Here is a 56838-nt window from a genome sequence, read left to right as displayed (position 1 = left end):
CTGACAGTTCTGCAAAAGAATATGTTAAATAGCCGTTCTCTTTTACGCTTGCGGCCGCTTGATCAAGCGGTTTTTCCGTAAGAAGCCCTTTAGCGACAGGCCCTCTTGCGACTACGCTGATTCCGTTCTCCTCTAAAAGGGGAAGCCACTCCTCGGGACGCCGGTCCAGCAGGCTGTATTGCATCATAACGCTGGTGATATTTGATTTTTTCACATATTCTTTAATAACATTCGGACGAATCGAGGAAATGCCGTAATACCGGATGACACCTTCCTGTTTTAAGTCCTCAAATGCTTCGATCGTTTCGTCAATATGGTCTTCCATCGTGCCGCCATGCAGCTGATAAAGGTCGATATAGTCCGTTTTCAGCCGGCGCAGGCTGTTTTTGACCGCTTCTTTTATGTATCCTTTGGAAGCGTCCCAATGCCAGCCGTCTTTATCATCATTCCAGCGGTTTCCGGCTTTCGTGGCTAAAATGATGTCGTGCCTGCGGTTTTTGACGGCCTCCCCGACAATTTCCTCATTTCTGCCGAAATCATAAAGATCAGCGGTATCTAAATAATTGATTCCAAGCTCGATCGCTTCATCCAAAATAGACAGCGCTTTAGCTTTATCCGTGCCCAGCGACATACAGCCGAGCCCGATTTCGCTTATTTCTAAATCAGAATGTCCCAGTGTGCGTTTTCTCATCGTTTCGCTCCTTTTTATAGTCTTTTATTGACCGTAATATAAAGGCGCGAAGTTTTCAACTGTTAAGGCCCGGTGATCCAATCTCCGACATAGCGGAATGTCCGTCCGTATTCTTTCAGTTTAGCCCGCACTTCCCACGCCTTTCCGACCAATACGATACTCTTATCCTTCCGGTACACCTTCAATCGAAAAGCACCTCCCTCTCATGCATGTATGATAAAATATATGAGGCATAATAGAGAGACAGAACGGGAGATGACATGATGAAACATTTAGAAGAAAAAACACTTGCGAAAAAAAAGCTGTATGACGGGAAAGTCATAGATCTTTACTTAGAGGATGTAGAGCTCCCGAACGGAAAAACAAGCAAGCGGGAAATCGTCAAACATCCGGGAGCAGTGGCCGTACTTGCGGTGACCGAGGAAGGAAAAATCATTTTGGTGAACCAGTTCAGAAAGCCGCTGGAACGGACAATCGTTGAAATTCCGGCCGGGAAGCTTGAAAAGGGGGAAGAGCCGGAACATACGGCGTTAAGAGAGCTCGAGGAAGAAACGGGATATACGGCGGAAACCTTGACGAAAATCACCGCTTTTTATACATCACCCGGGTTTGCTGATGAAATCGTGCATCTCTTTCTTGCGGAAGGGCTTTCGCCGCTGGAAGAAAAACGAGAGCTGGATGAGGATGAATTTGTCGAAGTCATGCAGGTCACGCTTGAAGAGGCCGTGAAGCTGATTGAATCCCGCAGGGTGTATGACGCAAAAACGGCGTACGCGATTCAGTATCTCCAGCTGAAAGCAGCGCTGAAGGAAAAATGATGAAAACCATCTATGCGGATCTGCATATTCATATCGGCCGCACTTATACGGGAAAACCGGTCAAAATCACCGGGGCCAAAACGTTGACGCTGCACCGGATTTTAGAAGAAGCCAGTGAGGGGAAGGGAATTGAACTATTGGGCATCATCGACTGCCATTCCCCGGAAGTCATAGAAGAAATCGAGCGCGGAATTGATGAAGGCGGATACCGTGAGCTGAAAGAAGGCGGCATCCGGTATCGGAATACGACGCTTCTGTTGGGCAGTGAGCTTGAAATCTATGATCACACATGCCGCGGGCCGATTCACGTTCTCGTCTTTATGCCGTCTCTTGCCGAAATGAAGATGTTTTCTGAGTGGCTTGCAAAAAGGCTTAAAAATATCCATCTCAGTTCCCAGCGCATTTATGAGACCGGTTTGAATCTTCAAAGGAAAACAAAGGAATTGGACGGGCTGTTTATTCCCGCCCATATGTTCACCCCGCATAAAAGCCTGTACGGAAAAGGAGTCATATCTTCTTTGACAGAAGTTTTCGACCCGGCGCTCATTGACGCGGCGGAACTCGGATTAAGCTGTGACACCGACATGGCTTCGCGGGTAACAGAACTTGATCCGTATACATTTTTAACAAATTCTGATGCGCATTCCTTAGGAAAAATCGGCAGAGAATATAATGAAATGCTTCTTAAAGAAGCGAATTTCACGGAATTTTCGCTGGCTTTAAAAGGGAAGGACGGAAGAAAAATCACGGCGAATTACGGGCTGAACCCGAAGCTCGGGAAGTATTACCGGACGGCGTGCGACCGCTGCGGCAGCCCGGTTGAAAAAGGAGCTTCCGCATGTCCGGAGTGCGGGGGGAAAACAATGACAAAAGGGGTCAGTGAACGGCTGGAGGAACTGAGCGGACCGAAAAAAAGCCGCATGCCGCGGCCGCCGTATATTCATCAAATCCCGCTGCAGTTCATTCCCGGGGTCGGGCCGAAAACGTTAGAAAAACTGAAGCGGGCCTTCGGGACGGAGATGGCGATTCTTCATCAGGCGCAAGAAGAGGAATTGGCGCGTGTCGTCCAGCCTAAAATAGCGGCTGTCATTCATAAAGCGCGTACCGGGCAGCTCGTCCTTGAGGCCGGGGGCGGAGGGACGTACGGCAGAATCAAGCCGTAAAAGCCGGTTTTTAGCGGAGCTCCTCCTGCACCTTCTTTTTCGTCCGGACAAACGCAATCAATTCGATGATTTCATCCTGGTTCAGCGGCTGTCCGTCAACGGTCAGTGTGCCGCGGCCTTGTGCGGCGTTTGTTAATTCGATGGTCTGGGCAAACGGCTCCGCCTTTTTTTCAGTGCGCCCGAGTAAATCGTCGCACGTCGTGTCAAACAGATCGGCAAGCGTGCCCAGCGCCTCGAATGACGGCCGCCGGTATCCTGATTCATACCCGGCGTACGTGCTTTTGGCGATGCCGAGACGGTCAGCCGTATATTGAAGAGACCAATTTTTCTTTTTTCTCAGTTCAGTTAAACGATCTAAATTCATATTCAAAACCGCTCCTTTTCACTTGAGCAAATTATATCATATCGATATGCAAAAGTGTACGCGAATTGAATAATAATCACTTGATTAATTTCATTCGTCTGTCTATAATTTGATTAAAAGTATGCGAAAAGCGAATGCTTAACACATCTTGAGAAATGGATGAAGAGGTGCAGGGTATGAAAAAATTATTGCTGTTAACAACCGGAGGAACAATCGCCTCAGTCGAAGGAGAAAACGGGCTTGCACCCGGGGTGAAAGCAGACGAATTGTTAACCTACGTATCAAAACTTGATAACGATTACACGATGGAAACCCATTCGTTAATGAACATCGACAGCACAAATATGCAGCCTGAATACTGGGCCGAAATCGCAAATGCTGTCAAAGAAAAATATGACGCATATGACGGGTTCGTCATTACGCACGGAACAGACACAATGGCCTATACATCAGCGGCACTGTCTTATATGCTTCAGCATGCTGATAAACCGATCGTCATTACGGGTTCGCAAATCCCGATTACATTTCAAAAAACCGATGCCAAAAAAAATATCACGGACGCGATCCGCTTCGCATGTGAAGGGGTGGGCGGCGTATACGTCGTATTTGACGGCAGAGTCATTCAAGGCACACGCGCCATTAAATTAAGAACGAAAAGCTATGATGCATTTGAGAGCATTAACTATCCGTATATCGCGTTTATTACCGAAAACGGAATTGAATACAACAAACAAGTGCACATGCCAAAAGACGATGCTTTTACGGTCAATACTTCACTTTGCACGGACGTGTGCCTGCTCAAGCTACACCCGGGGCTGAAACCGGAAATGTTTGACGCATTAAAGGGCATGTACAAAGGAATCGTCATTGAAAGCTACGGCAGCGGCGGCGTGCCGTTTGAAGGAAGAGACATTCTCGCCAAAGTCAATGAAATGATTGAAAGCGGCATTGTCGTCGTCATTACGACACAATGTCTTGAAGAAGGAGAGGACATGAGCGTCTATGAAGTCGGCCGAAGAGTCAATCAAGATCTCATTATCCGCTCCAGAAATATGAACACGGAAGCCATCGTGCCGAAATTAATGTGGGCGCTCGGCCAGTCTCACAACTTGGCTGAAGTCAAAAACATTATGGAGACACCGATCGCAGACGACGTTGTACTGTAAAAACATGACTACCACAAAGAGAAAGTAGGGTTTTAGCATGACAAACGCGCAAAAAGAATATCGTCAGGAAAAAGATTTCCTCGGAGAAAAACAAATTGAAGCTGATGTGTATTACGGAATACAAACGCTGCGCGCGAAAGAAAACTTTCCGATTACCGGATACCGCATCCATGAAGAAATGATTAATGCGCTCGCCATCGTCAAAAAAGCGGCGGCGCTTGCCAACATGGATGTAAAACGGCTGTATGAAGGAATCGGAAATGCGATTGTACAGGCCGCAGATGAAATACTTGAGGGAAAATGGCATGACCAATTTATCGTCGATCCGATCCAAGGGGGAGCCGGAACGTCCATGAACATGAATGCCAACGAAGTAATCGGCAACAGGGCTCTTGAAATCATGGGGCATAAAAAAGGTGAATACATTCACCTCAGCCCGAACACACACGTCAACATGTCACAATCGACGAACGACGTGTTCCCGACGGCAATCCATATTTCAACCTTGAAACTTTTGGATAAGCTCCTTGATACGATGGCGCATATGCTCAGTGTCTTTAAAGATAAAGCGAAACAATTTGATTCTGTCATTAAAATGGGGCGCACACACCTTCAGGACGCTGTGCCGATCCGTCTCGGACAGGAATTTGAAGCATACAGCCGCGTGCTTGAGCGTGACATAAAGCGAATTAAACAATCCCGCCAGCATCTGTATGAAGTAAACATGGGGGCAACGGCCGTAGGTACGGGACTTAACGCCGATCCGCGCTACATAGAACAGGTTGTGAAGCACCTGGCTGACATCAGCGGACTGCCGCTTGTCGGCGCCGGCCATTTGGTTGACGCCACACAAAACACTGATGCGTATACGGAAGTTTCAGCCGCGTTGAAAGTATGCATGATGAACATGTCTAAAATCGCCAACGATCTGCGCTTAATGGCTTCAGGTCCGCGCGCGGGACTTGCGGAAATTTCATTGCCCGCCCGTCAGCCGGGATCATCTATTATGCCTGGGAAAGTCAACCCTGTAATGGCAGAGCTGATCAACCAAATCGCCTTCCAGGTCATCGGGAATGACAATACGATCTGCCTCGCTTCAGAAGCGGGCCAGCTGGAGCTTAACGTAATGGAGCCGGTACTCGTATTTAACCTGCTTCAATCCATCAGCATCATGAATAACGGGTTCCGTTCATTTACCGATCATTGTCTGGCGGGAATTGAAGCCAACGAAAAACGTCTGAAGCAATACGTGGAAAAAAGCGTCGGCGTCATTACAGCGGTCAATCCGCACCTTGGGTATGAAGCGGCTGCGCGAATTGCCCGTGAAGCAATCATGACGGGGCAATCTGTAAGAGATCTTTGCCTTCAAAATGATGTACTGACAGAAGAAGAATTGGATATCATTTTGAATCCGTATGAAATGACAAAACCGGGGATTGCCGGAAAAGATCTATTAGAAAAATAAATTTTAAAGCAACAACAGCCGCCTTTTCACGTTTTTTAGTGAATAGGCGGTTGCCATACAAAGGGATGAGGCAGTATAGTATAATTTGTTATATCATTTGATGAAAGCGTTTTAGCTTTTTTCTTCTAGGGGGATTTTCTTGTGAAAGAGGTCAGATTGCCAAATTTATTGGAAATTATTATCTTATTATTCGGGTTTTTAGCACTTGTCTTATCGTTCACAGTGTTTTTAGACCTGCCGATCCAGCTAGCTCTATTAATATCCTGGTTTTTCGCTATTATTCTCGGAGTCAGGCTGGGATATTCATATAAAGACTTGCAGGATTCGATTGTCACCGGGATATCAAACGGTCTTGAAGCGGTGTTGATTCTTGTTTCGGTCGGTGCGCTCATCGGGACATGGATTGCCGGCGGCGTTGTGCCGACGTTAATTTATTATGGTTTAGAGTTTATTAATCCTCATGTTTTCCTTCTGGCTACACTGGTTATTTGTTCCGTTATGTCCGTTGCGACCGGAACGTCCTGGGGAACCGTGGGAACCGCGGGAATCGCCATGATTGCCATCGGAGAGGGAATGGGTATACCGCTTCCGATCGTAGCGGGAGCCGTTTTGTCCGGCGCTTACTTCGGAGACAAGCTTTCACCGCTGTCTGACAGTACGGTGCTTGCCTCCACGCTTTCTAAGGTGGATGTGCTGTCACACGTCAGAGCGATGATGTATCTGTCAATTCCGTCCTATATTATTACGGCCATTCTATTTACCGTAACGGGATTTATATACGGCGGAAAAAATATTGATCTCGACAAAGTGGAATTTTTAAAATCTTCATTGCAGAAAACGTTTGACATTCATATATGGATGCTCATTCCGGCTGTTGTCGTCGTTGTCCTTCTGATTTTGAAAAAGCCGTCTATGCCCGTTATCATCATCGGTGCTTTACTTGGCGCAATCTGGGCTTCCGTCTTTCAGGGAATGAATTTTGCCAGTGCCATCGCGACTGCTTATAATGGTTTTTCTATTAAAACGGACGTCGAATTTTTAAACGGCCTGTTAAACCGCGGAGGCATTACCGGTATGCTGGATACGTTAGTCGTTATCCTGTTCGGTCTCGGTTTTGGAGGAATTCTTGAGAAGCTCGGCGTATTAAAAGTGATTGTCTCAACTTTTGAGAAAAAGCTGACCACACCGGGAAATGTGACGCTTTCGACATTGATCGTCGCCCTTTTAGGAAACATTTTCGGCTGTGCGATGTACGTGTCATTGATCCTGACGCCGAAAATCATGGAGAACAGTTATGATAAACTGAAACTTGACAGAAGAGTTTTATCCCGGAACGCAGAGGTGGGCGGCACGCTTACTTCAGGGATGGTGCCGTGGTCTGATAACGGCATCTATATGGCTGGCATTCTCGGCGTATCCACATTTTCTTATCTGCCGTTCATGTGGCTCAGTTTTGTATCTATCGGACTGGCAATATTGTACGGATACACGGGGAAATTCATTTGGTACACGAAAGAAAAATCCTTGCAATCTCAAAAATTGGGTTAGGAGGTTCATTTCATGATAACAAAGCATATGATTCGGACGTTAATGATTGAAACGCCGACTGTTCCCGGAAATCTCGGAAAAGTGGCAACCGCCATCGGAGTGATGGGCGGAGATATCGGGGAAGTTGAAACCGTTAAAGTCGGCCCGAACTACACAATGCGCAACATCACGGTGCAGGCCGAAAATGAAGAGCAGCTGCAGGAAATCATTCAAGCCATTGAAGCTCTCGGTGAAGGCATCCGGCTTCATACAGTCTCAGATGAAGTGCTCTCTGCTCATGAAGGCGGCAAAATTCAGATGAAAAGCAAAATGCCGATCCGGACACTGGCTGAGCTTGGCCGTGTTTATACGCCGGGTGTCGCCGATGTGTGCAGACTGATTGAAAACGAGCCTGAAAAAGCGTCCATCTATACGACAATCAGCAATTCTGTCGCCATTGTCACCGACGGAACGGCAATTCTCGGCCTCGGCAATATCGGCTCTGTCGCCGGAATGCCCGTAATGGAAGGGAAAGCCGCGCTTTTTGACCAGCTGGCGGGTATCAGCGGAATTCCGATTTTGCTCGATACCTCTGATCCGGAAGAAATCATTCGCACGGTAAAACATATTTCTCCGGGGTTCAGCGGAATTCTGCTTGAAGATATCGGTTCGCCCCACTGCTTTGACATTGAAGACCGCCTGAAAGAAGAACTGGACATTCCGGTTATGCACGATGACCAGCACGGCACGGCGGTCGTCACGCTCGCCGCTGCCATTTCCGCTTGTAAAAGCGCCGGTCTTGATTTAAAAGAAGCGAAGGTCGGTCAGATCGGTCTCGGCGCGGCAGGCGTCGCCATCTGCCGCATGTTTATGGCATACGGAGTCAAAGCGGTCTGCGGAACGGACAAGTCAGAAGACGCAATGAACCGCCTCGCTCAGTACGGAGGTCAGCCGCTTGGAAGCATCAAAGAATTAATGGACACGTGTGACATTGTGATCAGCACCACAGGAGTTCCGGGTCTCATTAAAAAAGAGGATGTCAGAAAAGGACACGTCATTCTGGCTTTATCTAATCCGAAGCCGGAGATTGAACCGGAAGAGGCATTACAAGCCGGAGCCGCTTATGCAGCTGACGGCCGTTCGGTCAATAATGTTCTCGGCTTCCCGGGGATTTTCCGCGGCGCGCTGAACGCCAAAAGCAAGAAAATCGACCATGAAATGCTTGTGGCGGCCGCAGAAGCCATCGCCTCTTGCACAAAACACGGCGATCTCGTGCCTCAGCCTTTGGATGCCGACGTGCATCAAGCCGTATCAGCAGCCGTAGAACGGGCCGCGGCAGGGAAATAAACAACTCTTACAGTACCGGACATGTGCCGGTGCTGTTTTTTTATCATGAATAGGAAGCGGAATTCTTAGGCAGGCTAACAGATAGCAAAAGACGGAATAAAGAGGTGTCGATGTGGATTATTTTCCGCTGATCCATACAAATATTTGGGATGCTGTGATCGGCGTGCCGGTCGTCTTATGCGTCACACAGCTGATCAAAGTGTTCTGCCGGGTTCCGGGCATATTCGTTCCCACGATTGCCCTTGCTGCCGGAAATGTTGTGTCTATCGTTTTCGGTCATCATGAACACGTGTATGCGGGGATTTTTATGGGGTTTTTTTACGGATACGCCGCAATGGGGAGCTATTCATCTGCCAAAACGTCTCTGCGCGCTTACCGGTCGAAACATAAGCCGTATTCATGAACACATCTGGATTTTTTTATTATGATAAAGAAAAGGGAAAAAGGAGCGATTGGCACATGGCGAAGAGCAAAACGAAAAAAATGCGGGAGCATCTCAAAAGAAACGGGATGCGTGACGCAGTCCTGTCAAGGGGGACGGCGCCGTCTTTCAGCACCCATGAAAGAGTAACGAAAACCAAAAAAGACAGGCTTGAAAGAATAAAGCATAAAAAAAGGAACCCTTATGATCACCGGAGTGATGACGGGGGTTCTTTTTTTATGCCCGAATCTCGCGCCTTTCTATGATTTCTCTGTCATGTTTTCTCTTTTCTTTCATACAATCTACTAAATCAAGTCAATAGATTAGCGGGAGGAAAGCGGTATGAGAAAACAATCGTACAAAGAACTGTTTTTTCGCCATGTAAAGGATCATCTGTCACTTTATATATTTGTGTTCGTCTTGTTTTTGATGGGGGTCATTTTCGGGGCGATCATCGTCAACAGCATGACCATCACGCAGAAAGAAGATTTGTATTACTATTTAAGCAAGTTTTTCGGACAGCTGTCTGACGGAAAACATGCCGGCGCTTCAGAAATGTTTTGGCAGGCCGTCTTTCATGATGTGAAATATTTGGGGCTGATGTGGATTCTCGGTATTTCCGTGATCGGTCTTCCGGTTATTTTCATTATGGTGTTCTTAAAAGGAATCGTCGTCGGCTTCACGGTCGGTTTTTTAGTGAATCAAATGGGGATGAACGGGTTTTTCCTGTCATTTATTTCGGTTCTGCCGCAAAACATCGTTCTCATTCCGGCGTATCTTATCATGGGGACATGCTCTATCGCTTTTTCACTGAAACTGATCCGGCAGCTGTTTGTCAAACGCAGCCTTCATGACGCGCCGATCCAATGGTTCGGACGTTACGCCTTCGTGCTGATTCTCATCGTTTTCTTCTCGGTCATCGCCTCGCTGCTCGAGGCGTACGTGTCTCCGCTGTTTATGGAAAAGCTGTCATCACGCATATTTTAGAATTATTATCACAAAATAATACTTTTATTTATCAGTTTATAATAATTATAGTTGGAACTCTGCGCGTATTTTGTTATAATGAGTCATGGAATGCGGCGTAGGAGGGAAAGACATGGAAAACCGTATTGATCGAATTAAAAAGCAGCTGCACTCGTCAAGCTACAAGCTTACGCCACAGCGGGAAGCAACGGTAAGAGTGCTGCTTGAAAACGAAGAAGACCATTTAAGCGCAGAAGATGTATACCTCCTCGTAAAAGAGAAATCTCCTGAAATTGGTCTCGCTACAGTATACCGTACATTAGAATTATTAACAGAATTAAAAGTCGTTGATAAAATTAACTTCGGGGACGGCGTATCCCGCTACGACCTTCGCAAAGAAGGCGCGGCTCACTTTCATCACCATTTGGTGTGCATGGAGTGCGGAGCCGTCGATGAAATTGAAGAAGATCTGCTTGAAGACGTTGAAGAAGTGATTGAACGTGATTGGAAATTTAAAATTAAAGATCATAGATTGACTTTTCACGGAATCTGCCACCGCTGCCGCGGGGATGAAACAGAGTAAAAGCCTACGAACCTTTTCTGCCAGGAAAGGGTTTTTTGCTGTTTTTATGTATAAAAGCCTTTGAAATTGGCATAAGGTGTACTAACAGCCGCCAAAAGAAAGGGTCGATCGAAAGATGGGCAGATTCCTAAAAACAGCCGCGGATACGATCAAAGTGTTTATTCTGTTCACAGGTTTTACCGCGCTGTTCTATTATGCTATGATATGGGTGAATTCAGAGTATGAAAACTATCATCGGTACGATAAACCGGAAGGCTCCGCCGTCAAAGTGGCCAAAACGGAACATGAGGAGAAAGACGGCTGGTTCGGCCGATTGATCTTTTTTTACCAAAACGGGGAGTAGATCAAGAGTGAAGGATCAAATTAAGGATTTCATCCATTATGTGAGGGTTGAAAGAGGGCTGTCCCAAAATACGATGATGTCCTATGAGCGTGATCTGAAAAGTTATTCTCTCTTCTTAACTGAAACCCTTCAGATCACTTCATGGAATGATGTGACCCGTCTTCATATTATTCAATATTTAAAGCATATAAAGGACTCCGGGAAATCCGGCAAGACGTCTGCGAGGCATTTGGCGTCGATCCGGTCTTTTCATCAATTTCTGTTAAGGGAAAAAGCCGCGGATAAAGATCCTTCGGTACATATTGAAACACAAAAAACAGAGCGGACGCTTCCGAAAGTATTGGCGCTTCACGAAGTTGAGCGGTTATTGGACACGCCTAAGCTTGACAGTCCGTTCGGCCTCAGGGATAAAGCCATGCTTGAACTGCTGTACGCAACCGGCATCAGGGTCAGCGAGATGATCGAGCTGAAATTATCCGACGTCCATTTGACGATGGGATTTGTCCGCTGCTTCGGAAAAGGGCGGAAAGAGCGGATTGTGCCGATCGGTGAAGCCGCCTCCCATGCGATCGAAGCATATATCGAAAAAGCTAGAGGGAAATTATTAAAGAAAAACGTAACCGAAGCGCTTTTTCTGAATCATCACGGCAGGCAGATCAGCCGTCAGGGATTCTGGAAAAACCTGAAAAAAATCGCACTTGAAGCGGGGATTAAAAAAGAGCTGACACCGCACACGCTCCGGCACTCCTTTGCAACGCACCTGCTCGAAAACGGGGCGGATCTGCGCGCCGTGCAGGAGATGCTCGGACATGCCGATATTTCCACGACGCAAATTTATACGCATGTGACGAAAACAAGGCTGAAGGACGTGTACAAACAGTATCATCCGCGCGCTTAGGAGCCGCTGCCAGAGGGGCCGCGGCTTTTTTTGCCGGATTGGCGGAATACAGAGAAGGTTCTAATTATTTGAATCGGCATTGTCAACAAGAATGTAAACGGTTTATACTTGAGTTGTCTGACCTCTGTAAGCTACAATGGACAGATGGAAGAAAAGGAGGTTTTTATGATGTCTGAATACAAATATAACCGGGTATTTTTGATCGTAATGGATTCTGTCGGAATCGGCGAAGCGCCGGACGCCGCCGATTTTAATGATATAGGCGCAAATACGCTCGGACACATCGCAGAGCACATGAACGGCTTACATATGCCCCATATGGCGCAGCTCGGTCTCGGACTGATCGGAGACATTAAGGGCGTGGAAAAAACGGAGCACCCTCTTGCGTACTACGGAAAAATGCAGGAGGCGTCAAACGGGAAAGATACGATGACGGGGCACTGGGAGATTATGGGCCTCTACATTGAAAAACCGTTTAAAGTGTTCCCTGAAGGATTTCCGGATGAACTTCTTCAGGAACTTGAGCGGCGTTCAGGACGGAAAATCATCGGAAATAAGCCGGCTTCAGGCACGGCGATTCTGGACGAGCTCGGAAAAGAACATATGGAAACGGGTGCGCTGATCGTTTATACATCAGCAGATTCCGTACTGCAGATTGCGGCTCACGAAGATGTCGTTCCGCTGGACGAACTGTACAGCATCTGTGAAACGGCAAGAGAACTGACGCTTGATCCGAAGTACATGGTCGGCCGGATTATCGCAAGACCGTTCGTCGGAGAACCGGGCAGCTTCAAACGCACGCCGAACCGTCATGATTATGCGCTCAAACCGTTCGGCCGCACGGTAATGAACGGAATGAAAGACAGCGGATTAGACGTCATTTCCATCGGCAAAATTTCTGATATTTATGACGGAGAAGGCATTACATCTTCCCGCCGGACGGTATCTAATATGGACGGCATGGACAAAGTGATTGAAACGCTCGGTGAAGAGTTCACGGGCCTGAGCTTTGCCAATCTCGTTGATTTTGACGCGCTGTACGGACACCGCCGCGATCCGGAAGGGTACGGAAAAGCGCTCGAGGAATTCGACGCAAGGCTTCCGGAAGTGTTTGAGAAAATGAAAGAAGACGATCTGCTTATCATCACTGCGGATCACGGCAATGATCCTGTCCATCACGGCACGGATCACACGCGGGAGTATGTGCCGCTTCTTGTGTACAGCAAAAAGCACAAACACACTGAACAGCTGCCGCTTGCGGATACATTTGCCGATATCGGCGCAACCATTGCGGATAATTTCAAAACGGAAAAGCCGAAATACGGAAAAAGCTTTTTATCAAGATTACAGTAGGGGGACTTTTTTTGAAACAAAAGATCGAACGTGCTGCTGCATTTATTAAAGAACACGTGAAAGAAACACCAAAGATCGGTCTGATTTTAGGGTCAGGGCTCGGCGTATTGGCCGATGAAATTGAAGGAGCTGTCAAGCTTACATATGAAACGATCCCTGATTTTCCGGTCTCAACGGTAGAAGGCCATGCCGGCCAGCTTGTGATGGGAACGCTTGAAGGCGTGCAGGTCATCGCGATGCAGGGCCGCTTTCATTACTATGAAGGCTACTCAATGGATCAGGTCACATTTCCCGTCCGCGTGATGAAGGCGCTCGGCGTTGAATCTCTTGTCGTGACGAACGCAGCCGGCGGTATCAACACTGAATTCCGCGCTGGCGATCTGATGATTATTACAGACCACATCAACTTTACGGGCACCAACCCGTTAATCGGGCCGAACGAAGCTGAATTCGGACCGAGATTCCCGGACATGTCAGAAGCCTATGACAAAGAGCTGTCAGGCTTGGCTGAAAAAACGGCCGATGAGCTGGGCATTCCTGTTCAAAAAGGGGTGTATACAGCTGTTACGGGGCCGTCTTACGAAACGCCTGCTGAGGTTCGGTTTTTAAGAACGATGGGTTCTGACGCTGTCGGCATGTCGACCGTGCCGGAAGTCATCGTCGCCAACCACGCGGGGATGCGCGTGCTCGGCATCTCATGCATTTCCAACGCGGCGGCAGGTATTCTTGACCAGCCGTTATCCCATGAAGAAGTAATGGAAATGACGGAAAAAGTAAAAGGCGGCTTCTTGAAGCTTGTAAAAGCCGTAGTCGCACGATCTCAAAAATAAGTCAGCATAAGTCAGCTGTTTCTTCGGAAGCAGCTGTTTTTTTGTGCCCTCAACACGAAACATTTTCCAGATGAGGCGTATAAAACCACCGGATTTGGAAAAAATAAAAAGGATTATGAAATGGAGGGCTTTGGAGATGAAACGTCTTATATCCACTTTGTTGATTGGCATTTTATTAACGGCATCAGCACCGTCCGCTTTTGCAAAGCCGGACGGAAAACATACATCGGAGCTCGCTCATGAAGCCAAAAGCGCCGTGCTGATTGAACGCGATACGGGAAGCATTCTTTATAACAAGAACAGCCGGGAGCGTCTGGCGCCGGCAAGCATGACAAAAATTATGACCATGCTTTTAATCATGGAAGCGCTTGACAAAGGGAAAATAAAGATGAGCGATAAAGTCAGGACGAGTGAACATGCCGCGTCCATGGGCGGATCACAGATTTTCCTTGAACCCGGAGAAGAAATGACGGTAAAAGAAATGCTCAAAGGAATTGCGATAGCTTCCGGAAATGACGCATCCGTCGCAATGGCGGAGTATATTGCCGGTTCAGAAGAGGATTTCGTCAGCCGGATGAACAAAAAAGCAAAAGAATTGGGATTGAAAGATACCTCCTTCAAAAACCCGACGGGACTGCCTGAAAAAGACCATTACAGCTCTGCTTATGACATGGCGAAAATGGCGAAGGAATTATTAAAGTATGATAAAATCACTCAATTTACGGGAACGTATGAGGATTATTTAAGAGAAAATACAGACAAAAAGTTCTGGCTCGTCAATACAAACCGGCTGATCAAATTTTATCCGGGTGTAGACGGCGTGAAGACGGGCTTTACAGGCGAAGCGAAGTATTGTTTAACCGCCACCGCTAAAAAAGGAAATATGAGGGTCATTGCTGTTGTTTTCGGAGCCAGCACTCCGAAAGAAAGAAATGCCCAAGTGACCAAAATGCTTGATTACGCCTTCAGCCAGTTCAAAACACACCCGCTGTACAAACGGGATCAAATCGTCGGAACGGTAAAAGTGAAAAAAGGAAAACAGAAACTGATCAAGCTGACCACATCTGAGCCGATTTCTCTTCTGGCCAAAAAGGGAGAGAACATGGACAAAGTAAAAAAAGAAGTGAAAATCAACGGCAATGTAACGGCTCCGGTTAAAAAAGGAGAAGTGCTCGGCAGCCTCGTTCTGAAAAAAGACGGAAAGGTGCTCGTTGAAAGCCCGGTCACGGCAAAAGACGACATGGAAAAAGCGGGTTTTCTCACTTTTCTGAAGCGGACGATGGGAGATTGGACTAAATTTAAATAATCGTGGCGAACGGGCACTAGTTTTGTCATAGTGAAGGAATTGCTTTCCCGAAAATCGAAACACTCATTATCCGATCATATCAAGGAGGAATGAGCATGAGCCTTGGAATTGACTTTCATGTCAAAGAATCCGTGCTTTGTATTCGATTAACAGGTGAACTCGACCATCATACGGCAGAATCATTAAAACAAAAGGTTACTGAATCGCTGGAGGCTGACGGCATCCGTCACATTGTGCTGAACCTTGAAGATCTTACCTTCATGGACAGCTCCGGCCTCGGTGTGATTTTAGGGCGTTATAAACAAATTAAACAGCTCGGCGGAGAAATGGTCGTGTGCGCGATTTCACCCGCGGTGAGACGTCTGTTTGACATGTCCGGCCTGTTTAAAATCATCAGGTTCGAACAATCAGAACAAAAAGCGCTTTTAACGTTGGGGGTGGCATCATGAAAAACGAGATGCATCTTGAATTTTCAGCCCTCAGTCAGAACGAATCGTTTGCGCGCGTAACAGTTGCTTCTTTTATCGCACAGCTCGACCCGACGATGGATGAGCTGACGGAAATCAAGACCGTCGTATCCGAAGCGGTAACAAACGCGATCATCCACGGCTATGAAGAAAACTGTGACGGAAAGGTGTACATCTCCGTTACGCTGGAGGATCATGTCGTCTATCTGACCATACGTGACGAAGGCCTCGGGATCACGGATCTTGAGGAAGCGCGCCAGCCGCTCTTTACGACAAAACCCGAGCTTGAGCGCTCCGGAATGGGCTTTACCATTATGGAAAACTTCATGGATGATGTCACGATTGATTCCTCGCCGGAGATGGGAACGACGATACGCTTAACAAAACACCTATCAAAAAGCAAAGCGCTTTGTAATTAAGGAGATTTGTTATGGATGTGGAGGTTAAGAAAAACAGCAAAAACGCGCAGCTCAAGGACCATGAAGTCAAAGAATTAATCAAAAAGAGCCAAGAGGGCGACCAGCAGGCAAGAGACCTCCTCATAGAAAAAAACATGCGTCTTGTGTGGTCCGTCGTTCAAAGGTTCTTAAACAGAGGCTATGAGCCGGATGATCTGTTTCAGATCGGCTGTATCGGATTGTTAAAATCCGTTGATAAATTCGATTTGTCCTATGATGTCCGTTTTTCAACTTATGCCGTGCCGATGATTATCGGAGAAATCCAGCGCTTCATCCGCGATGACGGAACCGTCAAAGTTTCAAGATCTTTAAAAGAGCTCGGCAATAAAATACGCCGGGCGAAAGATGAACTGTCAAAAACATACGGAAGAGTGCCGACCGTCCAGGAAATCGCGGACCATTTAGAAATTGACGCGGAGGATGTGGTGCTTGCGCAGGAAGCGGTGCGGGCGCCTTCATCCATTCATGAGACCGTGTATGAAAATGACGGAGACCCGATCACCCTGCTTGATCAGATCGCCGATCATTCAGAAGAGAAGTGGTTTGACAAAATCGCCCTCAAGGAAGCGATCAGTGATTTGGAAGAACGGGAAAAACTCATTGTCTATCTGAGATATTATAAAGATCAGACACAGTCGGAAGTAGCCGAACGGCTCGGGATTTCCCAAGTCCAGGTATCGAGGCTGGAGAAAAAAATATTAAAGCAGATTAAAGTGCAGATGGATCATACGGAAAGCTGACCTTTTACGGGCCGGCTTTTTTTATTTGTGCATCGGTGGTAATTTATGGTCTTTTGCCGCTGATGAATGAGAACAAAAGTGAACCGCATACTACATATATAACCACCCGAAAGATGGTGATGCAAGATGGAAAGACGAATATTTCTCAGACTTCGCCACCGCGTGAAGGCTCATACCGGAGATATCATCACAATCGGCGACGCCGCGCAGATTGCGGGACAGCAAAAGCTGAAAAAAAAACTGTCGGCACTGCCGCTGTATAAGGTCACGAAAAAAGATAAAAATATCGTCGTGCTGGACATCATAAAAGTGCTGAAAACCATTCATACCGCTTTTCCCGCTCTTGATGTACAGACCGTCGGCGGCGCTGAAACGATAGTGGAAATCCATTACCAAAAAAAGCAGCTGTCAGCCGTTTTGTTCGTCGGTGTCTGGCTCCTGCTTTTTATCGGTTCATGTCTTGCCATTATGAATTTTCATGAAGATGTCAGTATGAGAGAAGTTCATATCGCCTTATATGAAATCATAACGGGCGAACGGAATGAATATCCGTATCTGCTTCAGATTCCATACAGCATCGGCCTCGGTCTCGGTATGATCGTCTTTTTTAATCACATCTTCAAAAAACGCCTGAATGAAGAGCCAAGCCCGCTGGAAGTCGAGATGTTTAATTATCAGCTTGATCTCGATCATTATGTCGCAATGCACGAAAATGAAGAGACGATGAAAGATCTGCATGATCGTTAGCATTCTTTTCGTTATGTTTGTCGGGCTTGGCGGAGGGCTGACCGTGGGAGCGGGCTTTGTGGCTTTTTTAACCGTTATGGGAATCGTCCCCCGCCTTATGCAGCTGACAAAAACAATGCGCTTTGTACAGGCCTACGAAGGAGCTGTTATTTCAGGAGCTGTGTTCGGCGGCTGGGAAACCTTAAATATGAATCATTTTTTTTTAACTGAATGGCTGGCCGTTCCGGTCGGGCTTTTGGCCGGCATGTTTGTCGGCATGCTGGCCGCCGCGCTTACAGAAGTGCTGAATGTGCTTCCCATTCTTGCCAAACGGATCGGCTTCGGCAGCAAAATCATCATATTGCTGATGGCCATTGTGTTCGGCAAAATAGCCGGCTCTTTATTTCATTGGCTGTATTTTATCCATCATTCATAAGGAGGAACCGACATGACAAACTTAAAAGAAAATTACAAAACAAAAGTGAAAGACTATCAGCCGAAACCGCCATATGTTTGGAATTGCGTCAAAGCCTTTCTGATCGGCGGTTTGATCTGTCTGATCGGGCAGGCTCTTCAAGACTTTTACATCCACTTTTTTAATTTTAATGAAAAAACAGCGGGCAACCCGACGGCCGCCACTCTTATTTTAATTTCCGCCCTTTTGACCGGATTCGGCATTTATGACAGACTCGGGCAGTTTGCCGGAGCGGGTTCAGCCGTGCCGGTGACGGGTTTTGCAAACAGTATGACAAGCGCCGCTCTGGAACACAGAAGTGAAGGACTCGTGCTCGGAGTAGCGACAAACATGTTTAAATTGGCGGGAAACGTCATTGTATTCGGCGTGGTGGCAGCCTATATCGTAGGCCTGATACGGTTTGCTTGTGAAAAACTGTTTTCGTAGGAGGAGAAAAAATGAAATTGACCGGAAAGCAAACCTGGGTGTTTGAAAACCCGTTATTTGTAAATGCGGCGGGGACGGCAGCCGGACCGAAAGAAAAAGACGGCCCGCTCGGTTCGCTGTTTGATAAGACATACGATGAAATGCATTGCAATCAGAAAAACTGGGAAATGGCGGAACGTCAGTTAATGGAAGATGCCATCAACTCCGCTTTGCAAAAACAGAACTTGAAAAAGAGCGATATTGATTTGTTACTCGCGGGGGATCTTTTAAATCAAAATGTGACCGCCAACTACGTCGCCAGACATCTGAAAATTCCGTTCCTCTGTCTGTTCGGCGCCTGTTCGACATCAATGGAAACGATTGCCGTCGCATCCGCGCTCATTGACGGCGGTTTTGCGAACCGGGCGATCGCAGCCACGAGCAGCCATAACGCGACGGCAGAACGGCAATTCCGCAATCCGACGGAGTATGGCGGGCAAAAACCGGATACCGCCACTTCAACGGTCACGGGGGGCGGGGCGGTCATCATCAGCCAAAACCCTTCTGATATCAAGATTACAAGCGCAACAGTGGGAAAAGTAAGCGACCTCGGAATAACAGATCCGTTCGATATGGGATCCGCCATGGCGCCCGCTGCCGCCGACACAATCAAACAGCACCTGCAGGACTTAAACCGCACGGCGGATGATTATGATCTGATTTTAACGGGAGACCTTTCAGGCGTCGGCTCGCCGATCGTGAAAGATTTGCTCAAAGAAGAAGGCTATCCCGTGGGAACGAAACACGATGACTGCGGTCTTCTCATCTATACGCCGGACCAGCAGGTGTTTGCGGGCGGAAGCGGCTGCGCCTGCTCCGCGCTTGTTACGTACACACATATTTTTAACCAATTAAAAGCGGGGACTCTAAACAGGGTACTCGTTGTCGCGACAGGAGCGCTTTTGAGTCCGACAATGATCCAGCAGAAGGAAACCATTCCGACCATCGCGCACGGTGTGGTATTTGAGCGGGCGGGAGGTGCATCATAAATGGAATATCTGTTGGCTTTTGTTTGCGGGGGAATCATATGCATTATCGGTCAGCTGCTGCTTGACATTTTTAAACTGACACCCGCCCATGTGATGACAACTTTTGTCGTCATCGGCGCCTTGTTAGATGGGTTCGGAATTTATGACAAATTTATCGAATTCGCGGGCGCGGGCGCAACGGTTCCCATCGTCAGCTTCGGTCACAGCTTATTGCACGGCGCCATGCATCAAGCTCACGAGCATGGATTTATCGGGATCGCCATGGGGATTTTTGAACTTACTTCCGCCGGTATATCTTCAGCGATTTTATTCGCATTTCTTGTAGCCGTTATTTTTAAACCGAAAGGATAATGCCTGATGACGAAACGGAAGGTCATTCTTGTGACAGACGGGGACGTGTACGCCGCCAAAACAATTGAATATGCCGCGGAAAAAGCAGGCGGACGGTGTATTTCCCAATCAAAAGGCAATCCGTCAACGAGAAGCGGCCCCGAACTTGTTCAGCTGATTAAAGCCGCGCCGAATGACCCGGTGTTTGTCATGTTTGACGATTCAGGCCTGCAAGGGGAAGGGCCGGGCGAAACGGCGCTGAAATATGTCACCTCACATCAGGACATTGAAGTGCTGGGGGTGATTGCGGTCGCTTCTAAGACCCATCAGGCTGAATGGACGAAAGTCGATGTCTCCATTGACCGTGATGGAGAAGTGACGGAGTTTGGCGTCGATAAAACCGGAATGAGAGAAATGGACGAGCACAGAATGAACGGAGATACGGTGTATTGTCTGGATAAATTGGACGTTCCCCTCATTGTGGGCATCGGCGACATAGGAAAGATGGGGAGAAAAGATGACATATCCAAAGGCTCGCCGATCACGATGAAGGCGGTCGAATTCATTTTAGAAAGGAGCGAAAGCCATGCCGGAAAAACCGGAAAACATGATCAAGGTGTACCGGGATCCTAGAAAAAATGAACAATTTTTTAAAGACCGCGTCGGTATGGGAACGAGCTATGATGTCGGCGTCCGCAAAGTTCGAGTATTAGACCGGGAAGTCCAGATTTACTTTGTCAACGGATTAACCGATACTTTGTTTATCATTCATTTAATGGAACAGCTCGTCGACGTCAATAATTATGACGAGAATGCGGATGAAGCGATTGACGTTGTTGAAAACAGGCTTGTCAATCAGCAGGTCCAAAAAGTCAAAACGCTCGACGAAGCAACGGATCAAGTGCTTTCCGGACTTGTGGCGGTTATCGTTGAAGACGCGGGCTTCGCCTTTATCGTTGACGTCAGAAGTTATCCCGGACGCACACCTGAAGAACCGGATACGGAAAAGGTCGTCCGCGGTGCAAGAGACGGTTTTATTGAAAATATCGTCATTAATACAGCATTGATCAGAAGACGAATCAGGGACGAAAGGCTCCGCGTCAAAATTACGAAAGTCGGCGAGCGCTCTAAGACCGATCTTGCGATTGTGTATATAGAGGACATCGCGGACCCGGACCTTGTCAGCATCGTCGAAAACGAAGTGAATGCGATTGACATTGACGGACTGACGATGGCTGATAAAACGGTGGAGGAATTCATCGTCAAACAAGGCTACAATCCGTTTCCGATGGTCAGATACACGGAGCGGCCGGATGTGGCCGCCAATCACATTTTGGAAGGGCACGTCATCATCGTCGTCGATACGTCACCGAGCGTGATCATAACGCCGACAACAATATTTCACCATGTTCAGCATGCGGAAGAATACAGGCAGGCGCCTTCAGTGGGCACATTTTTAAGATGGATCAGGTTTTTCGGTATTATCGCTTCAACCGTTCTGCTTCCGATCTGGTTCCTCTTTGTTCTCGAGCCGTCTCTTCTGCCTGAAAGATTGGATTTTATCGGTTTAAATAAAAATACGCATATCCCGATCATTCTGCAAATCTTTTTGGCCGATTTGGGGATTGAGTTTCTCAGGATGGCCGCGATCCATACGCCGACCGCTTTATCCACCGCCATGGGTCTGATTGCGGCGGTGCTGATCGGTCAAATCGCCATAGCGGTGGGGCTGTTTTCAGCAGAAGTGATTCTGTACGTATCGATCGCCGCCATCGGATCATTTACCACGCCGAGCTATGAGCTCAGCCTCGCCAATAAAATGATACGCCTCATCTTAATGGTGCTCGTGGCCATTTTCCAAGTGAAAGGCTTTGTGATAGGTTTTACATTGCTGCTGATCATAATGGCGAATATCCGCTCGTTTCACACGCCGTATTTATGGCCGTTTTTACCGTTTAACGGCAAGGCGCTTTGGCAGGTGCTCGTCCGGACGACAGTGCCGGGAGCCAAAGTCAGACCGAGCATTGTTCACCCGAAAGACCGTCAAAGACAGCCAAGCGGTTCATAATCGCATTGAAACCGACAGAAGATTATGATATTGTATGTCTTAACTTATACGGGACTTGTATAAGGACAGCTCAAAAGAAGCTGTCCTTTTCACCCATATGCGGATCAGAAAGAGGGAATGAGCATTGTTCTTACATGGCACAAGCAGACAAAACAAACTAGGTCATTTGGAAATCGGAGGTGTGGACGCGCTGTATTTAGCGGAGCATTACGGCACGCCTCTTTATGTTTACGATGTGGCTTTAATACGTGAGCGCGCTAAAAGCTTTAAACAGGCATTCATTGACGCGGATTTAAAGGCGCAGGTCGCGTACGCGAGCAAGGCGTTTTCTTCCGTTGCGATGATACAGCTCGCTGAGCAGGAGGGGCTCTCATTGGACGTTGTATCCGGCGGAGAGCTGTTTACGGCGGTTGCGGCTGGTTTTCCGGCTGACAGGATTCACTTTCACGGCAATAACAAAAGCGAAGAAGAGTTGAAAATGGCGCTCGATCATCAAATCGGCTGCATTGTCGTTGATAATTTTTATGAAATATCCTTACTCGCGGAACTGTGCCGCAAATCAGGGCGCACAATGGATGTGCTTCTGCGGATCACTCCGGGGGTAGAGGCGCATACGCATGATTATATTACGACGGGACAGGAAGATTCCAAATTCGGTTTTGATCTGCATAACGGGCAAATAGAAAAGGCGATTGAACAAGTATTACAGTCAGACCATATCCGCCTTCTCGGCGTTCACTGCCACATCGGATCGCAAATTTTTGATACGGCGGGCTTTGTGCTGGCCGCAGAAAAAATCTTCGCAAAACTGAATGAATGGAGAGAATCATTCGGCTTTGTCTCTGAAGTGCTGAATTTAGGGGGCGGCTTCGGCATCCGCTACACGGAGGAGGATGAACCCCTTCATCCCGCCGTTTATGTGGAAAAAATTATCGAAGCGGTAAAAGAAAACGCAGCGCTGCACGCTTTTGACATTCCGGAGATCTGGATTGAACCGGGACGCTCGCTCGTCGGAGACGCCGGAACGACGCTTTATACCATCGGTTCGCAAAAAGAAGTGCCCGGCACCCGTAAATATGCAGCGGTTGACGGGGGCATGAGCGATAATATCCGTCCTGCGCTGTATCAGGCGAAATATGAAGCCGTATCGGCAAACAGAATCGGAGAACACCACGATAAAACGGTATCCATCGCGGGTAAGTGCTGTGAAAGCGGTGATATGCTCATTTGGGATATAGATCTTCCGGAAGTGAAAGAAGGCGATCTTCTCGCCGTTTTCTGCACGGGAGCATACGGATACAGCATGGCTAACAACTACAACCGCATTCCGCGTCCCGCCGTCGTTTTTGTGGAAGACGGCGAAGCGCATCTTGTCATTAGAAGGGAAACTTATGAAGACATTGTAAAACTGGATCTGCCGTTTAAGACGGGGGTCAAACAATAAATAAAAAAGAGACCGGAACAATGGCGTCCGGTCTCTTTTTGCATTCAGCTGTTAGAACTTGATCCGCTGTCTCCTGTAAATACAGACACGATCGCATTCCAAATCGAAGCGAAGAAATCAATGACTTTTTGAACAAAGCTTTTGCCTTCATCGGATTGAATGAACTTCGTGATTTTGTCTTTTGCCTTGTCAAGCTGGCTGCCGACTTGGCCCCAATCAATCTTGGCATTTTTCATTTTATTAAACAATGAAACGAGCTGGTCTTTTTGAGCGTCAGTCAGTGTAATGTTAAGGTTTGAAGCCGCATCATCGACCTTTTTCTCGATTCCTTCTTTTGTATCGGGCACACCGTTTTTCGCGAAATCATCTTTAATGTTTGCGATGAGCGCGGAGGCGTTTTTATCCCCGATTTTATCCCCGAGATTTGAAGTGGTGACAAGCTCTTGGTTGGCGACCTGTTTTACATCTTCTGAAATCGCTTTGTCTGATGAGACTTCATATGCCTTGATGATTCCCGTTAATGCTGCGGTGCCTGATACCTCAAACGGCGCCGTCACGTATACTTTCGCATCTTTCACTCCTGCTGTCATCAGGGCGTTTAAGTACATTTCATCCGTGATGGAATCGATATTATGGGTCTTAACGTCAAGCCCGGACCCTTTCTTTGCCACCGTGATGGATGATGAAGAGATGGCTCTTGTGCCGATTTGGGCATTCGATATATATTTTCCCAGATATTCATGTTCTTCTTTATTCGTGACCGTCACTTTTGTCGCGTTATCAGGGACATTTAATTCGTCAAGCACTTTCTGACGGTTTTCGTTTGACAGATCCGCCCCCAGTGTGACGATGACATCTCCGACTGCGGCATCGGCCAGGCTGATTTTCGGTATTGTGCACAATACAACGGCCGCCGCCAGCAATCCAATCCACATTTTTTTCAAAGCGGTTAACCTCCTTCTTTTCACAAATGCCGTTTTGAAGCGGTTTGTGAGGGCCTGCGTGAAGCAGTTCCGATACATAGACGGCTGTGAAGCTGTTCTGGTTTCATTTTCTTTCTGCGGAAGCGGGGAGATTCGTTTTCCGGCTGAAGGTGTGGTATAATAGCCGCGAAAAGAAGAGCAGAGGCCTCTTCCTTCAAAAGAATATCAAAAAGAAAGCCGGCTTACAATTGAAATTCATATTGAAGAAGGCTTTGACAAAAAACAATACGGAAGTAGGAATGAGAATGAAAACTGGTTACATCGAAATGGAAAACGGCAGCAGAATTGAATTTGAACTTTATCCGAATGAAGCACCTAATACAGTCGCTAACTTTGAAAACCTGGCGAATACGGGCTTTTATGACGGCGTTATTTTCCACCGCGTGATTCCGGGCTTTGTCAGCCAAGGCGGAGATCCGACTGGGACAGGCATGGGCGGAAGCGGAAAAACGATCAAATGTGAAACAGAAGGCAATCCGCATAAGCACGAAGCCGGTTCTTTATCAATGGCGCATGCCGGTAAAGACACGGGTTCAAGCCAATTCTTCATCGTACATGAGCCGCAGCCGCATTTAAACGGCGTTCATACTGTATTCGGAAAAGTGACAAGCGGTTTAGAGCATGCGAAAAACATGTCTAACGGAGACAAAATGAAAGAAATCCGTGTAGAAGGATAATGACAAAAAACCCGCCTTTTTCAGGCGGGTTTTTTTATGTATATGAAAATTCTCATGTGTAAATCATGAAAAAATACATATATGAACATCAGCGATCATTCTGGTATAGTGAAAAAGACCGATTACAACAATGAAAAGAGGTAGAAACGTTGGTTCAATTGGCAACCGTTTTATTTGTCATTATCATTCTCGCACTTATGATTTGGTTCAGGGTGAAAAAGGGAAACAGGCCGATTAAAGGCGGCGGCTTCGGCATCATTCTCCCGCTTTTGATTATCGCCGTCATTTTTACATTCAGCATCAGCCAGCTCATGAATATCCCGGGAAAGCCGTTTCATATTCCCGCTCTTTGGGAGCTCGCCATCGCCGGACTGTTAGGCGCGGTATTCGGCGTCATCATGCTGTCGCAAACCGCCTATGAAATCCGGGAAGACGGCTTTGTCTACTCCAAGCGGAATAAAAACTTTAAATTTGTCATTATCGCGATTATTGCGATCCGTATCGTGCTCAGCCAATATTTCAAAAACATTGACGCGGCGGAATTCGCCGTTTTAACGATGGAACTTGCTTTTGTGTATTTGTGCATTTGGCGGATCGGAAGCTTCGTGAAATACCGTAAAATCAGCAGATCCGGCTTATAAAATGAAAAAAATGGATGAGGTGCGGGGCTTATTTGCCCTCTGTGCAGGGATTCATGGTAAAATAAAAACGACCATGGCTAATGGGAGGAAATCACTTGAAATCAGAAAAAGAAAAAACTTCTAAAAAAAGCGCCGTACTTGATTGGGCGAAAGCCATTATCATCGCTGTCGTTCTGGCACTGCTCATCCGAAACTTTTTATTTGCCCCTTATCTCGTTGATGGAAGATCAATGGATCCGACGCTGCATGACCGCGAGAGAATCTTTGTCAATATGACGGTCAAATACATAAGCGACTTCAAACGCGGCCAGATCGTCGTGCTGAACGGAGAAAATGAGCACTATGTCAAACGGATTATCGGACTTCCCGGCGACACGGTGCAAATGAAAAACGATCAGCTGTATATCAACGGCAAAAAAGTGTCTGAACCGTATTTAGCGGCAAACAAGCACAAGGCGAAGCAAGACGGCTATGATCGGCTGACAGAAGACTTCGGGCCGGTGAAAGTGCCGGACGACAAATATTTCGTCATGGGTGATAACCGCAGAGAATCTATGGACAGCCGTAACGGCCTCGGTCTCTTTACGAAAAAACAAATCGCGGGCACATCAAAATTCGTCTTCTTCCCGTTTAATGAAATTCGAAAGACGAAATAAACCGTACAGGCAGTTTTCTTCATGAGGAAAACTGCTTTTTTTATATAAATTTATCTTTCCACCCTCAAAAACAGAACATAAATTCGTATATCTATTTAATAGATAGAAAGTTTTACAGATACATGAAACATCTTCCCTTTATGAAACGTTATATGAATAACTCACGCAGGGAAGAACGGTTTTCTATTCATGAAAAAAAGGAAAATGACATAATAATGAATAGATTGATACGGGCTGGAGGTAGAAAAATGGGAAGAATTAAAACAAAAGCAGCCATTTTACTTGTACTGCTGCTGTTATTAGCGGGCGGTTATATGGTCATAAACGATATTGAACTGAAAGACGTGCCGACTGCAATCGGACAAACCCTGTCCCAGGAAAAAGAAGAATATACAGTCAAAACATATAAAATTACGAAAATCGAAGGAACTGAGTACCACGGTACGGCAGAAAACGGCACAAAAATTATTTTTAACGGCGACAAGCTGAAGCAGGATCTCTCCGATGTGAAAAAGGGAGATAAGATTAAAGCGTATTTCAGCAAATCAAACCGGATTGACGGCTTATTGAAGGTCGTCAAAGTGAACGAATAAATAAAGGCGCCTTTTATGGGAAAAGGGCGCTTTTTATTTTTCTGAATAATTAGGTGCAAATTCATTGCGCCTGCCGCAAAGGATGTTATAATAACGGATAAGGACAAAAAAATATTGATTGTATCCTTCGGGGCTGGGTGAAAATCCCGACCGGCGGTAATAAGGCGTTTTGCGCTTTACAGCCCGTGACCCGTATGCATCTGTATACGGTGGATTCAGTGAAAAGCTGAAGCCGACAGTGAAAGTCTGGATGGGAGAAGGATGAGAGAAGCTATGCAAAAAATAAACTTACTGTATAGTCTTATTTCCTATGGATTAAAACTGGCAAAGCCCCGAACTGTGTAAACATTCGGGGCTTTTTTGACGCCAAATTGCGTGGAAGAAGGGAGGGATAACGATGGAAGAATATTATATGAATACGGCAATAGAACTTGCCAGACGCGGTGAAGGACAGACACAGTCCAATCCTCTTGTCGGCGCTGTCGTCGTCAAAAACGGACAGATCGTCGGAATGGGCGCCCATTTGCAATACGGAGAAGCGCATGCCGAGGTTCACGCGATTCATATGGCCGGCAGACACGCAAAAGGCGCCGATTTGTATGTGACGCTGGAGCCTTGCAGCCATTACGGAAAAACACCGCCATGCGCCGAACTGATAATAAAGTCGGGGATAAAAAGGGTGTTTATCGCTGTGAAAGATCCGAATCCGCTTGTAGCCGGAAAAGGCATCGGAATGCTGGAAGCAGCGGGCATCGAAGTGAAAACCGGACTTCTCAGGCAGCAGGCAGAAGAGCTGAATAAAATGTTTCTTCACTTCATGCGGACCGGACTTCCGTATGTCACCTTGAAAGCGGCCGCGAGCCTTGACGGGAAAACAGCGACTGAAACCGGTGACAGCAAATGGATTACATCAGAGGCGGCAAGGCTTGATGCCCAGCAATACAGGAAATCGCATCAAAGCATTCTTGTCGGAGCAGGCACAGTCAAAGCCGATAATCCGAGCCTGACCTGCAGGCTTCCTGATGCGGTGAAGCAGCCGGTCAGAGTGATTCTCGATACAAAGCTGACCATTCCTGAAACGGCAAATGTGCTCACTGACGGCGCTGCGCCGACATGGATATTTACGGCCAAAGGTGCAGACGTGCAAAAGAAAGACCGGCTGACCGCACTCGGAATAAAAGTTATTCCGCTGGAAACAGACCGCATTCACGTCCCTGAGGTGCTCAGTATTCTCGCTGAAAACGGCATAATGTCGGTTTATGTGGAAGGCGGAGCATCCGTACACGGAAGTTTTGTCAAGGAAGGCTGTTTCCAAGAGCTTCATTTCTATTTCGCCCCTAAATTAATCGGAGGAACGCTTGCTCCCAGCTTGATCTCCGGTGAAGGTTTTCAATCAATGAAAGATGTCCCCCATTTACAATTCACACAAATCACCCAAATCGGGCCGGATATAAAACTGACGGCCATACCTAAAGATGGAAAGGATGGTGACGATGTTTACAGGAATCGTTGAAGAAACAGGCACGATCCAAGCAATCAAAAAGACAGGCCTTTCCATGGCATTAACCATCGCCGCTTCAAAAGTGACAAGTGATGTGAAACTTGGCGACAGCATTGCGGTAAACGGCATCTGCCTGACCGTAACCGGATTTTCTGACAATCAATTTACGGTTGATGTCATGCCGGAAACAGTGAAAGCCACTTCGCTGAACGGCTTGTCAAAAGGCAGTAAAGTAAACTTGGAAAGAGCGATGTCCGCCAACGGGCGGTTCGGCGGCCACTTTGTATCAGGGCATGTGGACGGAACGGCGGAAATTACGCGGATCGAGAAAAAAAGCAACGCGGTCTATTACGATTTAAAACTTTCGCCGGAACTGACAAAAACGCTCGTATTGAAAGGTTCAATTACGGTAGACGGCGTGAGCCTGACGATTTTCGGTTTATCAGACGAAAGCGTGACGGTATCCATCATTCCGCATACCATCTCAGAAACGATTTTTCAGACGAAAACAGTCGGATCGACCGTAAATATTGAGTGTGACATGATCGGCAAATACTTATACCGCTTTTTGCACAAAACAGAACAAACGAAAAGCAATCAAACTATCACGGAAGCCTTTTTAAGCGAGAACGGCTTTTAGAAAGGAAGATCGATATGTTTCATCCGATAGAAGAGGCGTTAGAGGCGCTGAAAAAAGGTGAAGTCATCATTGTTGTCGATGATGAAGACAGAGAAAACGAAGGAGATTTCGTAGCGCTGGCTGAGCATGCCACGCCTGAAGTGGTTAATTTTATGGCGACCCATGGGAGAGGCCTGATCTGCACGCCGCTGTCTGAAGACATCGCCGGCCGGCTGGATCTTCACCCGATGGTCGATCATAATACGGACTCACATGAGACAGCGTTTACGGTCAGTATTGACCACAGGCTGACAAAAACGGGCATCAGCGCGCAGGAACGATCCTTTACCATTCAGGCGCTGTTGAACGAAGAATCTGTGTCTGACGATTTTCAGCGTCCGGGCCACATTTTCCCCTTAATTGCAAAAAAAGGAGGCGTCCTGAAGCGGGCCGGCCATACGGAAGCAGCCGTTGACCTTGCAAAAGCCTGCGGATCTCAGGGAGCGGGCGTCATTTGTGAAATTATGAATGAAGACGGCACAATGGCCAGAGTGCCGGAGTTAGCCGAAATCGCCGAACGCCACCAGCTGAAAATGATTACGATAAAAGACTTAATAGAGTACCGTTACAACATTACGACACTTGTGAACAGAGAAGTTGATATTACGCTGCCGACTGACTTCGGCACGTTTAGAGTTTACGGATATACAAACGAGGTTGACGGAAAAGAACACCTCGCCTTTGTCATGGGGGATGTCCCGTTTAACAGCGAACCCGTTCTTGTCAGAGTGCACTCAGAATGCCTGACGGGCGATGTGTTTGCATCCCATCGCTGTGATTGCGGACCTCAGCTTCATGCCGCGCTTGCGCAAATTGCTGAAGAAGGCCGCGGCGTTCTATTGTATTTGCGCCAGGAAGGCAGAGGAATCGGTTTAATCAATAAGCTGAAGGCGTACCGATTGCAGGAACAAGGGTATGACACGGTTGAAGCGAACGAAGCGCTCGGCTTTCTGCCTGATCTGCGCAACTACGGCATCGGCGCCCAGATTCTCCGCGACTTAGGGGTTCAGCATATGAAACTTTTAACCAATAACCCCCGGAAAATCGCCGGCCTCGAAGGATACGGTCTCAGCATTTCAGAACGGGTGCCGCTTCAAATGGACGCGAGTGAGCATAACAAGCAATATTTACAGACCAAAATGAAAAAACTTGGACATCTGCTTCATTTCTAAAAACAAATCTCACAAAAAAGGATGGATAACATATGAATATCATACAAGGAAACCTAGTAGGAACAGGACTTAAAATCGGAATCGTCGTCGGCAGATTTAATGAATTTATTACGAGCAAGCTGTTAAGCGGAGCGGAAGACACGTTGCTTCGCCACGGTGTAGAATCAAACGACATTGACGTCGCTTGGGTGCCGGGAGCGTTTGAAATCCCGTTTGCGGCAAAGAAAATGGCGGAAACGAAAAAATACGATGCCGTCATTACGCTCGGCACGGTTATCAGAGGAGCGACAACGCATTATGACTATGTCTGCAATGAAGCGGCAAAAGGCATCGCCCAGGCGGGAACGGCGACGGGCGTCCCGGTTATCTTCGGCATCGTGACGACTGAAACCATTGAGCAGGCCATCGAACGAGCCGGAACAAAAGCCGGAAATAAGGGAGCGGATTGCGCAGTATCTGCCATTGAAATGGCAAATTTAAACCGTTCATTTGAATAATTTGTTGAAAAGCGTTTAAAACAGCGGCGAAAATGATATAATGTGAGGAAACGGATCGCCTTTATGTATCCGTTTGATAGGACATGAATGGACATTTTGGATATAGAGGGGTTTTTATGTTAATTCGTTATAAAAAATCGTTTGAAAAGATTGCGATGGGTCTTCTGTCATTTATGCCGAATGAAAAAGATCTCAAGCAGCTTCAGCAGACAATAAAGGACTATGAAACGGATACTGGCCGCCAGCTCTTTCTTTGGAAAGAGGATGAAGATATCGTCGGAGCGATCGGAGTCGAAAAAAAGGACTCAGAAGTTGAAATCCGGCATATCAGCGTGAATCCTTCTCACCGCCATCAAGGAATCGGAAAGCAAATGATGGACGCCTTAAAACGCCTGTTCAAAACGGAGGCACTCGTTCCGAATGAATTAACGCAAAGCTTTTTTGAACGCTGTCAACATCAAAAAGATCAGGATATCTCATATAATAACTGACAAATGCTCCCGGAATCTTCACGGTTTCGGGAGCTGTTTTGATATAGAAAAAGCAGGGCTGACCGTCAGCCTCTGCTTTTTTTTCTTCTCTCAATTTCCCGTTCGCGTTCCTTAATGACATCCGTCCTGTCCCGCAGGCGGTGTTTATGAATAAGAAAGGTATCTGATACGCCGTCTTGCCCCCATGTATAGCCCTTTCGGCGGCATTCGGCAAGACATGCTTCTTTCAGGGCTTCATCTGTAATCGGCAGCATAACACTTCTGTAAGGCAGGCCCGCTTCTATATCGTCTGACAGCGTTTCTATCAGCTCAATCAGCTTCGGGTGGCTGAGACCGAGAGAACAGACCGCCTGCTTTTCAGACCGGAGAATACGTAAGCTGTTGGCAATCAGCCGTTTCGCCCCGGCTTCATTTCCCCTGCGCTGGTGATACAGAGCGACGGCAAGCTGAATCAGGCCGACCCAATGAATGCTCCGCTTTTCAGCCGGGCTTTCTTTCCAATATTCCTCTAACAGTTCATGACACTCAAAATAATCTCTTGATGCGTGAAATTCGGCCAAAAAGCCGATATAAGCTTTAGGATACAAGCCGCTTCCTCCTTTTATGCTAAAACCAGTGTACCACAGCGCTATGAAAAGGAAAAAAGAGCGGCTTGGTGTCTGAAGCCTGAGGAACTAGCAGATGTAAGATGCTCCTACGACAACGAGCAAAATAAACAGAACGACAATTAATGCAAAACCTCCGCCGAAACAAGCTCCGCTCATGTGAAATCAGCCTCCCTTTGTTTCAAGTTTACACGGCTATCATATGTGCATCCGCCTTTAAAGGTATAGGCGTATATCTTCTTTTTCAGTATTTTCTAAATAACGGATGACGTGTATAAAAGTATTGGACGAGAGCATTTCGGTGGATTATACTAAAGGGTAGCCAGTTTTTCCGGCAATGAGAGTGATATTGAAAATGGTGAGATAATGGTAGAATATCAAGTGAAAATTGATACGTTTGAAGGCCCATTGGACCTGCTGCTTCATCTGATTAACCGTCTTGAAATCGACATATACGACATACCCGTGGCAACCATTACTGAACAATATTTATTATATGTACATACAATGCAAGAGCTTGAACTTGATGTCGCCAGTGAATATCTGGTCATGGCGGCGACGCTTCTCAGCATTAAAAGCAGAATGCTGCTTCCGAAACAAGAGGAAGAGCTGTTTGAAGACGAAATGCTTGAAGAAGAAGACCCTCGGGACGAGCTGATTGAAAAGCTGATTGAGTATAGAAAGTATAAAACCGCTGCGAAGGATTTAAAAGAGCGGGAAGAAGAAAGACAAAAGTCATTTACAAAGCCGCCGAGTGATTTAAGTGAGTATGCAAAAGAAATCAAACAGACGGAGCAGAAACTGTCGGTGACCGTTTATGACATGATCGGCGCGTTTCAAAAGGTGCTTCAGCGTAAAAAAATCACGCGGCCGAAAGAAACGACCATTACAAGGCAGGAAATACCGATTGAAGACAGAATGAACGAAATCGTAAAAAGCTTAAAAACGGCGGGGAGAAGAATAAACTTCACGGAGCTTTTTCCTTCTCGGCAAAAGGACCATCTCGTCGTGACGTTTTTAGCAGTCCTGGAACTGATGAAAAATCAGCAGATTATCATTGAACAGGAAGAAAACTTTTCAGATATATACATTACGGGGAGTGAATCCATTCATGGCGCTTGATATCGTGAATTGGAAAGCGATTGTGGAAGCCCTGCTGTATGCGGCGGGTGATGAAGGGCTGACCAAAAAGCAATTGGTGACGGTGCTTGAAATAGAAGAAGCGGAACTGGCCGGAATCATGGAAGAAGTGGCCGCTCAGTACAAGGAAGACGACAGAGGCATCGAGCTTACCGAATATGCGGATACGTATATGCTTGGAACGAAAAAAGAATTCGTGCCTTATTTGAAAAAACTAATCGAAGTGCCGTCAAAAGGGCTGTCACAGGCTTCTTTGGAAGTGCTGGCGATCGTTTCGTACAAGCAGCCGATCACACGGGCGGAAATTGAAGATATCCGGGGCGTGAAGTCTGAGCGGATTCTGCACAGCCTCGTGTCAAAAGCGCTGCTGTGTGAGGTGGGCCGCGCCGACGGTCCCGGCCGGGCGATTTTATACGGCACGACACCGGTATTTCTTGAACAATTCGGCTTAAAAACATTGGAGGAGCTCCCGCCGCTTCCTGAAAATGCGGAGGAAGACGTTCTCCAGGAGGAAGCCGATTTATTCTTTGAAAACTTCAACCAAACTTTTGAGGATATTAAATAATAATCGTTTTTCATCATACGATAGTAGGGAAAGGCCATTGATGAATGACGCAAATGACGACGTACAAGAGAGGAAGGAAACGGACGGAAATGGGAAATTCGATTGTGAGGGCCCATACTGAAGAAACTGGTGAATTTTTAGCCGAGGTTGTCACGATGGTCAGCAGCTATTTAAATCATACAACTTTGCCGGAGATGCGGGCTCAAGGAGAGGCGGATGAAGCATACTGCCGCGACGTGCTCAGTGTGCTGAGGAGGATGACCGTCTTTTGCGAAGGCGCCCAGGAAGCCTGCAGGCGGCTTTTAATGCAGGAGCCGTTTCATGAGGCGAGAGCGGAAAAAACGCTGTATAAAGTATATCATCAGTGCGTGGAAGAGTTTTTCATGCCGAAAAAGGATACATGGTACGAAAACAGCCGCGCCGCTTATACAGGCCAAAGCGCGATTGAATTCTACCAGCAAGTGCCGGATTCGCTGCGGAGCCTTCTGCTTTCGCTCAGCAGTGAATTTCTGCGCATGCGGGAAGAATTGGCGCAATATGAAGCATCAGGCTCAAATATGGCACCAGTCAGATAAAAACTCTTCCTTTTGGGAGAGTTTTTTTATGTGAAAGTGATGCAATTGGTATTCATAAGTCATGGACATGCGCATAAACTTGTACAAACCCACAACAAGGACGTGAGCATTCATGCGCTTTCTCAAAAAAGCTGCCGTATTTCTTTTGACTTTTGTTATTCTTTTTTCCATTACAGACGGCAATACGGCACATGCCCAAATACATGTCAGCGCAAAAAGCGCGATTATAATCGACGGAGCATCTGGCAGGGTGTTATTCGCCAAGGATGAACATCATAAGCGGCGGATTGCAAGCATTACGAAAATCATGACGGCGGTGCTGGCGATTGAATCAGGGAAGATGGAAGAGACCGTGACGGTTTCCCCGAATGCCGTAAAAACGGAAGGCTCAGCCATTTATCTTCAGCCGGGACAAAAAGTAAAGCTGAAAGATCTCGTATACGGGCTTATGCTGAGATCAGGAAATGACGCCGCTGCGGCAATAGCGGAATATGTCGGCGGAAGCCTTGACGGTTTTGTATTTTTGATGAACAAAAAAGCCGAGCAAATCGGGATGGAAAATACAAAATTTCAAAATCCGCACGGGCTGGACGACCATGAAAATTTATATTCAACGGCGTTTGACATGGCGCTTTTGACTAAATACGCGATGAAAATCAAGGAATACCGGACCGTTTCAGGCACAAAAGTGTATAAGGCGGAAACGATGGACCGGGTATGGAAAAATAAAAACAAGCTTCTGACCGGGCTCTACCGTTACAGCACAGGCGGAAAAACGGGTTACACAAAAATCGCGAAACGGACGCTCGTCTCGACGGCCTCAAAAGACGGTACGGATCTCATCGCGGTCACCATAAATGATCCGGATGATTGGGATGATCATATGAATATGTTTAATTATGTCTTTGATCACTATAAAACCTATGTCATCGCCAAAAAAGGCGGCATTCCGAAGCTGAAAAAGACGTTTTACGGAAAGCGCGCTTTTATTGCCCGGGATGTTAAATATTTGTTAAAAAAAGATGAAATCGACGATGTAAAAATCAGCACAACCTTAATAAAACCGAAAAAAGCCTGGAAAAAGGACGCCTCTCTCATTCCTGATGTCGTCGGCCGGATGACTGTTATGCATGATGGGAAAGTGATCGCCAAGATCCCCGTCTATTATGAAAATGAGCGCCATAAAAAACCGAAAAAGCATTTCATTGAGACGTTTACGAGCCTGTTTATGAGCGCGGCGGGCGGTTCGTCATGGTCAATTTAATCTGGGTATGTCTGACGGTAATCGGACTTGTCTTTGCGATGTTTAACGGGACCTTGCAGGATGTGAATGAAGCCGTTTTTAAAGGAGCGAAAGAAGCGGTTACGATCTCGTTCGGATTAATGAGCGTTCTCGTGTTCTGGCTCGGCCTGATGAAAATAGCCGAGCAGTCCGGCCTTTTGGATATATTCAGCAGAATGTGCCGCCCGTTTATTTCTAAGCTGTTTCCCGATATTCCCCCTGATCATCCGGCGATGGGATACATCTTATCAAATCTCATGGCAAACTTTTTCGGACTGGGAAATGCGGCGACACCGCTCGGCATTAAAGCCATGGAGCAGATGAAAAAGCTGAATGGAGGTAAGTCTGAGGCCAGCCGTTCCATGATTACCTTTTTGGCGGTAAATACTTCGAGTATTACATTGATACCGACAACCGTCATTGCCGTGCGCATGGCTTACTCGGCGAAATCACCGACCGATATCGTCGGGCCGACCATCTTAGCGACTTTAATTTCGGGAATCGGCGCGATTTTCATTGACCGCTACTTCTGGTACCGCCGCAAAAGAAAAGGGAGGTAAGCGAATGGAAATGGTGAATTGGCTGTCTTTAGCCATGATTCCGATTATTATCGCCGGTATATTGATATACGGCACGATCAAAAAAGTGCCGACGTATGAATCATTCGTTGAAGGCGGAAAAGAAGGAATTGAGATTGCGTTTTCCATCATTCCGTATTTGGTCGGGATGCTGGTGGCGATTACCGTATTCCGGGCCTCGGGCGCGCTGGATTTTGTCATGGGGCTGTGCAAGCCTTTCTTTACAGCGATCGGCATTCCCGCAGAAGTCGTGCCGCTTGCTCTGATCCGCCCGATTTCGGGGACGGCGGCGCTCGGCATGACGACAGATCTGATCGCCGTGTACGGGCCTGATTCATTTATCGGCAGACTGGCCTCGGTCATGCAGGGATCGACTGACACGACGCTGTATGTCCTGACGGTGTATTTCGGGGCGGTAGGCATCAAAAAAATGGGGGATGCTTTAAAGGTTGGTCTTCTTGCTGATTTGATCGGGGTGGTTGCATCAATCATCATAGTTACGTTATTATTTGGAAGCGCCTGAAATCAGGCGCTTTTTATATATCAGAATAACTCTCCTTGAAAAAGCTTGTTTGTTCAAGGGGAAAAAAGTAAGATTATACTTGAGGTGAACGACATGGAAAGACTGCAAAAAGTTATTGCTCATGCCGGCGTGGCATCACGCAGAAAGGCGGAAGAGCTGATAAAAGAAGGAAAAGTAAAGGTGAATGGAAAAGTAATAACAGAGCTCGGCGTAAAAGTGACCGGTTCTGATCAGATTGAAGTAAACGGATTAAAGGTGGAGCGGGAAGAACCCGTGTACTTTCTGCTTTATAAACCGAGAGGAGTGATCTCAGCAGCTGATGACGACAAAGGGCGGAAAGTGGTGACCGACTTCTTCAAAGAAGTGCCGCAGCGCATTTATCCGATCGGCAGGCTTGATTATGATACGAGCGGACTTTTATTGCTGACAAATGACGGCGAGTTTGCCAACAAACTCATGCATCCGAAATACGAAATTGATAAGACGTACGTCGCCAAAGTGAAGGGGATTCCTTCCAAGGAACTTCTGAGAAAGCTTGAGCGCGGCATTCAGCTTGAAGAAGGCAAGACGGCGCCGGCCAGAGCGAAAATGCTTTCCCTGGACAAAAGAAAGCAGACGAGCATCATTCAGCTGACGATTCATGAAGGCCGGAACAGACAGGTCCGCCGCATGTTCGAGGCGATCGGTCATGACGTGCTGAAACTAAAACGTGAAGAATACGCATTTTTAGATTTAAGAGGCCTGCGCACAGGAGACGCAAGAGAATTGTCGCCGCATGAGGTGAAAAGGCTGCGGGCTTTAGCTGAACACGGTAAAAACGCTTTCTAATTTTCACATAACCTTCAAAAATTACAAAACGTGTTGATGATATAATTGAATGGATTTGCAGGCAGGGGAGGGGAGCAGTGTACAATGAACAAAAAACGGCGGCGTTTATTCATTCGGACCGGCATCCTTCTCATCTTACTCTGCGCGCTCGGATATACCATCTATAATGCCGTATACACAAACGGTGAGCGTATATCTGAGGGGTCCAAAGCCCCGAATTTCGCGCTGAAAGATACAGAGGGCAGACTCATAGAACTGAGTCAGTTAAAAGGAAAAGGTGTTTTTCTGAATTTCTGGGGAACGTGGTGTGAGCCGTGCAAGCAGGAATTTCCCTACATGGAGAATCAATACAAGCATTTTAAAGACCTCGGTGTCGAGGTGGTTGCGGTAAATGTCGGCGAATCAAAAATTGCAGTACATAATTTTATGAAAACATACGGCGTCAATTTCCCGGTTGCGCTCGATACTGACCGGCAAGTGCTGGACGCGTACGGCGTATCACCTATTCCGACGACATTTTTGATCAATCCCGACGGAAAAGTCGTGAAAGTGGTAACCGGCACGATGACAGAACGCATGGTTCATGACTATATGAATTTAATTAAGCCGGAGGCGTCTTCATGAAAAAGGTCAAATGTGAATGCGGGCACGTGAATCCAGCCGGGACGGTTTTGTGCGAGTCGTGCGGGGAGCCGCTTGATGATCAAAAATCGCCGCTTGCCGATATGCGGTACGACGGCAGCGCAAGGCGTTCGCAAACATATAACAAAACAATCGTAGATAAGGTATGGAACTTCTTTTCTTCCGTAAAAGTCGGAATATGGCTGATCGTCATTACTCTGGCGGCGTCTGCTTTCGGCACGGTTTTTCCGCAGGAAGCTTATCTGCCGCCGGGCGCCCAGCCGGATACATATTATGAACAGCAGTACGGCATAATCGGCCAAATGTATTATCTGTTGGGATTTCATCACCTGTACGGCTCATGGTGGTATATGCTCCTGATCGCATCTATTGGCATATCACTGGTCATCTGCAGCCTGGACCGGGTGATTCCTTTGTACAGGGCGCTGAAAAATCAAGGAGTTCGGCGGAATCCGGTCTTTTTGAAGAGGCAGCGTCTATACAGCCGGACAGAAACCGAGCTGAGCGGGGATGCGGCTGATAGCCTCAGAACACGATTGAAAAAAAAGCATTATAGAGTGCGAGAACAAGAGGGCAGCATTCTGGCGGAAAAAGGCCGTTTTTCAAGGTGGGGGCCCTACGTCAATCATATCGGCCTGATCATTTTTCTGATCGGAGCCATGCTGAGATTTGTACCCGGTATGTATGTCGATGAAACGCTCTGGGTCCGTGAAGGCGAAACCGCCCAGATCCCAGGTACTGACGGCAAATATTACTTAAAAAACAACCGGTTCACGATGCAGACATATAACAAAGACACTGAGAAAAAAGTATTCGCCGACGCCATTGACAGAGCCGGAAACGGCAAAGTCGCCAAATCCTTCACAACGGACGCGGTTTTGTATAAGAGGGAAGGCGACATTGTATTCGGTGAAAAGCCGAAGCTTAAAAGAGTCAAAGAAAACAATATCCGCGTCAATGAACCGCTGCGCTTTGACTCCTATTCTGTATATCAGGTGGACTATAAAGAAAACCAGCTCGATCAAATGGTATTTCAGCTGATCGACCAAAAAACAAAACAGTCATTCGGCAAACTGAAGATCAATCTTCTTGATCCCGACACGGACTATGATCTTGGTAACGGTTACAAAGTGCAGATCGCCAGTTATCTTCCTGATTTTTATTTTAACAAGGACGGAGAACCGAGCACGAAAACGAAGGTTCCTAACAATCCGGCTTTTGTCTTTAAAATCACGGCTCCTGACAAGCCGAAAGGGGAGAAAAGTTTTGTTGCGATTCAGCAGACTGTTGAAGGTTCCGAAAGTAACAAGTACAAATTAAAATTCGACCATGTGGAAACGAAAAACATTACAGGACTCACCGTCAGAAAAGACTTAACCTTATGGGTGCTTGCCGTCGGCGGCGCGATCTTTATGATCGGCGTCATTCAAGGAATGTACTGGCAGCACAGAAGGATCTGGATCAAAACAGGTGATCATGAAGTGCTTGTGGCGGGACATACGAACAAAAACTGGTTCGGTCTGAAAAAAGATATCGAATTTGTTCTTAGCGGGACCGGGATTCAAGAGCCGGCCGATCAAAAAGAATTGGCCAAAAATCAGGCCTAGTGAAAAAGGAGTGGTGTCATGGCGGAGCTGAGCGCAAATTTTCTTTATGCTGCCTTTTTGATTTATTTAATTGCCGTCCCGGTTTTCGGCGGCGCCATCCGGGGAACAAAAGGTGCTAAGGACGGTAAGGGCCGCTGGTCGGCTATCGGAATCACGTTAACCATTTTCGGATTTCTTTGTCATCTCGCCTACTTCATTGCGAGATGGTCGGCAAGCGGACATGCGCCTGTCAGCAATATGTTTGAATTTACGACGTCATTCGGCATGATGCTTGTTCTCGCTTTTATTATTATTTACTTTATTTACAGACTGCCTTCATTAGGCATGTTCACATTGTCTATCGCGCTTTTGCTTATCGCATATGCAAGCATGTTTCCGACAGACATCACGCCGCTTATTCCGTCACTGCAGAGCAATTGGCTGTACATTCACGTCACGACGGCGGCGCTCGGGCAGGCGATTCTTGCGATCAGTTTTGTAGCCGGCGTCATTTTCCTGTTAAAGCACGTCGACCAATCCAGACCGGGTAAAAAAACGTTCTGGCTCGAAGTCATCATGTTTATACTCGTGACGACCGTGGCATTTATCGCCGTCACGTCGGCATTCCGGATGGCGGACTACAAAGCTGAATTTAATTGGGTGGATAAAAAAGAAGCCAAAAGCGTCATGATATATAATATGCCTGCGCTTGTCGGCCCGCATGAGGGAGAACTGCTTACGGAAGGCGCAATGAAGCCGCTTATTGAGCTTCCGGCCATTTTTTCAGGCAGAAAGGTCAATACGGTGATCTGGTCGTTTGGCGCAGGCCTCGTTTTATACGGTGCGCTCAGGCTGATATTCAGAAAGAGAATCAGCGCTCTTATCAGCCCGCTCGTCAAAAATGTGAATCTGGACTTGGTCGATGAAGTCGGCTACCGCGCTGTTTCCATCGGTTTTCCGGTATTTACACTCGGCGCGCTTGTGTTTGCGATGATTTGGGCGCAGCTTGCATGGACGCGTTTTTGGGGCTGGGACCCGAAGGAAGTATGGGCGCTGATCACCTTTTTATTTTACGCAGCGTATTTGCACTTGCGGCTGTCAAGAGGCTGGCATGGCGAAAAGTCCGCGTGGCTTGCCGTCATCGGCTTCGCCATTATTATGTTTAACTTAATTTTTGTGAATCTCGTGCTTGCCGGACTTCATTCGTACGCATAGATGCAAAAAGCCGATACAGTTCTCAAGCTGCTGCACAGTTTGTTAAAATGAAAGTAACAGAAGGAAAGCAGGGGGAAAACGATGGATCAAACAAATGAAACTAAAATATTAGTAGTAGATGATGAAGCCAGAATTCGACGCCTTTTAAGAATGTACCTTGAACGGGAAAACTATGTGATTGAAGAAGCGGAAAACGGCGACGAGGCCATTAAAATGGGGCTGGCATCAGATTATGATCTGGTGCTCTTGGATTTAATGATGCCGGGAACGGACGGAATCGAAGTATGCCGGCAGCTCAGAGAAAAAAAAGCGACGCCGATTATCATGCTGACGGCAAAAGGGGAAGAAGCCAACCGCGTCCAGGGGTTTGAAGCGGGTACGGACGATTATATCGTCAAGCCTTTCAGCCCGAGAGAAGTGGTGCTTCGGGTAAAGGCGCTTTTAAGAAGGGCTTCCCAAACATCTTATCTGACAGCAAATACCCCGACAAAAAATGTGCTCGTCTTTTCGCATCTATCCATTGATCACGATGCTCACAGGGTGACTGCGGACGGCACGGAGGTGAGCCTGACGCCGAAGGAATATGAACTGCTGTACTTCCTGGCGAAAACACCGGACAAAGTGTATGACAGGGAAAAGCTTTTAAAAGAAGTGTGGCAGTATGAATTTTTCGGAGACCTCAGAACGGTGGACACCCATGTCAAACGGCTCCGTGAAAAATTAAATAAAGTGTCCCCGGGAGCGGCGAAAAAAATCGTCACCGTCTGGGGAGTCGGATACAAATTTGAGGTAGGCGCTGAATGAAGTTTTGGAAAAGCGTAGTAGGAAAGCTTTGGTTTACCATTCTTTCACTCGTGTTAATTGTTTTATTTATTTTAACGGTGCTGCTTCTGGAATTTATAGAAAATTACCACGTTGAAGAAGCGGAAAAAGATTTAACGCAGCTTGCCGATAAAATTGCGGTCATAATAGAAAATCATGAAGACCAGCCGCTTGCCAGATCCATCACGTGGGAACTGGCGGACAATTTAACGAGCATCGCGATCATTCAGGATGATAAACATGTCTGGTATTCGCCCAATGACGATAATCATTTATCCTCTATTACATTAGAGCAGATCAAACATGACCGGGATCTGCACAAGGCGCTGACAGACCGCAAAAAAGTAAGCAAACGCGCGGTCCCCAACAATGCCGGTTCGGATAACGAACGGCTGATCGTCGGAGTGCCGTATGAAAAAGACGGCAAAAAAGGCATGGTCTTTTTATCCCAATCGCTGCTTGCCGTCAAAGATACGACGAAACATACGACACGCTATATTTTTCTTGCGGCGGGCATTGCCATCGTCTTGACAACGTTTTTCGCGTTCTTTTTATCCAGCAGGGTGACATATCCCCTTCGGAAAATGCGGGAAGGCGCCCAAGACTTGGCGAAAGGAAAGTTTGATACAAAAATTCCGATTCTGACCCAAGATGAAATCGGGGAACTGGCCATTGCCTTTAATCAGATGGGACGGCAGCTCAATTTCCATATTAACGCGCTGAATCAGGAAAAAGAACAGCTGTCCAATATTTTAAGCAGTATGGCAGACGGGGTCATCACCATTAATATCGACGGCACCATTTTGGTGACCAACCCGCCGGCCGAACGTTTTCTGCAGGCATGGTATTATGAGCAGAACATGAACATTAAAGAAGGAGACAACCTTCCCCCTGAAGCAAAAGAGCTATTTCAAAATGCAGTGAACACGGAAAAAGAGCAAATGATTGAAATGACGCTTCAAGGAAGGTCATGGGTTTTATTGATGTCGCCTCTTTATGCGGAATCACACGTCCGCGGCGCCGTGGCCGTGCTCCGTGATATGACCGAAGAGCGCAGGCTGGATAAATTGCGTGAAGACTTCATTGCCAATGTCAGTCATGAGCTCAGAACCCCGATTTCTATGCTGCAGGGATACAGCGAAGCAATAGTGGACGACATTGCAAGCACCGAAGAGGAGAAAAAAGAAATCGCACAGATCATTTATGATGAATCTCTTCGCATGGGCCGACTCGTCAATGATTTGCTGGATTTGGCCAGAATGGAATCCGGACATACGGGCCTGCACTATGAAACGGTAAACCTGCATGAATTTCTGGAGAAGATCTCCCGCAAATTTTCCGGGGTAGCGAAGGAAAAAGGCGTTTCGCTCACAGAGGACATCTCAGTGTCTCAGCCGGAGTGTGTCTTTGATGAAGACAAAATGGAACAGGTGTTTACCAACCTTATAGATAATGCGCTGCGCCATACGGAGTCAGGCGGAAGCGTTCATATCGCGGCTCAGACCGTAAAAGACGGACTGAAGATCGATATCAAAGATTCCGGCTCTGGTATACCGGAAGAGGACCTGCCTTTTATTTTTGAACGTTTTTATAAAGCGGACAAAGCAAGAACAAGAGGCAGGGCGGGAACCGGACTCGGGCTCGCCATCGTAAAAAATATCGTGGAAGCCCACGGCGGCTCAATTGCGGTTCACAGCAGCATCGACAAAGGGACGACGTTTACATTTTATATTCCGACAAAAGTGCAGGATGACGTCTGAAATTGACGAACAATCTTGTTCCATACGAAACACCCGCATGTTCTGCGGGTGTTTTTTATTTGTTTCTCCTTTAAAAATTTAAGAATATGTTAATATAAATTCCCTTCCAAATTCCAGTTCCTCGTAATATAGTTGTAATGTAACTTTTCAACGCATTTTTACGACAAAAAAGTGAACGGAGGGGTTTCCCATGGAAGAAACCTTTCAGATATTATATGATGCATACCATCAAGATTTATATCAATTTTTATTTTATATGGTAAAAGATAAGTCGCAGGCTGAAGATTTGACGCAGGAAGTGTATATCCGCGTCTTGAATTCCTATCATACATTTGAAGGAAGAAGCAGTGAAAAAACATGGCTGTTATCCATCGCACGCCATGTGGCGATTGACTGGTTCCGCAAGCAGCAGACGATCAGACAGCGTATTATGGGTACGTTTGATTGGGATACACAAGATGTCAGAGATCAGCATTTGCTTCCGGATGAACTCGCCGTACAGCATGAAAACGTCCGGGAAATATATACCGCGCTTGATCATTGCACCATTGATCAAAGAGCTGTTATTATCTTGAGATTTATTCAGGGATATTCCATTCAGGAAACAGCCGCCGCTCTCCGCTTCTCGGAAAGCAAAGTCAAAACGACCCAACACAGAGGGCTCAAAATACTTCGGAAACAGATGGAGCTTTTGAGGGAGGAGCTAATGGATGATGAAGTCATATTGGAACGAAGAAAGAGTAGAGGAGTTGTTAAGACAACTTCCGGCGGTTAGAGATCATCGTTCACCCGAGGCCATTTACCGGAATATTGAAACAGGTAAACCGTACAGGAAAAAACCGGCTCGAAGCTGGATCGGCCCCGCCGCAGCCGGCGTCTGCGCATTGTGCATCGCTCTGATTATATCTCCTCACCTGATGACAAACAAATCTGCCGGTGATCTTACAGCTGACAGCGGTCAAGCTGAAAAAGCCAGTCAGTCAGCTGCTGTCAAGCCGGATCAGAAGACGTTTGTCGTTTCTAACGAAAACAAAAACAATTACATTACTTTGGCGTTTGCCGATTCAGATACATCCGCCGTCATACCGGTCAGTTTTGAAAAAAAGAAGCCGGATGAATCGGTATCAGAGGCTTTATCCGAAGCAGAAAACCTAGAAGTGCCCGAATCCTTCCTGTCTGTGCCGAACCTTTTGGACGGTGTGCAGGTAACGGCGGATAAGAAGGATTTGCTTGTGCAGGTAAACGGGCGGCTCTCTATCGAATCAGTTGCCGATGCTGACTTATTGAAAAAGGTGCTGAAAGAGACTTTGACATGGAGTCCTTACGAGCGGATTAAATTGAAAAAGGTTCAAAACGGAGCCGGACAGGATTTTTATAAATCTTACGGCATTTCCGCTGAGATGTCCGTACATAAACAGACAAACCGGGCGTATTTTTCTTACAGCGACAGTCTGGGACAAGAGTATCTCATCCCGTCTGAACAAACCTATTATTCAGTATATCAGGCTATTGACGGGATGAAGACAACAGACGGAGGCTCACAGACCGCGAGCATTATAGAAGCCGATGCGATTGCATCGGTATCGGAAAGGGAAGACGGCGAGCAGCTGCGGATTCAATTGTCCGAAAAACATAAGGTTGAAGATTCGCTGGAAGGGATTTTAATGATCGAAGGGCTTCTGTTAACTGCGAAGGAATTCGGTTATTCTGAGGTGCTGTTCACACATGCGCATACAAAGAAAATCGGTAATTATGATGTGACAAAACCTATCGCTGTGCCTGCCGCGCCTAATCCGCTTCCAAGCCATTAACGTAAAAAAACCCAAAACATATGAATGTTTTGGGTTTTTTGTTGGTTACGGAAGGTCAATCAGTTTAACGGAAACAATATCCTGAATTGAAGTCAGCTCATTGACGACTTTATCATCTAAATGTTTATCAAAAGAAAGCATCATAATGGCTTCTCCGCCTTTTTCTTTACGGCCTACCTGCATGGTAGCGATATTGATATCGTTATCGCCGAGGATGCGTCCTACGCGTCCGATTACACCGGTCGTATCCTGGTGCTGGATATAAACGAGGTGGCCGGCAGGATTTAAGTCAATATTAAAGCCGTTCAGTTCAACGATTCGTTCACCGAAGTGAGGGATATACGTAGCCGTTAACGTAAATGTGCTCCGGTCTCCGGTTACTTTTACGCTGATGCAGTTATCATATCCTGATTCATTGGAGGAAATCTTCTCGCTGAAGCTGATTCCGCGTTCTTTTGCTACACCGCCGGCGTTCACTTCATTGACCGTTGAGTCTACACGCGGTTTTAAGAAACCGGACAGCAGGCTTTTTGTAATAAATGATGTTTCGAGTTTGGCGATGGTGCCTTCATATTGAATCGCAACATCTTTGACGGGTTCCTTCATACATTGTGACACGAGACTTCCGATTTTATCGGCAATTTGGTGATAAGGCTGGATTTTTTTGAATTCATCTTTCGTCATTGCAGGCAGGTTGATCGCTGACATGACAGGCAGACCTTTTGCAAACTGCAGCACTTCTTCAGAAACCTGTGCCGCGACATTCAGCTGTGCTTCTTTCGTTGAAGCGCCTAAGTGAGGTGTGGCGATCACCAGCGGATGGTCGGGAAGCTTTGATTCAACTGGCGGTTCCACTTCAAATACGTCAAGGGCAGCGCCTGCGACATGGCCGCTTTCCAGCGCTTCCAAAAGCGCCGCTTCATCAATAATGCCGCCTCTTGCGCAGTTGATAAGACGGACGCCTTTTTTCGTTTTGGCAATGGTTTCTCTGTTAAGCAGTCCTTTTGTTTCCTTTGTTAAAGGCGTGTGGACGGTAATGATATCCGCGCTTTCAAGCACTTCTTCGAATGTCCGGCTGTTTACGCCGATTTTGCCGGCTCTCTCTTCGGTTAAGAAAGGATCGAATACATGAACCGTCATACCGAACGCTCTGGCGCGCTGGGCAATCTCGCTTCCGATCCGGCCCAGACCGACAATGCCTAAAGTCTTTCCGTAGAGCTCCGCCCCGACAAAAGCCGTCCGGTTCCATTCTCTTGATTTTACTGAGATATTGGCTTGCGGAATGTGTCTCATTAATGAAGAAATCATCGCGAATGTATGCTCTGCCGTTGAAATGGTGTTTCCATTCGGCGCGTTTATCACGATAACCCCATGTTTTGTGGCCTCATCGATGTCGATGTTGTCTACGCCGACACCGGCTCTGCCGACGATTTTTAAAGAGGTCATTTTTTTAAACAATTCTTCGGTTACTTTCGTGGCACTGCGGACTAACAGGGCATCAAAGGTATGTAATTCATCTTCTGCATCCGCGACGTTTTTTCGAACAATTTCTATAAAGTCTGATTCCATCAGCGGCTTTAAGCCGTCATTGCTCATCTTATCTGAGACCAAAACTCGAAACATTGTTAGATTTCCTCCTAGTTTAGCTGACTAAATATCTGATAATTTATCATATTCTCAATAGAGTGTCAATGTGTATTGACGCAGTAAAGGAGAAAAGGAAACCGCTGAATCAGCTTAAATTGGGCTTCCCCAATATTTTATTTAAATTTGAGCAGTTCTCTATACAATTGCAACTTGATCATATATAATGTGAATAAATTCATAAGATCAATCTTCGGGGCAGGGTGAAATTCCCTACCGGCGGTGATGAGCATCATGCTCTAAGCCCGCGAGCTGCTTCGGCGGCAGGATCCGGTGAGATTCCGGAGCCGACAGTATAGTCTGGATGGGAGAAGATGGAGGTTCAGCAGACGTTTTGATGCTTATATCAAACGTTTCTTTGCCAAGCCTTAGTAAGCTCCCGCTTTTTAACAAAAGCGGTTTTTTTATTGGGGCGCAAAAGAACCTTTCCTCTTTTCGAGAGATTTGATCGAAAAGGAGAGAGCATTGTGAAAGTAAAAAAATTAGTTGTCATCAGTATGCTTAGCAGTATTGCTTTTGTGCTTATGCTGTTAAATTTCCCGTTTCCGGGGCTGCCGGATTACTTGAAAATTGATTTCAGTGACGTTCCTGCAATTATCGCCATTTTGGTTTACGGGCCTGCGGCGGGGATTGCGGTTGAAGCGATTAAAAATATTCTGCAGTATATCATTCAAGGAAGCATGGCCGGCGTGCCTGTCGGGCAGGCAGCCAATTTTATCGCGGGAACGCTGTTTATTCTGCCGACGGCGTTTATGTTTAAAAAGCTCAATTCGACAAAAGGGCTTGCAGTGAGCCTGCTGGCCGGAACCGCGGCGATGACCGTATTGATGAGCATTTTGAACTATATTCTTATCCTGCCCGCGTATACTTGGTTTTTACATTCACCGGCACTGTCAAACAGCCAGTTAAAAACGGCGGTTGTCGCAGGAATTCTGCCGTTTAACATTGTAAAAGGCGTTATCATCACCATCGTCTTTACGTTCATCTTTACGAAGCTGAAACCTTGGATTGAACAAAAACGCAGCATCCAGACACAATAACCACTCCAAAGCGCCCGCTCTGTAAAACACAGACCGGGCGCTTTTTTGATTGTTTGATCACGCAAAAAAAATAAGACTCCGGCCGATAACAGCCGGAGTCTTATTCAGGACGAAAAAGCTCCTCTCACGGGGAGGGCTTTTTTATTCGTATTTCAGCGGGTCGCCTTCGAACGGTTCATCCGCAACTTTGATTGAATCAGTAGGGCATCCTTCAAATGCGTCAATCATATCTTCTTCCAGAACTTCCGGAACTTCGACGACGCCTTTATTTTCGTCAAGCGTAACGAACGCAATGCCTTCATCATCATAATCATAAATGTCTGGTGCCGCAGCTCCGCAGGCGCCGCATGCAATACACGTATCTTTATCTACAATTGTGTACTTTGCCATGAATAAAACCTCCCAGATTGTTCGTGTTGGAACAAATGGTTTACCTTATATATTTTTAAATATAACACCTATTCCTCTTACTTATTGTAATGATGTTAGTGTCAAATTTCAACAGAAAAATGATTGAGAATGCTTATCACATAAGGGATTCTCTTTAGCACTTCCCCCTAAAAGATGACTTTAAACGTCAAATTTATATGAAAATCTGTTAAAATAAAAAGAACCAAAAAACGAAACTTGTCACAGAAGAAATGTAGGTGTGTTTAGATTGGCGATAAACTACTTTGATACCGTGGTTCTCGACTGTCTGGACAAAATAGACGGCGAACGGACTCCGAGTGCTGTGTTTCATTTATTAAAAGGAAAAAAGTCGTCTCAAACCATTCAGGATGCCGGCTTATTTCAGATCGCTAAATATTTCGGCATGGCTTCACATTGTGAACGCGGCGATATTGCGGCTTCTTTGCATAAACTCACCGAGAACTCATACATTACAGCCGGAAAAGAAGAGGGAACGTGGAAAGTGACTGCGCGCGGCGTTCAAAAGCTTGAACGGGCGTTTGCCGAGCGGCCTTGGCCGAAGCACTGCCACGGCGCGAATTATCAAACGCCTGCTGTTACCCTGTGGAGGCGGCTTTCCCTGCTCATTCAAGTCCTGTCAAACAAAGAGCATCAATGCAGTCAATATATCCCGGTTACAAACGATGTGCAGACGCTGAGATGGGTCAAACGGTTCATGCGGAAAAACAGAGACGCTAAAGAGCTCTCCGTCCAAATGCATGAGACGCTGTTTCACCTTCTGCAAGGCTTAAGTGAACGGCAGGCGCTTATTTTTGTCTATTCTTTAACTTCATTCAACAGAATCGGCAAAACGAATAAGCAGCTCGCTCTCCAGCTGAACGAAGATGAATGGTATGTGTCCGTCCAGTTTTGGGGAGCGGTACATTATGTTATTCAATCGCTTCCGCAATGTGCATACCCCGCTCTGCGCGAGCTGTTGTCCGATCTGCAGGCGGAAAGCGCGCTGACACAGTCTGCCAGAAAAACCTTTGAGCTGTTGGAAAAAGGGTTTCCGATTGAACGGATCGCCGCGGTCAGAAATTTAAAAACCGCCACAATCGAAGATCATATCGTAGAAATATCATTGCATCAGCCTGCATTTTTTACAGAACAGTATCTTTCTGAAGAGGAACAGCGTATGATAACGGCATTTGCAAAACAGCATCAAACGAATAAAATTAAACGGATTCGCGAAGGAATGCAGATGCGCTTCAGCTATTTTCAGATCAGGCTGGCGCTGGCAAAGACGGTGAATCAGCATGACTGAGCTGCATAAAGCTTTATCCAGGTATTTTGGTTTGCATTCCTTTAAAAAAGGGCAGGAAGAGATTATGACTAGCGTGCTCCAAAAAAAAGATACGATCGCCATGCTTCCGACCGGCGGGGGAAAATCATTATGCTATCAGCTCCCGGGTTACATGATGGACGGGCTGGTGCTGATTATTTCACCGCTTCTATCATTAATGGAAGATCAGGTGCAGCAGCTGAAAGCGAAAGGAGAAAAGCGGGTTGCTGCATTAAACAGCATGCTGAATTCCGCAGAGCGGCATTTTATTCTCAGCAACATCAGCAGGTATAAATTTCTCTATATGTCTCCTGAAGCCCTTTCTTCACCTTATGTACTGAACCGTTTGAAAAACGTTCCGGTCAGTTTATTTGTTATTGATGAGGCTCATTGCATATCAGAATGGGGACATGATTTCAGGCCTGATTACTCGAAGCTCGGGCCTTTCAGGCAGGCACTCGGAAAGCCGCCTGTATTGGCGCTGACCGCAACAGCGACAAAAGAAACACTCAGAGACGTGACGGATGTGCTTGGACTTGAGCATGCGGTGCGTCATCTTTATTCAGTCAACCGGCCGAATATTCTTCTGGCGGCAGAACATTTGGCTGATAATACCGAAAAAATAAGCAGGCTCACGGAGCTTGCCGAAAAGCTTGAAGGCCCGGGTATCATATATTGTCCGACCAGAAAATGGGCGGAAGAGCTTGCGGCTGAGCTGAACGAAAAAACGGGAAAGCGGACGGATTATTATCACGGCGGAATGGATACAGGCGACAGGATTTTAATCCAGCAGCAATTTATCCATAACCAGCTTGATTGCATTTGCTGCACCAATGCGTTCGGCATGGGTGTGGATAAGTCAGATATCCGCTTTGTCATTCACTTTTATCCTCCCCAAACGGCCGAGGCCTTTATGCAGGAAATCGGCAGAGCGGGACGCGACGGCAGCCCGAGTGTCAGTATTTTGCTGAGGGCGCCCGGCGATACCGAGCTTCAGCAGCAGATTATTCAGACAGAAAGCCTGTCTGATTATGACCTGGAAGGCATTCTGGCCGTCATACGGGATGCCGGTACGGGTGATGAGCGAAAGCTTCGGGACGTTCTGATCAATAAGGGCGTCCAGGAAACACAGGCGCGAACGGCCGTCCATCTGTATCTGCAAGGAAAAACCACAAAAGACCAGCTGCAGGAAGAACTGACATCGCGCGTGGAAAAGAAGCTGCGTAAAATGAATCGTTTTTCGGCGTTATTAGAGCGGAAAGAATGTATAAGAGAAGCGCTGCTGTCTTATTTTGATGAACCGTATGAGCCTGATGGTCAAACCGGACAATGCTGCAGCAGCTGCGGACTTGATCTGGCTCCGTACGAGCAAAAAGGAGAACGTAAAAATATGGAACGGTTTGAAGATTGGAAGCTGGAATTAGGCCGGATTTTCGGATCAGAGTCTGCGGGTGAGTTCAGCTGAGACGGCAAAGCGAATTGATCCGGCAGCTCTCAGACCGGGAGATTGTGATGCAGCTGTATGCCACCCAATTGCTCATATTGGCGGTTTCAGCTGTTATCGGCTTTTTCTTTTTTACCGACATTCACGATTTTTTAAAGCTGTGGCATATACGTGACGATAATATCATATGGTACGGTGTAACTCTTGCCGTCCTTGTCATTTTTGCCGATCTGGCGGTGATGAAATGGTGTCCTTCGCATTTATATGATGACGGCGGCATTAATGTATTGCTTTTTAAGAACAGGCCGGTTCTGCATATTTTGTTTTTGACGCTTCTCATTTCGTTCAGCGAAGAGATTTTGTTCAGAGGCGTTCTGCAGACACATATCGGCTTATGGGCCGCCAGCTTCATTTTTACCGTGCTTCATTTCAGATACTTGGCGAAGTGGCTTCTGTTTATGATGGTTGCGGGTATCAGTCTTTTGCTGGGGCTTATCTATGAATGGACCGGCAATTTATTCGTTCCGGTTACAGCGCATTTTATTATTGATGCGGTATTTGCCTGTCAGATCCGTTTTCAATATGTTAGGAGGGGTTTGCATGACGGAAATGTCAAGAGTTGAAAGAAGAAAAGCTCAGCTGCGTGCCGAGCAGCAGGTTGCCGCGGCCGCGGATGAACAAATTGAATATCTTGAAGACAGCCTCCCGACAAGACAATCTGTAAAAGAGGAGCGTAAAAAAAAGGAAGAGCAGGTGAAGGAAAAAACCAAAACAAAAACGCCGCTGTTCACTTTTCTGACCGTCCTGTTCATTATCGTAACAATCGGTGTCTTTTTCGGTCTTCTTTATATGACGAACAGCAGCAGATTTGACCCGAAGGACTATGAAGATGTCTTCATAGACCACAGTGAAAGCGCGCCTGCCGTTATTCCGAAAGGCGCTCAGAAAGAAACGTCAGAAACCGCTCTTTTAGAACAACCGAAAAAAAAGTCTGACGACAAAGATAAGAAAGAAGCGGCTGCACCTGAAAAAACGAAAGAAAAACCAAGTGAAAAAACACCTAAAAAAACGGAAACGCCCTCAGAAAAACAAGTAAAGCCGACAGACACCGAATACGCGGAGACAAAACAGCAGTCTCCGCCGGCTGTCCGTGAAAAAGCGGCTTCGGCTGAGGCGAGTGATCAAGCCGGGACTGTCCCAAAAAAAGTGCGGACCGTACAGCATACTGTACAGCCGAAAGAAACGCTTTACCGTATTTCAATGAAATATTATAAAAGCCGGGCGGGCGAAGAAAAAATCCGCAGCTACAACGGATTAAACGGAAACGACGTGTACACCGGCCAGGTTCTGAACATTCCGCTGTCTGATTAAAATAAATGCATGTTTTCACCGCGTTTTTCATATAGTGTACCAATGAAAACGGACAAGGTGTGAAGCGCATGGATTCTTTATGGAAGCAATTAGACCGATTTGCTGACGGACCGACGAAACAAATGCTTCAGGCGCTGGTGAAACGGAAATTAAAATACGAAAATTATGCTGCACAATGCCGAAGATGGCAGTGGGCGTCCCTCGTTTGTTTTTCCCTGATGTGCATACTGCTGATGTTTAAAAGCTTTAATGCCCCCCAAGCCTCTCCGCAGCTGATTCTGCAGGAAATATTAGGCCATACGGTTTACTTGTGCTGGATTATGGCTTCCGCTTTTGCGTATTGCACTTCTTATTATTTTAAAAAAAAGGAAGAAAAAGCTGAGGGTGAATTTCATAAACTGAGATGTGAAATTATCCAAAAAAGCACGGATTTATGGCCCCAGCCTGAAAAATGGAGGGCGAGAGAATCTGTTTTTCACTTGATGAAACATCGGTATGATATCAATCTTTATTTTGAAAGCAAATAAAATGAGGCGTTTTCCGGAAAGGATAGAAACGTCTTTTTTTGTTTGTCCGTCTAATATAAGACAATGACAGAATGGAGAGTGCGTTTATGAAGCTTACAGCGGGAATTCTCGGCTCATTGGCGGGAGCGGCTGCGGTTATGGCTGCCGTTATGTACAAAACGGCAAACGGCAGCCATCTGAAAACACATACATTTACGCTTGATAAAATGAAGGGGATGAAGCCGCTCACCATCTTTTTTATATCTGACGTGCACCGCCGTTTAATTGATGAAAAGCTTCTCCGCGAAGCGGCAGGTTATAAGCCGGATGCCGTTTTGCTCGGCGGTGATTTGGCGGAGGGCGGAGTTCCTTACGCCAGAATTGAAGAAAACATCAAACGTCTTACGGCTCTCGCGCCTGTCATGTATGTGTGGGGGAATAATGATTACGAGGTCAGCCAGCAAAAACTGCTCTCTCTTTTACGGGCATATAAAGTGATCCCGCTGAGAAATGAATCGGTTCAGTTTGCTTATAAAGGGGAAACCGTTACGATCTGCGGGGTGGATGATATCAGGATGATGATGGATGATTACGAATCTGCAATCAGATATACGGATGCTGACAAAGTAAACCTCCTGCTTTGCCATAACCCGGACATCCATGAGCAGATGAGGGAGTCAGACGGGATTGACGCTGTGTTCAGCGGCCATACGCATGGCGGCCAAATCCGTTTCGGCCGGTTCGGGCCGTACGAATTGGGCGGGACGGGAACGGTAAAAAAAGCGCATTACCTGATCAGCAACGGCTACGGGACGACAAAAGTTCCGCTGAGGCTCGGGGCGAAACCGGAGACGCATATGATTACGCTGTGCGGACCGGATGAGCCGTCTTCCTGAAACAAACCCGGCCGCGGTGATAAAAAACGGCATTCTGCTTGTCTTCCCGCTGTACACGGTGTAAACTGATAACAAATTAAGAACCTATGACTCATTTATTCATATACTGTGTTATATGATTTGTGTGCAAGAAGAGGCAGGAGGGAACATTATGCGGCTTGAGCGTCTGAACTATAATAAGATTAAAATCTTTTTAACCCTCGACGATCTGACTGATCGGGGACTGACAAAAGAAGACCTCTGGAAGGACTCGTTTAAAGTCCACCAGTTATTTAAAGATATGATGAATGAAGCAAATACAGAGCTCGGCTTTGAAGCGAATGGTCCGATCGCGGTGGAAGTATATTCTCTTCAGGCACAAGGCATGGTTGTGATTGTAACGAAAAATCATGACGCGGACGCAGAAGATGACGAATATGACGATGATTATATCGAGATGCAGGTCAAACTTGACGAAAGTCCGGATATTATTTATCAGTTCCATTCGTTTGAAGATATCATTCAGCTTGCCGGAAGCCTTCACCGAATCGGGATTACCGGCGGCACCGTCTACCACTATGAGAACCAATACTATGTAAGCCTTGAAGACCTCGGCTCCCGTTCCGCCGAAGGCGTCATCGCGGTGCTGGCTGAATACGGACACCCGGCGACGATTACGATTTACAGGCTCCATGAGTACGGAAAACTCATCATGGACGGCAATGCTGTGGAGACCATCCAGAAACATTTTTCATAAAAAAGATTTGAAACGGCAGCTGTTTTCAGCGGCCGTCTTTTTTTAAGCGAAATAATGGAAAAATCATTGTCTTTCTTCTATGCACGGAGATATTGAAGGTGTATACTAGTCACTGAAAGGGAGCATGAGAGAAACAGAAGATTTTAGGAGGTTAACTCAAATGGCAGCCGATCGATTCACCGGTCATAATGAAGAAGACAAACATGATGTATTAAAATCAACCCAAACCGTAATACATAAAGCTCTGGAAAAATTGGGGTATCCAGAAGAAGTGTATGAACTGCTGAAAGAGCCGCTCAGATTATTAACGGTTAAAATTCCTGTTCGGATGGATGACGGGTCTGTGAAAATATTTACAGGCTATCGTGCGCAGCACAATGATTCCGTAGGTCCGACAAAAGGCGGCATTCGTTTTCACCCGAATGTAACTGAAAAAGAGGTGAAAGCACTTTCCATCTGGATGAGTTTAAAATGCGGAATTATTGATCTTCCTTATGGCGGTGGTAAAGGCGGAATTGTTTGTGATCCGAGAAATATGTCATTCAGAGAGCTTGAAAGGCTGAGCAGGGGATATGTCAGAGCAATCAGTCAGATTGTCGGACCGACTAAAGACGTCCCGGCGCCTGACGTATTTACAAACTCGCAGATTATGGCTTGGATGATGGATGAATATTCAAGAATTGATGAATTTAACTCACCCGGCTTTATTACGGGAAAACCGCTTGTACTCGGCGGGTCCCACGGCAGGGAATCAGCGACGGCAAAAGGCGTCACCATCTGCATAAAAGAAGCGGCCAAGAAAAAAGGTCTCGATATTCAGAACGCGCGCGTCGTCGTACAAGGATTCGGAAACGCGGGCAGCTATCTGGCCAAGTTTATGCATGACGCCGGCGCGAAAGTTGTCGGAATTTCTGACGCGTACGGAGGCCTTTACGATCCGGACGGTCTTGATATTGATTATCTGCTTGACCGCAGAGACAGCTTCGGAACGGTGACGAAGCTTTTCAATGACACCATTACGAATCAGGAGCTGCTTGAGCTGGACTGTGATATACTTGTCCCGGCGGCGATCGAAAACCAAATTACAGAAGAGAACGCTGACCGCATCAAAGCGAAAATCGTTGTAGAAGCGGCAAACGGACCGACGACACTGGAAGGAACGAAAATCCTGACAGACAAAGGAACGCTGCTGGTTCCCGATGTTCTGGCGAGCGCCGGCGGTGTAACGGTTTCTTATTTTGAATGGGTTCAAAACAACCAAGGCTTCTACTGGAGTGAAGAAGAAGTCGAGGAAAAACTGGAAAATATGATGATAAAATCGTTTAATAATATTTATGAAATGTCCCAAAACCGCCGGATTGACATGAGGCTTGCGGCTTACATGGTCGGCGTGCGGAAAATGGCGGAGGCTTCGCGTTTCAGAGGCTGGATATAAACCAATCGTTTGCATAAACAAAAAAAATCTCCTATGATAATATAGGAGATTTTTTATATGAGTGGAAACTTATGATGGAAATGCCAATCGCAGGAGTTGAAGGACATGACAGAAGAAAAAGCAATTATAATAGGCGGAGGTCCTTGCGGATTATCGGCGGCTATACATCTGAAGCAAATTGGCGTGAACGCGCTTGTAATCGAAAAAGGGAATGTCGTAAACAGCATTTATAACTATCCGACCCACCAAACTTTTTTCAGTTCAAGTGAAAAATTGGAGATCGGCGATGTCGCCTTTATTACGGAAAACAGAAAACCGGTCCGAATACAGGCTCTCTCTTACTACAGAGAGGTTGTCAGAAGAAAAGAGCTGCGCGTAAACGCCTTTGAAACAGTGGAGCGCGTAACGAAACAGGAAGACGGCCGTTTTCTTGTAGAAACATCAAAAGACCGCTACCTCACTCCGTTTTGTATCATTGCGACAGGATATTATGATCATCCGAATTATATGAACATACCGGGTGAAGGGCTTCCTAAGGTATTTCATTACTTTAAAGAAGGCCATCCTTATTTTGATAAAGATGTTGCTGTGATCGGCGGGAAAAACTCAAGTGTGGACGCGGCTTTGGAATTGGTGAAGTCCGGTGCGCGCGTCACGGTGCTCTACAGAGGACATGAGTACTCCCCGAGCATCAAGCCGTGGATTCTGCCTGAGTTTGAGGCCCTCGTCAGAAACGGCACAATCCGGATGGAATTCGGCGCTTGTCTTGAAGAAGTGACGGAAGATGAAATCATTTTCCGCTCCAG

The 56838-nt window shown here is 46.7% G+C and carries 67 protein-coding genes and 2 riboswitches (2 of these 69 only partly in view); of the genes, 59 read left to right on the top strand and 8 right to left on the bottom strand.

The window, feature by feature from the left end:
* Both NYE36_RS12455 and mciZ read right to left on the bottom strand, forming a co-directional pair.
* Positions 1-691: the 5' portion of an aldo/keto reductase gene (locus NYE36_RS12455; RefSeq protein WP_265451363.1), read on the bottom strand. Its footprint begins 230 nt before the window's first position; the window shows 691 of its 921 coding nt (coding positions 1-691); the start codon lies at positions 689-691; its stop codon lies beyond the left edge, outside the window.
* A gap of 62 nt (positions 692-753) precedes the next feature.
* Positions 754-876: a Z-ring formation inhibitor MciZ gene (gene mciZ, locus NYE36_RS12450; protein ID WP_003153315.1), complete on the bottom strand. Its 123-nt coding sequence runs from the start codon at positions 874-876 to the stop codon at positions 754-756.
* A 78-nt stretch (positions 877-954) separates the two neighbouring features.
* Here mciZ and NYE36_RS12445 point away from each other — a divergent pair, with 78 nt between their 5' ends.
* Entirely contained in the window at positions 955-1509 is a 555-nt protein-coding gene (locus NYE36_RS12445) for an NUDIX hydrolase (protein ID WP_047935913.1), read from the top strand.
* A complete protein-coding gene (locus tag NYE36_RS12440; protein WP_199022652.1) occupies positions 1509-2672 on the top strand; it encodes a TIGR00375 family protein in 1164 nt (387 codons plus the stop codon). The genes NYE36_RS12445 and NYE36_RS12440 overlap by 1 nt, the downstream gene beginning before the upstream one ends.
* 10 nt (positions 2673-2682) lie before the next feature.
* On the opposite strand, the gene NYE36_RS12435 is transcribed toward NYE36_RS12440, so the two are convergent.
* Positions 2683-3036 (bottom strand): helix-turn-helix transcriptional regulator, encoded by a 354-nt coding sequence (locus tag NYE36_RS12435; RefSeq protein ID WP_007409399.1) that lies wholly within the window; start codon positions 3034-3036, stop codon positions 2683-2685.
* Between the two features lie 176 nt (positions 3037-3212).
* Between NYE36_RS12435 and NYE36_RS12430 the strand changes: the two genes are divergently transcribed.
* The 24 genes from NYE36_RS12430 to lysA all read left to right on the top strand — a co-directional run bounded on the left by NYE36_RS12430 (position 3213) and on the right by lysA (position 23403).
* Positions 3213-4202 (top strand): type I asparaginase, encoded by a 990-nt coding sequence (locus tag NYE36_RS12430; RefSeq protein WP_003153321.1) that lies wholly within the window; start codon positions 3213-3215, stop codon positions 4200-4202.
* 37 nt (positions 4203-4239) lie between these two features.
* Positions 4240-5667, top strand: coding sequence for an aspartate ammonia-lyase (gene aspA, locus NYE36_RS12425; protein WP_003153322.1), 1428 nt, complete (start codon positions 4240-4242; stop codon positions 5665-5667).
* A 141-nt stretch (positions 5668-5808) separates the two neighbouring features.
* Positions 5809-7215 carry a Na+/H+ antiporter NhaC gene (nhaC, locus tag NYE36_RS12420; RefSeq protein ID WP_007612350.1) on the top strand — a complete coding sequence of 469 codons (1407 nt, stop codon included), beginning with the start codon at positions 5809-5811 and terminating at the stop codon, positions 7213-7215.
* Positions 7216-7227: 12 nt separating this feature from the next.
* Positions 7228-8541 carry an NAD-dependent malic enzyme gene (locus NYE36_RS12415; protein WP_007409402.1) on the top strand — a complete coding sequence of 438 codons (1314 nt, stop codon included), beginning with the start codon at positions 7228-7230 and terminating at the stop codon, positions 8539-8541.
* A gap of 112 nt (positions 8542-8653) precedes the next feature.
* Positions 8654-8944, top strand: coding sequence for a hypothetical protein (locus NYE36_RS12410; RefSeq protein WP_020956025.1), 291 nt, complete (start codon positions 8654-8656; stop codon positions 8942-8944).
* A 56-nt stretch (positions 8945-9000) separates the two neighbouring features.
* Positions 9001-9228 carry a hypothetical protein gene (locus NYE36_RS12405; protein ID WP_012117898.1) on the top strand — a complete coding sequence of 76 codons (228 nt, stop codon included), beginning with the start codon at positions 9001-9003 and terminating at the stop codon, positions 9226-9228.
* 76 nt (positions 9229-9304) lie between these two features.
* Positions 9305-9949 carry a stage II sporulation protein M gene (gene spoIIM / locus NYE36_RS12400; RefSeq protein ID WP_007409404.1) on the top strand — a complete coding sequence of 215 codons (645 nt, stop codon included), beginning with the start codon at positions 9305-9307 and terminating at the stop codon, positions 9947-9949.
* 112 nt (positions 9950-10061) lie between these two features.
* The gene (gene fur / locus NYE36_RS12395) at positions 10062-10511 is read left to right on the top strand and encodes a ferric iron uptake transcriptional regulator (protein ID WP_003153330.1); all 450 of its coding nucleotides are present in this window, start codon (positions 10062-10064) and stop codon (positions 10509-10511) included.
* Positions 10512-10626: 115 nt separating this feature from the next.
* The gene (locus tag NYE36_RS12390; RefSeq protein WP_003153331.1) at positions 10627-10854 is read left to right on the top strand and encodes a YqzK family protein; all 228 of its coding nucleotides are present in this window, start codon (positions 10627-10629) and stop codon (positions 10852-10854) included.
* Between the two features lie 7 nt (positions 10855-10861).
* Positions 10862-11752: a site-specific tyrosine recombinase XerD gene (gene xerD / locus NYE36_RS12385; RefSeq protein ID WP_012117897.1), complete on the top strand. Its 891-nt coding sequence runs from the start codon at positions 10862-10864 to the stop codon at positions 11750-11752.
* Between the two features lie 168 nt (positions 11753-11920).
* Positions 11921-13105, top strand: coding sequence for a phosphopentomutase (gene deoB / locus NYE36_RS12380; protein WP_015240135.1), 1185 nt, complete (start codon positions 11921-11923; stop codon positions 13103-13105).
* Positions 13106-13116: 11 nt separating this feature from the next.
* On the top strand, positions 13117-13935 hold the full coding sequence (locus NYE36_RS12375) for a purine-nucleoside phosphorylase (RefSeq protein WP_007409407.1): 819 nt from the start codon (positions 13117-13119) through the stop codon (positions 13933-13935).
* Between the two features lie 136 nt (positions 13936-14071).
* On the top strand, positions 14072-15241 hold the full coding sequence (locus NYE36_RS12370) for a D-alanyl-D-alanine carboxypeptidase family protein (RefSeq protein ID WP_007409410.1): 1170 nt from the start codon (positions 14072-14074) through the stop codon (positions 15239-15241).
* 95 nt (positions 15242-15336) lie between these two features.
* Entirely contained in the window at positions 15337-15690 is a 354-nt protein-coding gene (spoIIAA, locus tag NYE36_RS12365) for an anti-sigma F factor antagonist (RefSeq protein ID WP_007409411.1), read from the top strand.
* Positions 15687-16127, top strand: a complete 441-nt coding sequence (gene spoIIAB / locus NYE36_RS12360; RefSeq protein ID WP_003153347.1) for an anti-sigma F factor — start codon at positions 15687-15689, stop codon at positions 16125-16127. The genes spoIIAA and spoIIAB overlap by 4 nt, the downstream gene beginning before the upstream one ends.
* A gap of 11 nt (positions 16128-16138) precedes the next feature.
* Positions 16139-16906, top strand: coding sequence for an RNA polymerase sporulation sigma factor SigF (sigF, locus tag NYE36_RS12355; protein ID WP_003153348.1), 768 nt, complete (start codon positions 16139-16141; stop codon positions 16904-16906).
* Positions 16907-17032: 126 nt separating this feature from the next.
* The gene (locus NYE36_RS12350; protein WP_007409412.1) at positions 17033-17653 is read left to right on the top strand and encodes a stage V sporulation protein AA; all 621 of its coding nucleotides are present in this window, start codon (positions 17033-17035) and stop codon (positions 17651-17653) included.
* Positions 17643-18068 (top strand): stage V sporulation protein AB, encoded by a 426-nt coding sequence (locus NYE36_RS12345; protein ID WP_251257494.1) that lies wholly within the window; start codon positions 17643-17645, stop codon positions 18066-18068. Before NYE36_RS12350 ends, NYE36_RS12345 begins: the two co-directional genes overlap by 11 nt.
* Positions 18069-18080: 12 nt before the next feature.
* Positions 18081-18533, top strand: coding sequence for a stage V sporulation protein AC (gene spoVAC, locus NYE36_RS12340; protein ID WP_003153353.1), 453 nt, complete (start codon positions 18081-18083; stop codon positions 18531-18533).
* A gap of 11 nt (positions 18534-18544) precedes the next feature.
* Positions 18545-19561 carry a stage V sporulation protein AD gene (gene spoVAD, locus NYE36_RS12335; RefSeq protein ID WP_015240132.1) on the top strand — a complete coding sequence of 339 codons (1017 nt, stop codon included), beginning with the start codon at positions 18545-18547 and terminating at the stop codon, positions 19559-19561.
* Positions 19562-19912: a stage V sporulation protein AE gene (gene spoVAE, locus NYE36_RS12330; protein WP_007409415.1), complete on the top strand. Its 351-nt coding sequence runs from the start codon at positions 19562-19564 to the stop codon at positions 19910-19912.
* A gap of 3 nt (positions 19913-19915) precedes the next feature.
* On the top strand, positions 19916-20524 hold the full coding sequence (locus tag NYE36_RS12325) for a stage V sporulation protein AE (RefSeq protein WP_265451389.1): 609 nt from the start codon (positions 19916-19918) through the stop codon (positions 20522-20524).
* A complete protein-coding gene (locus NYE36_RS12320; RefSeq protein WP_007409417.1) occupies positions 20478-21959 on the top strand; it encodes a spore germination protein in 1482 nt (493 codons plus the stop codon). Before NYE36_RS12325 ends, NYE36_RS12320 begins: the two co-directional genes overlap by 47 nt.
* 124 nt (positions 21960-22083) lie before the next feature.
* A complete protein-coding gene (lysA, locus tag NYE36_RS12315) occupies positions 22084-23403 on the top strand; it encodes a diaminopimelate decarboxylase (protein ID WP_012117893.1) in 1320 nt (439 codons plus the stop codon).
* Positions 23404-23447: 44 nt separating this feature from the next.
* On the opposite strand, the gene NYE36_RS12310 is transcribed toward lysA, so the two are convergent.
* Positions 23448-24347, bottom strand: coding sequence for a DUF1002 domain-containing protein (locus tag NYE36_RS12310; RefSeq protein WP_014418285.1), 900 nt, complete (start codon positions 24345-24347; stop codon positions 23448-23450).
* Positions 24348-24631: 284 nt separating this feature from the next.
* Here NYE36_RS12310 and NYE36_RS12305 point away from each other — a divergent pair, with 284 nt between their 5' ends.
* The 9 genes from NYE36_RS12305 (at position 24632) to ribT (ending at position 31293) form a co-directional block, all read left to right on the top strand.
* The gene (locus tag NYE36_RS12305; RefSeq protein WP_003153363.1) at positions 24632-25063 is read left to right on the top strand and encodes a peptidylprolyl isomerase; all 432 of its coding nucleotides are present in this window, start codon (positions 24632-24634) and stop codon (positions 25061-25063) included.
* Between the two features lie 149 nt (positions 25064-25212).
* The gene (locus NYE36_RS12300) at positions 25213-25704 is read left to right on the top strand and encodes a CcdC protein domain-containing protein (RefSeq protein ID WP_144664575.1); all 492 of its coding nucleotides are present in this window, start codon (positions 25213-25215) and stop codon (positions 25702-25704) included.
* Positions 25705-25784: 80 nt separating this feature from the next.
* Positions 25785-26360, top strand: coding sequence for a signal peptidase I (lepB, locus tag NYE36_RS12295; protein WP_032861567.1), 576 nt, complete (start codon positions 25785-25787; stop codon positions 26358-26360).
* Positions 26361-26608: 248 nt separating this feature from the next.
* The gene (locus tag NYE36_RS12290) at positions 26609-26953 is read left to right on the top strand and encodes a hypothetical protein (protein WP_007409423.1); all 345 of its coding nucleotides are present in this window, start codon (positions 26609-26611) and stop codon (positions 26951-26953) included.
* Positions 26954-27072: 119 nt separating this feature from the next.
* Positions 27073-27219: riboswitch (FMN riboswitch) on the top strand.
* Between the two features lie 131 nt (positions 27220-27350).
* Positions 27351-28466 carry a bifunctional diaminohydroxyphosphoribosylaminopyrimidine deaminase/5-amino-6-(5-phosphoribosylamino)uracil reductase RibD gene (ribD, locus tag NYE36_RS12285; RefSeq protein WP_015240125.1) on the top strand — a complete coding sequence of 372 codons (1116 nt, stop codon included), beginning with the start codon at positions 27351-27353 and terminating at the stop codon, positions 28464-28466.
* A complete protein-coding gene (ribE, locus tag NYE36_RS12280; protein WP_007409425.1) occupies positions 28447-29094 on the top strand; it encodes a riboflavin synthase in 648 nt (215 codons plus the stop codon). The genes ribD and ribE (NYE36_RS12280) overlap by 20 nt, the downstream gene beginning before the upstream one ends.
* A 14-nt stretch (positions 29095-29108) precedes the next feature.
* Positions 29109-30305 (top strand): bifunctional 3,4-dihydroxy-2-butanone-4-phosphate synthase/GTP cyclohydrolase II, encoded by a 1197-nt coding sequence (locus NYE36_RS12275; RefSeq protein ID WP_064115485.1) that lies wholly within the window; start codon positions 29109-29111, stop codon positions 30303-30305.
* A 32-nt stretch (positions 30306-30337) separates the two neighbouring features.
* Entirely contained in the window at positions 30338-30802 is a 465-nt protein-coding gene (ribE, locus tag NYE36_RS12270; RefSeq protein ID WP_003153372.1) for a 6,7-dimethyl-8-ribityllumazine synthase, read from the top strand.
* A gap of 116 nt (positions 30803-30918) precedes the next feature.
* Positions 30919-31293, top strand: coding sequence for a GNAT family N-acetyltransferase RibT (ribT, locus tag NYE36_RS12265; RefSeq protein WP_003153373.1), 375 nt, complete (start codon positions 30919-30921; stop codon positions 31291-31293).
* 65 nt (positions 31294-31358) lie between these two features.
* Here the strand turns inward: ribT and NYE36_RS12260 are convergent, their stop codons facing one another.
* On the bottom strand, positions 31359-31880 hold the full coding sequence (locus NYE36_RS12260) for a DUF309 domain-containing protein (protein ID WP_003153375.1): 522 nt from the start codon (positions 31878-31880) through the stop codon (positions 31359-31361).
* Positions 31881-31967: 87 nt separating this feature from the next.
* Positions 31968-32057 (bottom strand): YjcZ family sporulation protein, encoded by a 90-nt coding sequence (locus NYE36_RS12255; RefSeq protein WP_003153376.1) that lies wholly within the window; start codon positions 32055-32057, stop codon positions 31968-31970.
* Positions 32058-32264: 207 nt separating this feature from the next.
* On the opposite strand from NYE36_RS12255, the gene NYE36_RS12250 reads away from it, so the two are divergent.
* From NYE36_RS12250 to NYE36_RS12185, 14 genes are all read left to right on the top strand, one after another.
* Positions 32265-33020 carry a segregation/condensation protein A gene (locus tag NYE36_RS12250; protein WP_007409427.1) on the top strand — a complete coding sequence of 252 codons (756 nt, stop codon included), beginning with the start codon at positions 32265-32267 and terminating at the stop codon, positions 33018-33020.
* Complete coding sequence (gene scpB, locus NYE36_RS12245) at positions 33010-33603, top strand: SMC-Scp complex subunit ScpB (protein WP_007409428.1); 594 nt, start codon at positions 33010-33012, stop codon at positions 33601-33603. Before NYE36_RS12250 ends, scpB begins: the two co-directional genes overlap by 11 nt.
* An 89-nt stretch (positions 33604-33692) precedes the next feature.
* Positions 33693-34178, top strand: a complete 486-nt coding sequence (locus NYE36_RS12240) for a DUF3907 family protein (protein WP_033574737.1) — start codon at positions 33693-33695, stop codon at positions 34176-34178.
* A 112-nt stretch (positions 34179-34290) separates the two neighbouring features.
* On the top strand, positions 34291-35442 hold the full coding sequence (locus tag NYE36_RS12235) for a D-alanyl-D-alanine carboxypeptidase family protein (RefSeq protein ID WP_031378974.1): 1152 nt from the start codon (positions 34291-34293) through the stop codon (positions 35440-35442).
* Positions 35430-36020, top strand: a complete 591-nt coding sequence (locus NYE36_RS12230; RefSeq protein ID WP_003153385.1) for a nucleoside recognition domain-containing protein — start codon at positions 35430-35432, stop codon at positions 36018-36020. The genes NYE36_RS12235 and NYE36_RS12230 overlap by 13 nt, the downstream gene beginning before the upstream one ends.
* A 4-nt stretch (positions 36021-36024) precedes the next feature.
* The gene (gene spmB, locus NYE36_RS12225; protein WP_015240119.1) at positions 36025-36561 is read left to right on the top strand and encodes a spore maturation protein SpmB; all 537 of its coding nucleotides are present in this window, start codon (positions 36025-36027) and stop codon (positions 36559-36561) included.
* A 93-nt stretch (positions 36562-36654) separates the two neighbouring features.
* Complete coding sequence (rluB, locus tag NYE36_RS12220) at positions 36655-37389, top strand: 23S rRNA pseudouridine(2605) synthase RluB (RefSeq protein ID WP_007612296.1); 735 nt, start codon at positions 36655-36657, stop codon at positions 37387-37389.
* Positions 37390-37473: 84 nt separating this feature from the next.
* The gene (locus tag NYE36_RS12215; protein WP_003153391.1) at positions 37474-38013 is read left to right on the top strand and encodes a thiol-disulfide oxidoreductase ResA; all 540 of its coding nucleotides are present in this window, start codon (positions 37474-37476) and stop codon (positions 38011-38013) included.
* A complete protein-coding gene (locus NYE36_RS12210) occupies positions 38010-39638 on the top strand; it encodes a cytochrome c biogenesis protein ResB (protein ID WP_342496857.1) in 1629 nt (542 codons plus the stop codon). The genes NYE36_RS12215 and NYE36_RS12210 overlap by 4 nt, the downstream gene beginning before the upstream one ends.
* An 18-nt stretch (positions 39639-39656) precedes the next feature.
* On the top strand, positions 39657-40832 hold the full coding sequence (ccsB, locus tag NYE36_RS12205) for a c-type cytochrome biogenesis protein CcsB (protein ID WP_064115483.1): 1176 nt from the start codon (positions 39657-39659) through the stop codon (positions 40830-40832).
* 81 nt (positions 40833-40913) lie between these two features.
* Positions 40914-41636 (top strand): DNA-binding response regulator ResD, encoded by a 723-nt coding sequence (gene resD, locus NYE36_RS12200; protein ID WP_003153397.1) that lies wholly within the window; start codon positions 40914-40916, stop codon positions 41634-41636.
* Complete coding sequence (locus NYE36_RS12195; RefSeq protein ID WP_007409435.1) at positions 41633-43414, top strand: ATP-binding protein; 1782 nt, start codon at positions 41633-41635, stop codon at positions 43412-43414. Before resD ends, NYE36_RS12195 begins: the two co-directional genes overlap by 4 nt.
* Positions 43415-43604: 190 nt before the next feature.
* Positions 43605-44189, top strand: a complete 585-nt coding sequence (sigX, locus tag NYE36_RS12190; RefSeq protein WP_003153399.1) for an RNA polymerase sigma factor SigX — start codon at positions 43605-43607, stop codon at positions 44187-44189.
* Positions 44164-45225: a hypothetical protein gene (locus tag NYE36_RS12185; RefSeq protein WP_064115482.1), complete on the top strand. Its 1062-nt coding sequence runs from the start codon at positions 44164-44166 to the stop codon at positions 45223-45225. The genes sigX and NYE36_RS12185 overlap by 26 nt, the downstream gene beginning before the upstream one ends.
* A gap of 45 nt (positions 45226-45270) precedes the next feature.
* On the opposite strand, the gene serA is transcribed toward NYE36_RS12185, so the two are convergent.
* Positions 45271-46848, bottom strand: a complete 1578-nt coding sequence (gene serA, locus NYE36_RS12180) for a phosphoglycerate dehydrogenase (RefSeq protein WP_064115481.1) — start codon at positions 46846-46848, stop codon at positions 45271-45273.
* 206 nt (positions 46849-47054) lie between these two features.
* Positions 47055-47189, top strand: a riboswitch (FMN riboswitch).
* Positions 47190-47336: 147 nt separating this feature from the next.
* Here serA and NYE36_RS12175 point away from each other — a divergent pair.
* On the top strand, positions 47337-47909 hold the full coding sequence (locus NYE36_RS12175) for an ECF transporter S component (RefSeq protein ID WP_015417737.1): 573 nt from the start codon (positions 47337-47339) through the stop codon (positions 47907-47909).
* A 141-nt stretch (positions 47910-48050) separates the two neighbouring features.
* Here NYE36_RS12175 and NYE36_RS12170 read toward each other — a convergent pair whose 3' ends face one another.
* Positions 48051-48299 carry a ferredoxin gene (locus NYE36_RS12170; protein ID WP_003153403.1) on the bottom strand — a complete coding sequence of 83 codons (249 nt, stop codon included), beginning with the start codon at positions 48297-48299 and terminating at the stop codon, positions 48051-48053.
* A gap of 268 nt (positions 48300-48567) precedes the next feature.
* Between NYE36_RS12170 and NYE36_RS12165 the strand changes: the two genes are divergently transcribed.
* The 9 genes from NYE36_RS12165 to NYE36_RS12125 form a co-directional block, all read left to right on the top strand.
* Positions 48568-49626, top strand: coding sequence for a helix-turn-helix domain-containing protein (locus tag NYE36_RS12165; RefSeq protein WP_094032277.1), 1059 nt, complete (start codon positions 48568-48570; stop codon positions 49624-49626).
* Entirely contained in the window at positions 49619-51109 is a 1491-nt protein-coding gene (locus tag NYE36_RS12160) for an ATP-dependent DNA helicase RecQ (RefSeq protein WP_094032278.1), read from the top strand. Before NYE36_RS12165 ends, NYE36_RS12160 begins: the two co-directional genes overlap by 8 nt.
* A 14-nt stretch (positions 51110-51123) precedes the next feature.
* Positions 51124-51711 carry a CPBP family intramembrane glutamic endopeptidase gene (locus NYE36_RS12155; protein WP_007409441.1) on the top strand — a complete coding sequence of 196 codons (588 nt, stop codon included), beginning with the start codon at positions 51124-51126 and terminating at the stop codon, positions 51709-51711.
* Positions 51689-52459, top strand: a complete 771-nt coding sequence (locus NYE36_RS12150; protein ID WP_094032279.1) for a LysM peptidoglycan-binding domain-containing protein — start codon at positions 51689-51691, stop codon at positions 52457-52459. The genes NYE36_RS12155 and NYE36_RS12150 overlap by 23 nt, the downstream gene beginning before the upstream one ends.
* Positions 52460-52527: 68 nt before the next feature.
* Positions 52528-52986, top strand: coding sequence for a YpbF family protein (locus NYE36_RS12145; RefSeq protein ID WP_007409443.1), 459 nt, complete (start codon positions 52528-52530; stop codon positions 52984-52986).
* An 86-nt stretch (positions 52987-53072) separates the two neighbouring features.
* A complete protein-coding gene (locus tag NYE36_RS12140; protein ID WP_012117876.1) occupies positions 53073-53861 on the top strand; it encodes a metallophosphoesterase in 789 nt (262 codons plus the stop codon).
* Positions 53862-54012: 151 nt separating this feature from the next.
* Complete coding sequence (locus tag NYE36_RS12135) at positions 54013-54597, top strand: genetic competence negative regulator (RefSeq protein ID WP_003153412.1); 585 nt, start codon at positions 54013-54015, stop codon at positions 54595-54597.
* A 160-nt stretch (positions 54598-54757) separates the two neighbouring features.
* Positions 54758-56032 (top strand): NAD-specific glutamate dehydrogenase, encoded by a 1275-nt coding sequence (gudB, locus tag NYE36_RS12130; protein WP_003153413.1) that lies wholly within the window; start codon positions 54758-54760, stop codon positions 56030-56032.
* Positions 56033-56137: 105 nt separating this feature from the next.
* A protein-coding gene (locus tag NYE36_RS12125; RefSeq protein WP_015417732.1) for a YpdA family putative bacillithiol disulfide reductase crosses the window boundary here: on the top strand, positions 56138-56838 show its 5' portion. Its footprint extends 283 nt past the window's final position; 701 of the gene's 984 nt are visible here — the first part of the coding sequence; its start codon is at positions 56138-56140; its stop codon lies off the right edge, out of view.

This window comes from Bacillus sp. FSL R5-0593 (genome assembly GCF_038603755.1).
In the GTDB taxonomy this organism is placed as follows: Bacteria; Bacillota; Bacilli; order Bacillales; family Bacillaceae; genus Bacillus; species Bacillus velezensis.
The sequence above is the reverse complement of the archived record's forward strand: the minus strand, read 5'-3'. Positions and strand labels throughout refer to the sequence as shown.

Coding starts and splice junctions, on each gene's coding strand:
- spoVAC (WP_003153353.1), top strand. CDS start 18,081: ATGACAAACTTAAAAGAAAATTACAAAACAAAAGTGAAAGACTATCAG.
- NYE36_RS12210 (WP_342496857.1), top strand. CDS start 38,010: ATGAAAAAGGTCAAATGTGAATGCGGGCACGTGAATCCAGCCGGGACG.
- spoIIM (WP_007409404.1), top strand. CDS start 9,305: ATGAGAAAACAATCGTACAAAGAACTGTTTTTTCGCCATGTAAAGGAT.
- spoIIAB (WP_003153347.1), top strand. CDS start 15,687: ATGAAAAACGAGATGCATCTTGAATTTTCAGCCCTCAGTCAGAACGAA.
- NYE36_RS12250 (WP_007409427.1), top strand. CDS start 32,265: ATGGTAGAATATCAAGTGAAAATTGATACGTTTGAAGGCCCATTGGAC.
- ccsB (WP_064115483.1), top strand. CDS start 39,657: ATGGCGGAGCTGAGCGCAAATTTTCTTTATGCTGCCTTTTTGATTTAT.
- NYE36_RS12440 (WP_199022652.1), top strand. CDS start 1,509: ATGAAAACCATCTATGCGGATCTGCATATTCATATCGGCCGCACTTAT.
- NYE36_RS12255 (WP_003153376.1), bottom strand. CDS start 32,057: ATGAGCGGAGCTTGTTTCGGCGGAGGTTTTGCATTAATTGTCGTTCTG.
- ribE (WP_003153372.1), top strand. CDS start 30,338: ATGAATATCATACAAGGAAACCTAGTAGGAACAGGACTTAAAATCGGA.
- NYE36_RS12230 (WP_003153385.1), top strand. CDS start 35,430: ATGGTCAATTTAATCTGGGTATGTCTGACGGTAATCGGACTTGTCTTT.
- NYE36_RS12195 (WP_007409435.1), top strand. CDS start 41,633: ATGAAGTTTTGGAAAAGCGTAGTAGGAAAGCTTTGGTTTACCATTCTT.
- gudB (WP_003153413.1), top strand. CDS start 54,758: ATGGCAGCCGATCGATTCACCGGTCATAATGAAGAAGACAAACATGAT.
- NYE36_RS12140 (WP_012117876.1), top strand. CDS start 53,073: ATGAAGCTTACAGCGGGAATTCTCGGCTCATTGGCGGGAGCGGCTGCG.
- spoIIAA (WP_007409411.1), top strand. CDS start 15,337: ATGAGCCTTGGAATTGACTTTCATGTCAAAGAATCCGTGCTTTGTATT.
- resD (WP_003153397.1), top strand. CDS start 40,914: ATGGATCAAACAAATGAAACTAAAATATTAGTAGTAGATGATGAAGCC.
- serA (WP_064115481.1), bottom strand. CDS start 46,848: ATGTTTCGAGTTTTGGTCTCAGATAAGATGAGCAATGACGGCTTAAAG.
- NYE36_RS12320 (WP_007409417.1), top strand. CDS start 20,478: ATGCCGGAAAAACCGGAAAACATGATCAAGGTGTACCGGGATCCTAGA.
- NYE36_RS12240 (WP_033574737.1), top strand. CDS start 33,693: ATGGGAAATTCGATTGTGAGGGCCCATACTGAAGAAACTGGTGAATTT.
- NYE36_RS12150 (WP_094032279.1), top strand. CDS start 51,689: ATGACGGAAATGTCAAGAGTTGAAAGAAGAAAAGCTCAGCTGCGTGCC.
- spmB (WP_015240119.1), top strand. CDS start 36,025: ATGGAAATGGTGAATTGGCTGTCTTTAGCCATGATTCCGATTATTATC.
- NYE36_RS12390 (WP_003153331.1), top strand. CDS start 10,627: ATGGGCAGATTCCTAAAAACAGCCGCGGATACGATCAAAGTGTTTATT.
- NYE36_RS12275 (WP_064115485.1), top strand. CDS start 29,109: ATGTTTCATCCGATAGAAGAGGCGTTAGAGGCGCTGAAAAAAGGTGAA.
- NYE36_RS12445 (WP_047935913.1), top strand. CDS start 955: ATGAAACATTTAGAAGAAAAAACACTTGCGAAAAAAAAGCTGTATGAC.
- ribE (WP_007409425.1), top strand. CDS start 28,447: ATGTTTACAGGAATCGTTGAAGAAACAGGCACGATCCAAGCAATCAAA.
- NYE36_RS12170 (WP_003153403.1), bottom strand. CDS start 48,299: ATGGCAAAGTACACAATTGTAGATAAAGATACGTGTATTGCATGCGGC.
- NYE36_RS12370 (WP_007409410.1), top strand. CDS start 14,072: ATGAAACGTCTTATATCCACTTTGTTGATTGGCATTTTATTAACGGCA.
- deoB (WP_015240135.1), top strand. CDS start 11,921: ATGTCTGAATACAAATATAACCGGGTATTTTTGATCGTAATGGATTCT.
- NYE36_RS12145 (WP_007409443.1), top strand. CDS start 52,528: ATGGATTCTTTATGGAAGCAATTAGACCGATTTGCTGACGGACCGACG.
- lepB (WP_032861567.1), top strand. CDS start 25,785: ATGGGAGGAAATCACTTGAAATCAGAAAAAGAAAAAACTTCTAAAAAA.
- NYE36_RS12235 (WP_031378974.1), top strand. CDS start 34,291: ATGCGCTTTCTCAAAAAAGCTGCCGTATTTCTTTTGACTTTTGTTATT.
- aspA (WP_003153322.1), top strand. CDS start 4,240: ATGACAAACGCGCAAAAAGAATATCGTCAGGAAAAAGATTTCCTCGGA.
- NYE36_RS12160 (WP_094032278.1), top strand. CDS start 49,619: ATGACTGAGCTGCATAAAGCTTTATCCAGGTATTTTGGTTTGCATTCC.
- NYE36_RS12345 (WP_251257494.1), top strand. CDS start 17,643: ATGATCGTTAGCATTCTTTTCGTTATGTTTGTCGGGCTTGGCGGAGGG.
- NYE36_RS12305 (WP_003153363.1), top strand. CDS start 24,632: ATGAAAACTGGTTACATCGAAATGGAAAACGGCAGCAGAATTGAATTT.
- scpB (WP_007409428.1), top strand. CDS start 33,010: ATGGCGCTTGATATCGTGAATTGGAAAGCGATTGTGGAAGCCCTGCTG.
- fur (WP_003153330.1), top strand. CDS start 10,062: ATGGAAAACCGTATTGATCGAATTAAAAAGCAGCTGCACTCGTCAAGC.
- spoVAD (WP_015240132.1), top strand. CDS start 18,545: ATGAAATTGACCGGAAAGCAAACCTGGGTGTTTGAAAACCCGTTATTT.
- NYE36_RS12135 (WP_003153412.1), top strand. CDS start 54,013: ATGCGGCTTGAGCGTCTGAACTATAATAAGATTAAAATCTTTTTAACC.
- spoVAE (WP_007409415.1), top strand. CDS start 19,562: ATGGAATATCTGTTGGCTTTTGTTTGCGGGGGAATCATATGCATTATC.
- NYE36_RS12435 (WP_007409399.1), bottom strand. CDS start 3,036: ATGAATTTAGATCGTTTAACTGAACTGAGAAAAAAGAAAAATTGGTCT.
- NYE36_RS12290 (WP_007409423.1), top strand. CDS start 26,609: ATGGGAAGAATTAAAACAAAAGCAGCCATTTTACTTGTACTGCTGCTG.
- ribD (WP_015240125.1), top strand. CDS start 27,351: ATGGAAGAATATTATATGAATACGGCAATAGAACTTGCCAGACGCGGT.
- sigX (WP_003153399.1), top strand. CDS start 43,605: ATGGAAGAAACCTTTCAGATATTATATGATGCATACCATCAAGATTTA.
- NYE36_RS12415 (WP_007409402.1), top strand. CDS start 7,228: ATGATAACAAAGCATATGATTCGGACGTTAATGATTGAAACGCCGACT.
- sigF (WP_003153348.1), top strand. CDS start 16,139: ATGGATGTGGAGGTTAAGAAAAACAGCAAAAACGCGCAGCTCAAGGAC.
- NYE36_RS12350 (WP_007409412.1), top strand. CDS start 17,033: ATGGAAAGACGAATATTTCTCAGACTTCGCCACCGCGTGAAGGCTCAT.
- ribT (WP_003153373.1), top strand. CDS start 30,919: ATGTTAATTCGTTATAAAAAATCGTTTGAAAAGATTGCGATGGGTCTT.
- NYE36_RS12430 (WP_003153321.1), top strand. CDS start 3,213: ATGAAAAAATTATTGCTGTTAACAACCGGAGGAACAATCGCCTCAGTC.
- rluB (WP_007612296.1), top strand. CDS start 36,655: ATGGAAAGACTGCAAAAAGTTATTGCTCATGCCGGCGTGGCATCACGC.
- NYE36_RS12405 (WP_012117898.1), top strand. CDS start 9,001: ATGGCGAAGAGCAAAACGAAAAAAATGCGGGAGCATCTCAAAAGAAAC.
- NYE36_RS12215 (WP_003153391.1), top strand. CDS start 37,474: ATGAACAAAAAACGGCGGCGTTTATTCATTCGGACCGGCATCCTTCTC.